Below are 52,502 nucleotides of genomic sequence, written 5' to 3'. Positions count from 1 at the left end.
TAACGTTTTCGCCGAACAATATCCGAAGTTATTTCGCAAAACCGGTGAAAAAAATGGGGGGAGGCTCCGCGCTGACCCGGGAGAGGGGACCAGGCCGCGGGGCGGGAGACGGATGGGAAGCGCCGCGCGCAGGCCCGGTGGGCGGGTCGGGAAAGGGGACACTCACTCATCCGCCTTGGTTGAGTGTCCTGTTTTTTTCGCTCGTTGTCTCCCTGGCTGCGCTGCGGTCGTTGGCTTCCCTTTGTGGATCCCCCGTTTTCTTTGGAACAAAATACTGGGCGAGATCGTATAGCTTGCATAACATGGTACTGGGCGAGGAAAGGATGGAAAACAAGATCACCCAACTGCGGAAAGGCATCCTGGAATTGGCCATTCTCGGTGTCCTGAGCCGTGGAGCGCACTACGGGTACTCCTTGGGGCGGTTGCTGGCTGGAGACGACACCATCGATCTGAAGGAGGGCACCATTTACCCGCTCCTCTCCCGCCTGGCGAAGGAGGGTTTGGTGCGAACGCGCTGGGTGGAGTCCCGGGAAGGTCCGCCCCGGAAATACTACGAACTCACGGTTGAAGGCGAGCGTGTCTTCAAGGCCTTGATCGATGAGTTTCGCCGCCTGGAAAGCCTTGTGGACCGTTCGCTTCACCCGGCATGCGACGCTACTCCGTCACCCTGCAGCAGCAACTTGAGCCTGGCGGTGGAGACCGAATCGGAACAACGTTCCATTTTCTCAATACCTACCCCGGGGAATACTCGTTCGGTGACGTCGGCCGAGACGACGGACACACCGGCGCGAAACCAGGCACCTCCTTTCAAATCAGGAGAGAACGGTGACAGTGATGAAATGAGTGTCCCATGCCTGCCATGCCTGGGTGAAGTGAGTGTCCCACAACCTGGTGAAGTGAGTGTCTTGCAGGTCAGTGTCCCGCAGGTCGTCCCTCGTGTTGCCCCGCGCCATCACCCGGGTACGTTGCCCGACACCCCGGAAGAACACACAGAAATCCCGAAGGAGGACAGACATGAGTCCTGATTACCCCAAGGCTGTCGAGTCGATCGTCTCGGATTACATGGATAAACTCCGGGCCCACGTCAACCAGCTTGCACCGGGAGACCGGGAAGAATTGCTCCGCGAGATCGAGTCCCACATTTTCGAGTCCTACCGGAACGAGCCGGGTGACGACGCGGTGGAGCGGATCCTGCGCGTTCTGCGAAAGCTGGGCGAACCGGCGGATGTGATGGCGGCCCGGGTCCCCGACACCATGGTGGCGCTGGGAAAGCGTAAAAACGCTCCTTACTACGTCCTTCTCGGGGTGGTGATCGCCCTCTTCGGGCTTCCCCTGGGCCTCGGGGGACTCTCCGTGGTCCTGGGGCTCGTGGTGACGCTTCTCGCCCTCGTGCTGGCCTACTTCGTTACGGCGGGGTCCTTCGTCCTGGCAGGCCTGGGGGGCACCATCGCCAGCATTATCCACCTCCTGGACCCCACCTTTTTCGACCGGGCCTTCCGGGCCATGGGCGCGCCGGGGGCACGGTTCTTCGACGTTCCCGGCGTTTCGCTGCACCCACAACTGGAAGGCACCGTGGTCCTGTTCATTTCGCTCCTGATGATGGGGCTCGGCATCCTGATGATCTGGGCGGGACGGAAGATCCCCCGGGGCCTTCTGCTTCTGGCCAACCGGGCATGGGAAGCGGTGAAGAAGTGGGCGCGGACGTCACGGAGGGAAAGCCCGTCAATCCGTCGCGAGAAGGCAAGCCTCCGCGAATGAACACCACTATTCGGGGAAAACGCCCGCGGCGGAGATCGACGCCACCCACTCCTGGCCGAGATAGCCGGGGTGCGTGATCACGTCAAGGGGGTCCCCCGCCTTGACACTGTCATGGAAATACTTGGACACGGAAAAGGTCAGTTCGGACCGGCCGGGCCTCCAGTCTGAAAAAGTCACGTAATAGGTGCGGGAACTCTTGTTTGTCCGGATGGACTTGTTCAGCACCGTGGCGTGTCGTTTCACGGGGGGACTCGGATCCAGGTAGCCGTTCAGGAAAACCGAACCGCCCATGCCGGCCAGGGGGAAGGCCAGAAGGGACACCAGCGCCATGGGGAGAAAGGCAAGATGAGACCAGGCATGGCCCCGGAGACCCTTGAAGAGCAGCATCCAGAAGACGCAGAGCGCGAGGAGGGAATAGAGAACGAATTCCGAGAGAAAGTCGAAGTCCAGCAGGCGGTACATGACGGACCCCGCAGCAAGCATGATCACACCGAGGACGAGGACCAGACCGGTCAGAGCCGCCAGGGCCGCCACCCGGGGAAGCATCCCGGCGAGAGGCCGGTTCCCGGCATGCAGGGGCTCAACGTGGGAGGATTGCCACCCAGGGCCCGCATCGAGGTCCGAGACGAGCTTCGTCATCGCCTCGGGGCTCAGCGTGGGGAGGACCACCCCGGAAGGCGTCGTCCGGGCATGACTGATCACCGACAACCCCGCCGAGGTGGCCTGGATCTTGACCACCCCGGGGTCTGCGGTGAAGATGGCCCGGACGGTTTCCCGCCTGCGGGTGTCTGAAAAATAGTCCCGGTAGTACACCGTCTCGTCGGTGAGCAGGAAAAAGAGGTCGTCGAACCGGGGGTCCCCCGTGGCGAGTTCGGCGGTGAGGCCGATCTTCTTGAAGAATTTCTGGACCGACTGCTCCCGGATTACGGTCAATCGGGGAAGCAGGATGTCCGGGAAGGTGAAGGAAACCCCGGACGGGTGGTTCTTGTTTCCCTGGATGTGCCGGAGGACACACTGGCGGTCGCCGATGGTCCGGATCGCCGGCCGGCCGGCGTTGAATCCTTCGGGGTCGTCGACGTTCAACTGGGCCGCCAGGCCGGCGTCCACCGGGACCTCCTTCTTCACGGCGTCCCGCAGAAGCCAGGCGAGCAGGACGACGACGATCCCGATGATCACCACGAACAGGATCATGAGCGTCAGGGCAAGTCCGCTCATCTCACACCTCCGTCTCGATCGGGTTGAACCAATACCAGCGACGATGCCCGGGGTCCAGGGCCTGCACGGCCTCGGCCAGGGTTTCCGGGCTGACAGCGGGGAGGACCACCCTCCAGGCCTTCCGGATCCGGCAGATGACCGAGAGCCCGAAATCGGTGGCCTGGATTCTGGCCACCCCGGGGTCCGCGGTGAAGATGGCGTGAATGGATTCCCGCCGATGGGTGTCCCAAGGTGAACCCCTCGACGTCATCCATCTTCAGCCGCCTGGCGAGGACGGCGGCGGGCAGGGAACCCTTCCGCAGGGAGTTCCGGATGTATCGGATGAACATGGTGAGGACAAACACGCTCAGCACGCTCACGACCAGGCGAGTTACACAGGGGTCGGCCATCTCACTCCCTCCGTCGGCTCCACCGTGCGCGGGGCTCACTCGGGCTCGCTCTCACCGGTCCGGATGGACTCCACCCACTCGTGGCCGAGATAGCCCGCGTGGGTGACCACCTCGAGGGCGTCGTCCTTGTCGATGCCGTCGTAGAAGTGCCTCGACACCGAGTAGGTGAGGCTGGGCTGGTCGGGTTTCCAGCCGGAAAAGGTTACATGGTAGGAGCGGGAGTTCTTGTTCTTCCGGCTGTACTTGTCCAGGACCGTCACCTGCCGGATCACGGCGGGGCTCTCGTCCAGGTAGCCGTTCAGGAACACCGCGGAACCCATGCAGGCCAGAGGGAAGGCCGCGATCGACACCAGGGCCATGGGCACGAAGGCCAGGTGCGACCAGGAATACCCCCGGAGCCCCTTGAACAGCACCAACCAGAACGCGGCGAGCGGGACCAGGGAGTAGAGGAAGAAATCCCGAATCAGACCGTACTCCGTCAACCGAAAGGAGACGGACCCGGTGATCAGGGCGATCAACCCGGCGACGAGCAACAGGCCGATGAGCGCTGCAAGGGCGACCACGCGGGGAAGCATCCCGGAAAGCGGGCGGATGTCGGCGTGCAACGGGGTGAAGTGCGCCGAACGCCACTCCGGACCGGCGTCGAGGGCCCGGGCGGCGTTCGCCGCGTCCCGGGTGCCCAGGAGAGGGGAAACGACCCCCTTGAGCGTGGCCCGAACCTGGCAGACCACCGACAGGCCGGCGGAGGTGGTCTGGACCCTCGCCACGGCCGGATCCGCGGCGAAGAGGGCCCGGATGGCCTCCCGTCGTCCTGCATCCGAAAAATAATTCCGATAGTACTCCGTTTCGTCGGTGAGCAGGTAGAAGTCGTCGTCGAAGCGAGGGTCCCCGGTGGCCAGTTCCGTTGTCAGCCCGATCTTCTTGAAGAATTTCTGCCAGACCCCCTCCCGGGTCACGGTCAGTTTGGGAAGAAGAACGTCCGGGAAGGTGAACGAAACCCCCGAGGGCTGGTTCTTTCCCCCGCGAATGTACCTCAGGACGCACTGGACCCCGTCGACGGTATGGACGACCGGCCGCCCCGCGGTGAAATCCCTGGCGTTTTCCACCCCCAGGCGCTCCGCGAGACCGGCGGCGCCCCGGGGTTTGGCCTTGAAGGAGCGCCGCGCGAACAGGAAGAGCAAGAAGACGATCAGTGCGTTGAGCACGACGAAGAGGATCACGATGGTGAGGAAAATACTGTTCATGGTTCAACCCCTTTCCGGTTTCTCGCGGAGAGTGCACGTCCGCCGGCGCTCCGCCGGCAACGGCCTCAATGCCTGATTTCGCTCGCCTGGGCGAGCACCGTTTCCGGGATCGCCAGGCCCGTCTTCCGGGCGTTCTGCAGATCGACGATGATCACTTTGGCCTCCGCCGGCCGGAAGGGGATCCGGGACGGGAGGTCCCCCCGCATAATGCGCGCGGCCGTGAGGGCCGCCTCGCGCCCGGCTGTGCTGTAATCACGGCAGATCCCCAGGGCGGCCCCTTTTCTTACACCGTCCGAGGTGTGGCTGAAGAGCGGGATGCGGGCGCGGCGGGCCGCTGCAGCCAGGCCGTCGAACCCAGCGGCGGTGAGGTTGTCGATGACCTGCACCACCGCGTCGGGGCGCCGCGAGCACAAGGCTTCCGCGGCGTAGGAAAGCTCCTCCGGCGTGTTGGCGGGAACGGCGATCACCTCGATCCCCCGCGCCCGGCACTCCCGGGAGAAGATCTCCTTGTTCAACACCGAGTTCACCTCGACCGGGCAGAAAAGGGTCCCCACGCGCCGGAAAGCGGGGAAACAGGAGTGAAGGAGCTGGGCCATCTCCGGGTAAGGCCCCAGGGTGGAAATGCCGGTGATGTTGGGGAGATGGTCGGCGGCACTCCTCCCGGCCCCGGCTTTCACCGGGTCCGCGACGGTGCAGAAGACCACGGGCGTGTCCATGACTTTTTGCACCGCAGCCTGCAGCGTCGGGGTCGACACCACGAGGTAGAGGTCGACCCCCTTCACCCGGGCGGCGTCGAAAAGGGAGGGCAGGGTGGCCATGTCGCCCTGTGCGCAGGCCAGGGTCAACGTGTAATCCCGTCGCTCGACCAGCCCGGCCTCGGGCAACCCCTCCCGGATCCCCCGCAGGGTTTCATCCGAGAGGAAGGAGTCGCTGTAGGTCACCACGTGGATCCGCCAGCGCCGGGCGAGCGGTTCGGCCTTCCGGTGCGTTCCGCCCCGGTCGATCACGACGCCGGCATCGGCCAGGACATCCGGCGGGATGGCCCAGGGCTCTGACAGGCCTTCCGCCGCAGACAGGTTCACGGCCAGTTGTTCCGGGACGGCGCTCTCCACCGGTTCCCGGGCCGGGTCCCCGCCTGCCAGGATCCGCGCCGCCTTGCCTCCGGCCAGCTTGCCCACCGCGTAGTAGTCGGCCCCCAGGCTGAAGAGGGCCCCCTGTTCGCAGTAGGCGGGAGCGTTGGTGAAACAGGGGATCCGGGCTTCTCGGCAGGCTTGGACAATGCCGGGGAAGGTGGACTCCACCAGGTTGTCCCCGCCTGTCCAGATGGCCTGGACGTCCCGGGAGGCCAGGGCTCGGGCGGCATCCAGGACCTCTGCGGTTGCGTTGACCGTGACTTCCTCGAGGATGATGTCCAGTTCGGCACAGACTTTCCGGGCAACGGTCAGACATTGCTCGGCGCAGGCTTCGGACGGGCACCAGACGACACCGACCCGCCGCAGGGACGGGTTGATCCCCCGGGCCCGGAGGAAAAGCTCCCGGACCGGCTGAAAGGTCCCGATGCCCGTCAGGTGGGGCGGCCGGCCGGCTGGTGATTTCGCACTCAAGCCCACGCCGGCCGCGAAGGGGTCGGTCACGCAGCAGAAGACGTGGGGCACCCGGCCGTCCCGGTTCGCCTCGGCCAAGACCTGCAGGCAGGGGGTGCTCACCGTCACCGCCAGATCGAAGCCCCCGTCCGTGATGGCCCGGGCCATCACGGCAGCGTCGGGTGCGCTCCCTTCGGGATTGTAGAAAGCCACCTGGAGGTTCTGCCCGACGTTGTAACCGCTCGACCGCAATCCCTCGAGGACCCCGGCCACGGTATCATCGAGCACCGGCCGACTCGAATACTGGAAGATGGCGATTCGTTTGAAGCCCTTCGCGGACAATGCTTTTCCGGCCCTCCCGAGGTCCGAGAGCAGCAGCGCCGCCGATGCCGTCGCAACAAGGAGAATGCCGACTCCAAACCGTTTCACGTCCGTTGAACCTCGCAGATCTCAGGATATCATGCGGAGCCCCCGGGCGAAAGCGGATCGTTGTCCTCAGAGACATCCGGATCAAAGCTCCCGGCCCACGAGAAAGCGGGAACTCACGCGATGGCTGCCGTGGGTGTCCAGGCGTGACAGGTCCGCCAAAGAACGGTTTTACCCGCGAATCACGCGAATCGTCGCGAAACGGAATATCACAAGTCATTTTATTTATTCGTATTTGTTGTTCGCGGGAAATATCAACATTGCAAAAGGCAAAACCGCGAGGCCATCCCGATTGGTGAGACAACTGGTTGCCGCGGAAGAAGTTGCGTATTATTTAGTCGAATTACTAAAAAACTAGTTGACCGCTCCAATTTTTTTAGTAGAATGGGCCGTGACAGGAGGTGCATCGTGGCGAGAAAGAAACAAAATACCCAACGTCTGCTGACGGAGGCCGAACTGGAGATCATGAACGCGGTCTGGAAACTGGGGGCCGCGTCGGTCCGCGAGACAATGGACGCGCTCGGAGCGGAGCGCAAAACGGCCTACACCACCGTGGCCACCTTCATGAAAATCCTGGAGAACAAGGGTTTCCTTGAGAGCCGCAAGGTTTACGGGGTTTTGTGCTACACGCCCAGGGTTGCCCGGGAATCGTATGAGTCCGTCTCGGTCCGGCACCTGGTGAAAAATGTCTTCCAGGGGGAGCCCTCGGCATTGGTGAATCGTTTGCTGGACGACGAGGGCTGGTCCCCCGAGGAACTTCGCGCCCTCCGGGATCGCCTGCGGCGGCTGACGGAAGGTGAGTGATGGGCAGCGTTCCCCTGTTCCGCTTTTTTCTCCTGGTCCAGGTTTGCCTGGTGCTGTTTTACTTCCTGTGGCGCCTCTCGGCGTGGCAAGCCGGGGCCGTGACGCAGCAGGCGGGTGCGCGACGCTGGGTCACCCTGGGAAGGGTTTTCCTGGCGGCATCCCTGGTGTCGCCGTTTCTCTGCGCGGGCCTGGAGTCAGTGCCCCTGGCCTCGCGATGGCTGCCCGAGACCCCGTACGCCGGCCGCTTCCTCGGTGAAAGGGACGGGCCGGGGGAGGGCTGGACCCCGGCGGAACACAGGACACCCACTCAAAGGTCCGATGCTCCCGGGGCGCCAGGTGAGGGATTCCCGGGGTTCGCGGCGCTGATCTGGGCCTTCGGGTCAGTGGGTGTCCTCGTCTTCCGCGGCCTCCAGTGGCGACGGCTCGACCGTTTCCTCGCCGGGGCCGTCCTGCTGAGACGCCGGGGGCGGCTGGAGGTCCTGGTTCACCCGGGGGCGGTGTCTCCCTTTGCGGCCCGGCGGTGGAACCGGGCGATCATCGTGATCCCGGACTTCCTCGTGGTTTCGGGACGATGGCGCGAAGCCCTCCGGCACGAACTGGTCCACCACCGGCGCGGCGACGTCCTCTGGGTGGTGGCCTGGGATGCGCTGACGGCACTCCTCTGGGCGAACCCCGTGGTCTGGCTCTGGCGGAGGCGGTTGGGCGAACTCCAGGAACTGGCCTGTGACGAGCAGCTCCTGGAACGGGGCTGGGTGAGTCCCCTGGCGTACGGGGGAACCCTTCTCGACGTGGCCGAGGCTTTCAACGCCCGCCCGGCGCCCCGCCTGGGGGCCTGCGCGACCATGGCGGAGCGTGGCCGCCGGGGGGGACGCTCGGCCCTGGCCCGCCGTTTGGACAGAATTCTCAACTATTCCCTTCTAAGGAGGTTCGATATGAGACGATGGATTGTCTGGACCTCGGCCGGCCTGGTTCTCTGGTTCGTCGTGGCCGCCGCATGGGCAGCCGGCGGCGCCGACGCGGGACCGGCCGTCCCCGACGTGCGACTGCAGGCCGACCTGCAGAAACTGGTTTCGGAAAAGCTGTCCGCCCACCTGGAACGCTGCGGTGCCCGCCGCGGCGTGGTGGTGGTGATGGATCCGGCTACGGGGGCGGTCCTGGCACGGGCCGGCGCAAGGCTCGACGAGACGGCGCGCCGGGTCGTGGCGGACGACACGGTACCCTTCACCCTGCACTTCCTGGGCGCCTCCACCATGAAAACCCTCGTGGTGGCCGGGGCCCTGCAAAAGCGCCTGGTGACCGCCTCGGATGAATTCGACACTGGCAACGGCACGCTGACCTTCCAGGGGCGGACCTTCCACGAGTGGAAGGAGGGCGGCCTGGGAAAGGTCACCGTGGCCGACATCCTGGTGAAGTCGTCCAACCTCGGCGTGATCCTGGTCGCCCGCCGGCTGGGCACCGAGAGCCTGGCGGGATTCCTGGACAGCCTCAGCTACAAGGTGGCCCTGGACGCCCCCGTGGAGGACCTCGCCTGCGGCAACTACAGCGGCGTCTCCATCACCGCCCACCAGTTGGCCTATGCCTATGCCGCCCTGGTCAACGGCGGGCGCGATCCCCGGACCGGTGAGACCGTGATCCGGCCCGACGTGTCGGACTTCATCCGGAAAACCCTGGTGAAAGCCGTCGAAGAGGGCACCGGAACCAGTGCCCGCTGCCGGGGGATCGCCGTCGGTGGCAAGACCGGCACGTCCGTCCGGGAAGTCGACGGCGCCCGGACCGGCACCGCCTACTTCGTTGGTTTCGCCCCGGCGGAGAACCCCCGGATGGTCATGAGCATCATCGTTGACGACGCAGGGAGCGAGGTCAACGGGAACCGCCACGCGGCCAGCCTGTTCCCGGAGATCGTGCAAAGCGGCCTTCCCCTGCTGGACCGGGCCGAAACAAAGAAGTAGTTTTCTTCAACACTTTTTGCCGGGACTCCCGCCCCGGCCGGTTTCCGTCCCCCGCGGGGCGGAACCGTCATTTGCCCCGCGCGAACCAACCAGCCCGGACTTCAAACGGAAATCACTCCGGGGTGACGACCTGGATCTCCATCAAGAGGCCATCCAGCACATCCACCGACCCGTCCCGGTTGAAATCGGCCAGGCACTCCGCGAAAGGCCTCGACGGGCCGGGCCGCCCGAGGGTCCCGGACAGGGAATCCCAAAAAAGAACCAGGTCGGCGGCATTCACGGTGGAGTTTCCGTCCAGGTCGCCCGGGACCCCGGATTGCATCAGGATGACCTTGCCGGGCGACCGGGTCCCCAGAAAATGGAAATCCCCGCTCTTGCAGCCCGCCATCCCCTCGACACCGTGCTCCAGGTAGGTCACCCACCGGGGTTCGACCACGTTGGAGTAGTCGATGACCACCATCGGGTATCCCATTTTGGCGATGGCCCCATAAAGGTAGCTCCCGTCGGTCCAGAGTTGCCTGCAGGGCAGGGCTTCGTGGGCGGAAATTCCGTCCATCTCCTTCAGGTTGAAAGTGTTGATCAACTGCGGGGCGGCCGGGTTTGCGACGTTGACCGCCCCGATGATGGTGTCGTCGTACCCGTTGACGTACAGAATGGCATGGTTGAGAGCGCTCACGTTGAGCTGCTTGAGGCTGTAATGGCTGTAGGTGCTGATCAAGGACGGGCTGGCTGGATTCGAGACATCGAGGGAGTGGATGAAAGAACCGCCAACGACGAACAGCGCTTTCCCGTCATCGGAGATCTGCAGAGTCCCGTTGACCGAGGGGAAGCTGCCGACGACGGCGGGCGGACTGGACGAAACGTCCACGATGACCAGGCCCTGGTAGTCCGACGCGATGTAGGCGAGGTTCCCCCGAGCCTTCACGGACCGTATGCCCAGGATGGGTGGGTCGACGGCGACGGGTTGGGGGTCGAAGGGGTTCGCGACGTCGAGGAACACGCCGGCGAGATCCTTCACACCCACGACCACATACCGCCCGGCGACAGCGATTTCGGTCCCGTAATCCGGTAGCGGAAACAGCGCGGCCTGGTAAGGGAACATCCGGTCGGAAAAATCGATGACCTCCAGCCTGTCATAGCTCGCGGAATAGACAAAAGAGCCCTGGACGGCCAGGTGAAGACAGGGGTAGGCCAAGCTGGTCCGGGACAGGACCGGCAGGTCGCGGGGTTGGGAGAGGTCGATGCTGGTCAGGCCTGGAGTCCCGGCCGCCAGGGCGAAACCGCCCGCCCGGCACATCTTGAAATTATCCTGTTCGATCGAGATTTCCGCCATTTCGGCGGGTTGATCCGGGTTTGACAGGTCGTAGGCGAGCAGCACCGACCCCGGGTAGGAGAGGTCCTTTTCGAGGACGAAGAACCGGCCGCTTTCCAGCAACGTATCGACCGGTCTCCGTGCGACCTTGCGCTGCCACACCAACCGTGGGGTGACGACGACAGAGACGTCGAGCACGAACAACTCGGGGTCATTGGGGAGCCCCCCCGCGACATAGGCCCGCCCGTTGAGGATTTGCACTTTCCCCCTCAGTCCGGGAATGTTGCAGGTCCCCAGAATACGGGGATAGGACGAATCGTAGACTCTGACCACGAAGAAATTGTCATCACAGACCACATAGGCCAGGTCGCCGATGACCCGGATGTCGTTGACATTCCCCTGCAGGTACAGGGTCGAGAGCCGGGAAAAGGAAAGTGGCGAGACTTGTTCCAGGATGTACATCACGCTTCCGTCACCGAGGTAGAGTCGCGAATCATCGACGACGGCTGCCGAATAACTGCCGAAGGAATTGGGATCGACGTTGCCGACGACCACGGGCGCCATGGGGTCCGAAAAATCGACGGCGACGTTCCCGTAGCCGAACGACTCGCCCACGTAAGCATGGGGAGGGAAGAGAAACATGCGGTTCGGGACGAACGGCAGGGTGCATTTCCCCCGGATGACCGGGGCGTCGGGCGCGGAGTGGTCGTAGACGACAAAATCCTTCCCCCCGCTGACGGCATACGCGTGGGAGCCGTCGGAGGCCATGTTCACCAGGTTCTTGTTTTGCCGGTTCTCCGATGCGATCCGAAGGGTCCGGGGATCGGATGCATCGAATACGAGGAGGCCACCAAATTGCTGACTCGTGAATACCCGGTCTCCCGACACGGCGAGCCCGACGAGAGAGATCTCGAGAGCCGCCCGCCCGACGTTCACGGGATGAGCCGGGTCGCCGACGTCGAAGACCCTCAGCCCTTCGAACCCATTGGCGGTGTCGCTCTGGGTGAAAAAGGCGTAGGGGGGCTTGAAATCGATATCCACTACCAATGAACCGCACACGATTCGGCCGACCTCGGCGGGGGCGACGGGATCCGCCAGGCTCATGATACTTATACCCCCGGATTCCAGAAGATAGAGGTGATTGTCGTGGACCTTGATACGGTTTGGAGCGATGCTTCGGGAGATCGTAGCGGCAAGTTGGGGCGCATCCGGGTTCGCCACCCGAACGACGAAGAGCTTGGAAGACGTCGAATCGGCGACGTAAACGTAATCCCCGCAGACCGCCATGCCGACCGAGACCCCCGGGAGTGCCAGCGACGCCCGGAGGATGGGGTTGCGCGGGTTCGTGACGTCCACGATCCTCAACCCCCGCTGCCCGTAGGACGTGTTGTCTCCCAGGAACAGGAGGTTGCCCTCGAGGGAGGCGGCTCTGAAATAGGCGTTGGGCAGTGTCAGGAGGCCGATTCGGCGCGGGGTGGTGTCGTCCGACACATCCAGGATCTCGAGATCATCGTAGCAAGGGAGATAGGCGATTCCCGACCGGACGGCGAAAGCGTCGCAAATGTAATGACAGTCGTACCGGGCCGTCTTCACCGGCCGCGAGGGATCCGAGACGTCGAAGATGTCGAGGCCGGTGTTCGGGCTGATGTAATAGGCGTGGCTCCCATCCATGCAGACCTCGCCATACCAGTTCGTCCCGTATTCGGATACCATCCGGGGAAGGTTGTCCTGCGCGGCTAGCAGAGACCCGAAGACACCCAGGAACAACATCGCCGGAATGCTGCATGGGAGCCTCGATTCCGACAACACCGAAAAAAGCCTGAGAAGTGCCGCCATCCTGTCGACCAGCTGTATCGTATCGACGAACGAACGCCTGCAGGATGCCGGCGCTCCTGTTCTCTGCCTGGCTGTCGATCTTTTGCCGCGGAAGGAAAATGGGAACTGATTCATGACCCCTCGCCTTGATTTTCTCAACTTCGGATTCCATGCCCGCCCGTCCTGCGGGCGAGATCGGTCTTGTGCATAATAAGCCGACCTGGCACCGGCCACAAGGAAATCCGGGGAGACCGGTCCCGGGTCAGCACCGCCAACCGCTGCCACGGTGTCAGTTCGGCGCTTTCCTTCCCCGCCCCCTCCCCGGAAAGTGGGTGAAACCCGGCGAACGATCGGGGGTTACACTCTGCATCGCCGGACGAAACCGGGCGGGCGCCCGGAAGGGGGATCGGGACATGGAAATGCCGCGTATCGGACGGATCGCCCGGGTTCCATTCCTTTGTTGCTGCCTGTTCGCCTTCGCCGCCCCGGCCGCCGACGTGACGTTCCGGGTCGGTGACGCGGCGGGGCCCATCCGGCCGCTCCTCGGCGTCAACGCCGGCCCGATGGCCTGCGGGGAGCCCGGGAACGCCGACGTCACCGGGGCCTACCGCCAGGTCGGCGTCCATTCGGTCCGAACCCACGATTACTACGGCCCGCTGGACATGGCCGTTCTCTACCCTGACCGGACGAAGGACCCTTCCGACCCCGCCTCTTACAATTTCACCCAGAGCGACGCGCACTATGCCAAGATCCTGGACGCCGGCTTCGAGGTCTTCTTCCGGCTGGGCGACTCGTGGAACAACGCCAAACCCCCGGTGGGAACCCAGGAAAGGGCCAACTGGGCCGCGGCCGCGGTGGAGGTGCTGCGGCACTACCGGGAGGGCCAGTGGAACGGGTTCGTCTCGGGCTTCCGGTACGCCGAGATCTGGAACGAGCCGGACAACGCCCAGTTCTGGCCCGCTCCCCGCACGCGGGAGGAATTCTACGACCTCTATGTCCGCACGGCGCAGGCCCTGCGCGCCGCTTTCCCCGGGCTCAAGGTGGGCGGCCCCGGCGTCACCCCGGCCGGCGCCCTCGCCCCCCAGGGCCGCGACTGGACCCGGGCCTTCCTCGACCGGGTGAAGGCGGCCGGGGCGCCTCTCGATTTCTTCTCGTGGCACCTCTACACCAACGAGCCGTCCGAGTACGACAACGTCGCCGCCTTCTACCGGGCGGAACTCGACGTCCGGGGGTACACGGCCGTCGAGAGCGTGAACACGGAGTACAACACCGACATCAACCACAGTGGCGTCGATCCCGAGACGGCCCTGGAACTGCGTTGCCACGGGCTGGGGGCGGCCATCAACACCGCCGGCTGGATCGCCCTCCAGGAAAACGGGGTGACGGAAGCCACCTTCTACCGGGGAAACGACCCGAACATCGCCCTCCCGCAATTCTACGGCCTCTTCTACGCCGACGGGCGACCCAAGAAGATCGCCCTGGCCTTCCGCTTGTGGTCGGAGACGGTCGCGGCGTGCACGGATCGTCTCGCCGTGAGCGTTGTTGACGGCTCGGCCCCCGCGTTCCGGCTGCTCGCGGGGCGCGCGGCCACGGGGGCGCCCCTGGTCTTCCTCGCCGCCAACCCCGGCGACGCCGCCGTCGACTGGGCCGCGGAACCTCCCTGGGGCGGGACCCTGGCCGACTGCGCCCTGGAACTGCAGACCGTGAGCGATGCGGCGGAAGGGATCGTGACGACCCTTCCGTACGGCGCCGAGGTGAGTGTGCCCGGGCGTGCCGTGATCCGGTTGACGGCGGTCCTCCGGGGAGACGTCAGTCTCGACGGGGTGGTAAGCATCGCGGACGCCTGCCTCCTGGCTGCCGGGCTGGCGGGGTCCATCATTCTTCCTCCGGCGGGGGTGCTGGCGGCAGATGTCGACGCCGACGGCCGCACCGACGCCGCCGACCTCGTGGTCCTTCTCGGGAAGCTGAACTGAGGCCTCCGGATTGGGGGACACTCACTTTGAAACGCCGCTCACCACGGAAGTTCCGGCGGCCTGAGCACGGTGCCGCCGGGGTTCACCCAGCGGTCAAAGCAGGCGCACCTCCAGCCGCCGGCGGAGTAGCCTCGTGAGCCGGTGACGGAACCCGTGGACAACTGGATGGTCCAGACGCTCACCGCACCCGACGTGGTGTTGACCCAGGCGAGATTGCCGGTGCCGTCGTTGTTGCGGGAGAACTCGACCGCGCGCCACCCGGTCACCGTGTAGCCCAGGTTCCCGACATAGGCGCCCGTCGTGGCGTCGACGGTCCAGATGCTGGCGCTGCCCGAGGCATCGTGCGTCCACAGGAGCCTCCCGTTTCCGTCCGGGCAGGACTGGTAGCTGCGGGCGGTCCAGCCCGGCACGTCGAAGCCGATGGCGCCCAGGTAGGCCCCGGTCGTCGCGTTGACTGTCCAGATACTGACCGGCCCCCCCGTGTTCCTGGTCCAGAGAAGGTGACCCTTGCCGGTACCGTCGGGGCGGTAGTGGGCCGCCGTCCAGCCGGGAACGGTGTAACCGAAGGCGGAAGCGTACCCGCCTGTCAGGGCGTTGACGGTCCAGACACTCGCACTCCCGGTGGAGGCATTCGACCAGAGCAGGGCGCCGGTCCCGTCGAGGGAGCGGTGGAACGCGTTGCAACTCCAGCCGGTGATGGTGTAGCCGAAACTGTCGAACAGGGCGCCCGTGCCCTTGTTCAGCGTCCAGGTGCTCAGGGCGCCGGTCGTGTCGTTGACCCAGGCCATGGCGTCGGTGGTGAGGGCGGTCCGGGCTTCCGCGCCGATGGCCCAGGTGCCGATCACCGAATCCTGCTTCCGGATGAAAAAGTACCCCGACTGGCCCCAATAGGTCCCCCACGAGTTCTTGCAGATCCAGTAATCGACACCGGCCGAGCTGCCCCAGCCAACGATGAGCACGAAGTGCCCCCCCCAGTTGGTCTCTCCCGGGATGTGCTCGTAGATCCCGGTGGAGTAATCGTAAAAGCTGTCATACACTTCCATGCGGCAGGAAACCGGTTTGTGCGACGTGTAGATCCAGGTCTTGATGAGGTCGTCGTAGTAGTCGCTGGCGGTCCCCGAGGGGTTGACCCACTCCCAGGAGAGGACCTGGCCGATCTTCGTGAAGCCCGAGCAGGCCTGCTTCGACCCCAGGTAGGGCACCTCGGTGTCGGAAGGGGCGCCGCTGCTCTGCAGGTAGTCGAAGGTCGTGTTCAGGTACCACCCGGAGCAGGTTCCGTCGGTACAGTTCAGCACCGCCTGCTCCGAAAGGCCCTGAAAAGTCATCCCCGCCTGCAACTGAAGCGCTTCCAGGTTGGCGACCGCCGCAAAGGCCCAGCAACTGCCGCAGCCGCCCTGGTTCTTCACCGGCGAGATCACCCCCAGGTCGCGAAGGTCGTAGGCGGCGGGATACAGGTGGGGGGACAGGCCTTCCGCTCCCGGGTCCCAGACCCGGGCCGGATCGACCTGGGAGGCCGGCGTCGGCCAGCCGCCCGCCAGCTGGCGGCGCTGCGGCTCGTCCAGTTGGGTCAGGGGGGTTTCCCCGGCGGTCCAGAGCAGCTTGTGTTCCCGGATGAGGCGGTTGAGCTTCTCGATCCGGTCGGACTGGGCCAGGCAGGTCACCCCTGCCAGAACCGAGAGGACGAGCACCAGGGCCGAGACCATCCGGAACGTCGCGGACGCCTGTTTTCGCCGGCTGTTTGTAGACATCTCCGCCTCCCTTGTCGAGCTTGGAATTCAACAACCCCAGTTTAGCAGACAATGACGTGCGTCGGGCAGATTTTTGAAGTTGGGGACGGTGGTCCGCCACGGATAGCGGTGGCCATCCACGGGTTTGTGAAGGATAATGGGACGAGAACGACCGCGGGGGGGGACGCGACGATGGACAACGTTCCCGACAGCGGGAAGGCATCCCGGGCGACCGGTGCTTACCTCGTCCTCGGGGCCGGTCACTTCGGGCGGCGGGCCGCGAGGGTCCTCCTGGACCGCGAGCCCGGCGCGAGGGTCGTGGTGGTGGACCGGGAGGGGGCGGCGCTCCGGGCGCTGTCCCGGTTCCCCGTGGAAACCGTCCGCGACGACGGGATCGCCGTCCTGGGCCGCTTCCTGGCCGAGGGCCCGGCTTTCGGGTACGTCGTCCCCGCCCTGCCGCTCCACGTCGCCTTCGAGTGCCTCCTGGCGCAGGCACGCCCCCTGGGAGGGAGGCGTGAAGCGGTCCCGGAACTCCCCGGCTTGCCCAATCCCCTGCGGGGCCCGACCGGCGATCTCTACACCAGTCTCGCCGACTTTCGCTGCCCCGAGGACTGCCCGGCCCCCGCGCGCTGCTGCACGGTCACCGGCAAGCGCCGCCGGAGGCCTCTTCACCGGATTCTCGCCACGCTGGAAGGCCCCTTCGTCCCGCGGGTCATCCACAGCCGCCAGCTCGCGCCCGGGGTCGGAGGCTTTCCGCCGGGCGACCTGGCCAGGCTGATCCGGGAGATCCGGCAAGGGAAAAACCGGGGGGACCTGTTCCTGGTGAGCACGGCCAGCCGCTGCCACGGCGTCACCTCGGCCCTGTCCTTAAAAAACATTGGGACAACAGGGGTGTGGAAGTAGGGTTCGAGGGCGAGGGCGACAGCGAGGGCGAGAGCGAGAGCGAGGGCGATGGCGATGGCGATACCGATAGCGATACCGATAGCGATACCGATAGCGATACCGATACCGATACCAATAGCGATACCTGGGGAGGGGGCGGGAACAATCGCGCGGGCGCGTGCAGGGCAGGGATCAGAAGGCGAAGCTCATCCCCGACGCCCCGGGCGTCACGATATCCCCCAGGGCGCCGCGGAGGAAAGCGACGGCCCCGCCCCCCGTGCAATGACAGGGAACCAGGCGTTCCACCCCCAGTGATTTCAGCGCCGCCACGGTCCGGTCCAGGCGGTCCTTTCCGGCGTGGACCAGGTGGAACCCCCCGATGACGGCCCGGAACCGCTTGCCCGGGCACAGGCGCCCCACGTGGTTCAGGGTGTTGATCAACCCCGCGTGGGAGCACCCGACGCAGACCACCACCCCGTCCCGGACCCGCACCCACAGCGCGAGGTCGTCCTCGATGGGGTCGGCGTCCGTCCCCAGCGGGTCGAGAAAGAAGGGGCCGCCCGTGTCCTCGAAGTCCGTCTCCCGCGGGATGGGGCCGGTGAGGCCGACCCGTTCCGACAGGGCCGTCGGCCGGGAGACGGCCTGAAAACGCCCCGGCCCGAGCCGGCTCAGCACGTCCGCGGGCCCGGCCGGGACCCCGATGGGCCTCGCCTTCCCTCCCTCGACGGCAAAGCGGGCCCGCCCGATCCCCGGGTGGCCGTAGACCCTTGCCTCCGGCGCCCGCGCCAGGAGGCGGGGGAGCCCGCCCGCGTGGTCGTAGTGACCGTGGCTCAGCACGAGGGCGTCGGTTGCCTCGAGCGGGATGTCCAGGAGCCGGGCATTGTTCTCGAACACGCTCCCCTGACCAGTGTCGAAGAGGATGCGCCGCCCCCCCGTCTCGACCCACAGCGACAGGCCGTGTTCCGCCGCCAGGGTCTCGACGGCGTGGTTGTCGGCCAGAATCGTGACCCGGAGTTCGTCCGGCATGGTCAGACCTCCACTGCGAAAATGGCGGGGCTACGGCCCCCGCCGCCCGTCCGCCCGCTTGACCCCCGCCACGGAATACAGGACCGCCTCGCCCGGGTCGCGGCTTTCGAAGAGGGTTTCGCCCCTCACCCCGAGGAGGTACTCCGTCCGGACCCGGAAATGCCCGGCGACGGTGTCCGCGATCGGTCCCACGTCCGCGTGCCGGACCCCGTGCACGTAGGAATCCGGTTCGCGGCGGCGTTTACGGAAAAAATCCGACGCGGGGTTGAGCAGCAGGGCGACGAGGGTCCCTTCCGGCTTCAGCACGCGGGCCGCCTGCCCGACCGCCTCCCGGTAATCCTCGACAAACTGCAGGGAGACCACGAAGATCACGGCGTCGAAGACGTCGGCGGGAAAGGGGAGCCCCTCCGCCCGGGCCACCACGGCCCGGAGCTCGGCCGATCGGCCGGGCAGCATGGACGGGGAGGCGTCCAGCCCCGTGACGCGGTACCCCCGCCGGGTCAGTTCCGCCTCGACGACGGCCGGTCCGCAGCCGACGCCGAGGACGTCGCGGCACCCGCCGAGCAGACCCGCCAGGTAGTCCGCCTCGAAGCGGAAGACCCGTTGCCAGAAATCCGCCCGGCAGGATTTCACGTAACGCTGGTCCCCCTGGCGTTCTTCTCTCATCGATCCTCATCCCTTGTTGGGAAGTTTTGCGGGGACATGCGTTTCCCGCGGCGGACCGCGGTGTCCTCGTCCACCTCGTCCTGCCACCCGTTCCGGGTCGTCTCGATCCGGTCGAAGCGGCGGGTGTAGGGTTTGAGGTCCAACAGGGGCGTGCCGTCCAGGACGTCCAGGCCGTCGAGGTACAGCACGCGGCCTTCCCGCCGGACCAGTTCCACCACGCTCAGGCCGATGGGGTTGGGCCGGCAGGGCGCCCGGGTGGCGAAGACCCCGCGGTCGGCGTCCTGGAGGAACGGCTTGACCACCAGCCGCGCCGGGCCGGCCCGGTGAAAAAAATAAATGAGGTACAGGTGGGAGAACCCCTCGAGGTCACGCAGCCCCTCCTCGAACTCGGGGAAAATCTCCGCCCGTCCCGTGCAACCCGTGGCGTACACGGGTTGGATGGGCGTCCGCGGTGCGGAATCGTGTTCGCTCCGGATCACGCCGATGGGCCTGAAAAGGATGAGGTCGCCTTGCATCTCTTCGGTTTTCATCGCCCTCCGCCCGACGGGCCAGGGTGGGTGACCCCCCGCCTGACCCGCCGTCCGGTGGGAAAAGCTCCAACCGCTTTTTCAGCGCTCACTCGGCCGGAGCGGCCTTCTCGATTTCATCCAGGCGTTTCCGGATCGCTTCCAGTTCAGCCTGCAGGGCGTCGGCCTGCTGACGGAGCGCCTGTTTCTCCGAATCGGCGTCCGGCGCCCGGAACGGGGCGTTGAAAGCCCCGAAGCGCATCCAGCCCGGCATCCCGGTGGCGTGGAACTGGTTCCGCCAGCCGCGGCCGCCGCCACGTCCGGCGCCGCGGCCGCCGAACCCGAAGCCCCCGCCGAATCCCGCGACGAAACCGCGGCCCGGCATGGAGTTCGCGTAGCCCGGCACCCCGTAACCCGCGCAGAATCCGGCTGCGCGCCCCGTCATCGGCCCCAGTCCGCGGGGCCCGGTCCCATCTCCTCTCGGCATGGCTCTATCCTCCTTCAAATCGGTCTTCGGTCAGTGCCCGATGGCCGGCTTCACCCTCGGGCGCCGTTTCGCTCGGACCGTGCCGAAGATCGCCCCCGGGGATTGCGGCGGCCTTTCGGTCAACCACCTGCACCAGGCAGTGCGCAAGGACGGTGCCATCCGGGGCACATCCGGAAGCTCCCACATTCAAAGCCTTTATTTTGAATCCAATAACTCTTGATTCCCCCGCGCGGCAGACGGTCCACAGTAGCGTAAACGCGACTCTTTCGCCCTCTGGACCGTTGCAGCCCGGCTACCGAAGCCCGGGTGCGGACACCGGCCGGGACACCGCGAAGGGTCCCAAGCCTTCTTCCAGGAGGGGGTGACTCTGGAGGAAGCGCACCAGGAGCACCCGGGATTCAGCCGCCTTCCCCGGGTTTCCCCGAAGCGCCTGCTCCTGCACCGACAGGGCCAGGTCGACCGCCTGGGCCAGGGGGTGGGTCAGGTTGACGTTCTGCACCTCCCGCACCGCTTCTCGGCCCCTTTCGATTTCCGAGGCGGCGTCGATCTTGCCGGTCAGCGCGACGGTTCGGCAGAGGCAGGCGACCCCGCGGAGGGCGTTCAGGTCGACGTCCCCCGGCTTGACGGACAGCCCCCGGTCCATGTTCTCCCCGGCCGCCTTCAGAAGGCCCTCCGCGAGGGCCGCGGGCGTTCCCGGCCGACTGGCGGCGAAGAGGTCGATTTCCGCCTGTAGTGCGAATACCCGGGCCTGCCGCGGGTTGACTTCCAGGGCCTTCTCCAGGTGACGGTGCGCCCGGGACAGCGCTGCCTCTCGGCGCGCGGGGTCCGTTTCGCACCGGGCGGCGAGGAATTCGGCGTTCCCGGCGTTGTAGTGGATTTCCCACAACATTCTCGGTTGCGTGGAGATGACGGCCTCGGCGGCCTTTCGGGCCCGGGTGACCCAGGGGAGCGCGTCCCGGCCCACGGCGTGTTCCCAGTTCCCGCGGAGGACGCAGGTCTCGGCCTCGTTGTTCCGCGCCAGGTGATAGGCCGGGTTGCGCGCGAGGGCTTCCTCGAAGCACTTCAGGGCACGGTCGCAGGGGATCGAGGGGTCCTGGCCCCGCCCGCCCTCGTACCGGGCGATGGCTACCCACACGGCCCCGTTGAGGTTCCGGGGCTGGGGGGCCGCCGGGTTGGCCGCCACGGCCTTCTCGCAGTTCGCGAGGCAGACCTGCAGCGTCGGGCGGGGGTCCTGCCCGTGGGCGGACTCCCAATCCCCCCGGCGCAGGAACACGTTGGCCAGGTTGTTGAAAATGGGCGTCGCCTGGGGGTACCGGTTCGTGATCCGCTCGTAGCTCGCCTGGGACTGGTCGAAACTGGCCACGGGGTCGATCCCCTTGGACACCTCGAACTCGGCCCGGGCGGCGAAGGCCGCCCCCCGGTTGACCAGCGACGAGAGGTGGTCGGGGTCCAGCGCCAGCGCCCGGTCGAAAGCCTGTGCGGCCCGGGCCAGCCCGTCGCGCGGGTCCTTCCCGCGGGGAAGGTCGACGTAGAGGGCCTGCATCAGGAAGACGGTCCCCAGGTGGTTGAAACCGTTGACCCGCCGGGGGGCGACGGTCAGGAGGCGCTCCGCGGAGTTGCGCGCCGCCTCCAGCAGGGGCGTGCAGTCCTTGCCCGCGCGCATGCCCTGCTGGGCCTGGGTGAGGTACACGGAGGCCCGGACCTCCAGGGACTCCGGCCGGTCCGGTTGGGCGACGAGGGCCCTGGCTGACGCAGACAGGGCTTTCGCCGCCTCGGCGTCGACCGGTCCCCCGCGGAAGCTCTCCAGGACAACCCGGTCGATGTGCAGCAGGGCAATGGAATCGCAGGTGGCCGCGTCGCTGCGGGCGACGGCCGCGGCATCCTCGAAAGCCTTCCCCGCCCTTCGGAGCTCTTCCTCCCCCCGGGCGAGGTCCCCCTTGTCGATGGCCTCCCGGCCGACGACCCGGTGAATGTCGCCCTGCAGCTTCCGGGCCTCGTAGAACCACGGGTCCGCCGCCAGGGCGCCGGACGCCTTGGCCAGGGCGGTCTCGTACCGCTTCTCCTGGAGGGCGATGAGCCCCTCCACATAGGCCGGTTGTACGGCCGGCGAAGCCAGGGCCAGGCGGAGGTACTCCAGGGTGGGCTTTCGATAGTCCGACTCCAGCCGTTCCATCTGGGCCTTGCGGAGATCGGGGTTGGCGATGCGCTGCGCCTCCCCCAGTCCCTGGCGGTACAGCTCGCTGAGGCACAAGCCGAGGGCGTAGGCCACCTCGGGGTCGCGATAGTCGTTCGCCCAGGCCTTCTCCAGGTGAACCTTAGCCCTCTCCCACTCCCCGAGCGCGAGGCAGCCGCGGCCGAGGGCGTAACCGCCGGGGCCGGCGGCCAGGTCCCCGAGGGCGGAGATCCGCTGCTCGATGGCACTCATGCGGGACCGGACCTGTCCCATCTCCCGGCGGGTGTCGTGCAGCGGCAGGACCCGGGCGTAGCGCAGGAGCCACTCCATCCGCTCCACCTCCTGGCCGAACTGTCGGGCCAGGGCGGCCCGCTCCGCCTGCTTCCACCACATCCGCACGCCGACCCCCACCAGCACCGCGAGGACCGCGAGGAAAACCGCCGACAACGCCACCATCCCCCGGTGCTTCCTGGCCTTGCGGACCAGGCGGTACGCCAGGCTGCTTTTCCGGGCGAGGACGGGTTCTCCGTCCAGGAAACGCCGGAGGTCCTCGGCCAGCGCCCGGGCGGATTCGTAGCGTCTCGCCGGGTCACGCTCCAGGCACTTCATGGTGATGGTCTCGAGATCGGTGGGAATGCTCGGCGCCACGCTGCGCAGGGGCGGGGTTCCGAGTGAAGGGCCCCCAGCAGGATCTCCACCGCGGTCTCCCCCTCGTGGGCGTACTTCCCGCTGAACAGTTCGTACAGGATGGCGCCGAGGGCGTAGACGTCGGTGCGCCGGTCGAGGGCGTGGATGTTCCCGATGGCCTGCTCGGGGGCCATGTAACGGGGGGTGCCCATGACCTCGCCGGTCCGGGTGAGGGAGGCCTTCCCCACTTCCTGCACCAGGCCGAAATCGAGAACGTAGGGCTTCCAGTCGCCGTCCGGGTCGCGTTCCATCATGATGTTGCCGGGCTTGAGGTCCCGGTGGATCAGGCCCTCCCGATGGGCTTCGTGCATGGCGTCCGCCACCTTTGCCATGATCCGGGCCTTCTGCTCCAGGGAAAGCTCCCCCATGACCTCCGGCAGGGGTCTGCCGTCGATGTATTGCATGACGATGCAGGGCCGGCCCTCGATCCGGTCCACCTTGTAGACCCTGCAGATGTTGTCGTGGGTGAGGCGTGCCTGGGAACGGGCTTCCCGCAACAGCCGCTCCACCTGCTCGGGCGAGTCGTAATGGAGGACTTTTACCGCCACGAAGCGGTTCAACTCCGGTTCGAACGCCTTGTGGACGACCCCCATGCCGCCTCTGCCGAGGACGTCCAGGAACTCGTACGCGGGGGCCGGTTCCGCTCCGGGCCGCCCTGATTCGATTGGTTCGGTCATGTGCCGCTCCTGCCGGGGGGGTAAGCTGCATTACAACCCGGGTATAACACAGGCTCGCGCGGCCCGCAACCCTGACGACCCCGTAAAAATCCGGTTTTGCCCGCGAATCACGCGAATGAACGCGAATCAGAAATCAACAATCAATAGATATGATTCGTGTTATAAATTCGCGTATATTCGTGTTATTCGCGGGAAATCCCCCTTTCGCGACTTTTTGCGGGCTCATCAGCTTTGATTGCGCCATGGCCCGGAGGGAGAAGGTGCGTTCCGCGGGGCCGTCGCGCTTGACTTGCCCCGCCATCTCCCTGTACTCTCGGGGTCGAGGTCGTACCAGGTATGGGCGGATCATCCGGCACCTTCAGTCCCCCGCCCCCGGACAGCGGTTCGGGCGTCCCGGCCGACTTTCCGACCGACCGCTTGTTCCCCGGCTCCGGGACCGAGCCGGTGTACGACCCTCCCGGGCCGCCGGAAGGCGAGCCCCAGGTCTTCCACGACTGGGGGCGCTACCTATACGAGGGCTGGATCGGCGAAGGGGGGATGGGGACCGTCTACCGGGCCCGCGACCCCCGGCTCAACCGCACCGTCGCCCTGAAGTTCCTTCGCGGCACCGACCCCGCCCAACTCCGGCGTTTCGAGATCGAAGCCCGTGCCCAGGCCGGCATCGACCACGAGCACGTCTGCAAGATCTACGACGTCGGCGTGGTGCGGGACCGCCCTTACATCGCCATGCAGTACATCCCGGGCGTCTCCCTGGAGAAGGCCTGGCCGGGCATGACCCTCGAGCAGAAGCTGGACGTGATCCACGATGCCGCCCTGGCCGTCCACGAGGCCCACCGGAAAGGGATCATCCACCGGGACATCAAGCCGGGCAACATTCTCCTCGAGCCTGCCGGGGACGGCCGCTGGCACGCCTACATCATGGATTTCGGCCTGGCCCGGCAGATGGAGTCCCAGGGCGTCTCCATGACCGGCGAGATCCTGGGCACCCCTCACTACATGGCCCCGGAGCAGGCCAACGGGGAAGTGCACCGCCTCGACCGCCGCACCGACGTCCACAGCCTCGGCGCCACCCTTTACTACATCCTGGCCGGAAGACCGCCTTACGATGCGGAGACCTCCGTGGCGGTCATCGTGAACATCCTTTCAGGGGAGCCCACCCCGCTGCACAAGGTCGCCCCCCAGGTCCCGCCCGACGTCGAGACCATCGTCATGAAGTGCCTGGAGAAGGAGCAGGGCCGGCGCTACGATTCCGCCCTCGCCCTGGCTGAGGATATCCGGCGCTTCCGAAACGGGGACCCCGTCCTGGCCCGGCGTGCGAGCCTCGGGTACCGCCTCCGCAAGCGGGTGATGAAGAACCGCCTGCTCACCGCCGTCACCCTGACCGCGCTGGCGGGGCTCCTGTTCCTGGCCGTGCTGTGGTTCGGGGCCCGGGCCGACGCGGCGCGCCAGGTGGAACTGGCCCAGCGCTTTGGCGCGGAGGTCAAGGAGATCGAGAGCATTGCCCGGTTCTCCGCGATGTCGCCGCCCCACGACATCCGTCCGGAAAAGGCCCTGATCCGGCGGAGAATGGATGAGATCCGTGCGGAAATGGCCGGGGCGGGGGAACTCGGGGAGGGCCCCGCCCATTACGCCCTGGGCCGCGGGCACCTCGCGCTTCGGGAGTTCGAGCCCGCCCTCGACCACCTCAACCGGGCCTGGGCCGCGGGCTGGCGGACGGCGGAGACCGAGTACGCCCTGGGCCTCACCCTCGCGTTCATCTACCGGAAAAAACTGGAGGAAGCCAACCAGATCGCCAACCCCCAGATGCGCGACGCCCGGCGCCGGCAGGTCGAGAGCGACTTCCGGGACCCCGCCCTGGCCCACCTGCGGACCGCCCGCGGGACGGCGGACACGGGGGGCGCCGGGGCCGCGAAATACGCCGAGGGCCTGATCGCCTGGACCGAGGGGAAGCTGCCGGAAGCCCTCGAGACGGCGAAACGGGCTGCCGTTTATCCCTGGGACTACGAGAGCGTCCGCCTGCAGGCGGTGGTCCTCACCGCGCTTGCCGACCGGTACGCGGAAGCCGGCCGTTACCCCGAGGCCATCGACCGCCATCTCCAGGCCATCGCCGCCCTGGACAAGGCCCTGGACGCCGCCCGGAGCGATCCCGAACTGTTCGGCAACAAGGCCGAGGTCCTGGTCAAGCTCGCCAAGGCCCGGGCGGCGCGGGGGATCAAACCGGACCGTGAGGTCCCGGACGCCCTGGCCGGCGTGCGGCAGGCCCTGTCCCTCGATCCCGAGAACATCCAGGCCTTGAACCTTTCGGCCTGGATTCACCTGTTCCAGGCCGAGGTGGACATGAACCGGGGCGTCGACCCGCTGCCCAGCCTCGACGCGGCCCTGCGTTCCGCCCGGGCGGCCCTGAACCTCTCCCCTCGCGAAGAGCGGGCCCTGTCGTCCTGCGGGGCTTCCCTCCGCCTGAGGGGATACTGGCAGCTCAAGCACGGTCTCGACCCGCGGCCCGCCCTCCAGGAGGCCAGCCGGATCCTGGAGCAGCTGGCGGTCCTGTACCCCCGCAAGCTCGAGAACTGGTCCCAGGCCGCCCTCGCCTCCACCATGCGGGCCTATTACGAGCAGGAGACCGGCGGGGACTGCCTGTCCTGGATCGACCGGGCCATCCGCCTCCTGATCGATGGCCTCCGGATCAACCCGCCGGTCGCGGACGTCTACCTCAACCTCGGGGTCGCGTGGAACAACCGGGCTTTCATGGAGCAGGGACGGGGCCTGGATCCCGGACCCTCCCGGAAGAACGGCATCGAGAGTTTCCGAAAGGCCATCCGGATCAACCCCAACAACCCCCTGTACCACGCCAACCTGGGCGGAGCCCTGGCGGACACCGCCCGGTCGGAGGCAGACCGGGGCGGGGACCCCTCCCCCTGGTTCCGCGAGACGGTGGAGACCCTCCAGAAGGCTGCCGCCCTCAAGCCGGATCACGACACCACCTTCTTCAACCTCGGCCTCGCTTACGTGGAGTGGGCCGCCTGGGAGACACAGATCGGCAAGGACGCCGCGGCCACCCTGAAAAAATCCGTGGAGAACTACGAGAGGGCCCTCCGGCTGAACCCCGGTGAGCCCTACACCCTCGGCAATCTTGGAAACGCGTGGACTTCCACGGGCTACAACGCCCTCCAGACCGGGCGCCCCCCCGAGCACGCCTTTTCGGAAGCGGAAGCCTGTTTCCTTCAGGCGCTGAAGGTCAACCCGAACGACGCGGTGGTGTTCGCGAATTTCGGCTGGCTGCGGGTGATCCAGGCGGAGGCGGAGCTGTCCAACGGCCGGGACCCCGCCGACCGCGTCGTGGACGCCCTTCGATGCCTCGACCGCGCCCTGGCGCTCCGGCCCAACTACGCGTTCGCCCTGGCCAACCGGACCACCGCGAACCGTATCGCCGCGCTCTTCCGGCTCAGCCGCGGCCTTTCACCCGACCCCTTCCTGGCCGCCGCGGTAGAGGACGCCGGGCGGGCCCGCGCCGTCAACCCCCGCGATCCCTGGACCCTCGGCGACTGTGCCGACACCCTCGTCCTGCGGCTGAGAGCGGAAGTTTTCCGTGGAGGCGACACGTCACAGGCCCTCCGGGAGGCCGAAGTGGTCGTGGCCGCCGCCCGGGCCGTCAACCCGTCGCGTTCGGACCTCCTCACGCTGGATGCCGAGTGCCGCCTCTGGCGCGCCGTGACCACTGCGGACCCGGCCGGGCGACGGTCCGCCCTGGAGGCCGGCGTGCGACTCGCGGAACAGGCGACCCGGGTCAACGGCCGCAACGCCCGGGCCGGGGCCGTGCTTTCCGCCCTCCTCCGCCGGCAGGCGACAGACACCCCCGCCCCCGGGCGGGAGGCGCTGGAAAGCCGGGCCGACCGCCTTCTCGCGGAAGCCGCCCGGCGGGTGCCGGTCTACCGGAACCTCTACGGGTCGGGGCAGCCGCCTGCCCCGGAGGCGGGCACGGCCCGCCGGCCCCGCCTTACGCCCGCCCCCGCGAAGCCGACGGGAAATTGAACTCCACCTCCGCACCCCCGTCGGGGTTCGACTCGACGTTGACGGACCCCTCGTGGGCCGCCACGATCTTCTGCACCACGGGAAGGCCCATGCCCGTCCCGTCCGCCCGGGTGGTGAAGAACGGGGTGAAGATTCGCCCCAGGACCTTGTCCTCGATCCCCGGCCCGTTGTCGGCGACCCTCACCCGGACGAGCCCGCCGGAAAGCGCCTCCATCACCACGACGACGCGTTTTTCAGGCTTGCGGGTGGTGTTGAGCGCCTGGACGGCGTTGAGCAGGACATTCTGGAAGGCCTTTCGCAGGATGTGGGCGTCACCGGCCACCACGGCCGGCACCGCCTCCAGGGTGAAGGCGATCTCGGGGTACTTCTCCCGAAACTCGGCCACGAGGCCCTCCAGCATCTCGTCCAGGGAGAGCGGGGCCTTGTCGGCGTGGATTGGGCGCGCGTACTCCAGGAAGTCGGAGATGACCCGGGCCATTCCCTCCACTTCCTGCACGAGGGCCGCCGCGCGTTTCTGCTCGGTCCCGGGCCGGGCGTTGCCGAGGATCATCTGGGAGTACCCGCTGATGGTGGCCAGGGAGTTCTTGAGCTCGTGGGCGATCCCGGCGGACATCTCCCCCAGCGCGGCCAGGTTCTCCTGGGCCTGGAGCGTCTGCCGCAGGTGGGCTTTCTCGGTCTCGTCCTCGAGGACCAGGATGGCGCCGTAAAACGCCCCGTTCGGGTCGGAGAGCATGGAGACGGCGAAGATGACCGTCCGCTCGGAGCCATCGGGAAGCCGGAGCGGAAGATTGTTCCGAAGGGCGGGGGCGTGGTCGTCGAAGAACGCCCTGAGCCCGGTGGAAATGGCCGGGCTTTTCTCGAAGAGCCGGTCGTAGGGCAGGTTCTTCATGGAGACCCGGGCGCGACCCAGCAGTTCCTCGGCGGCGGGGTTGCAGTCGAGGAAGACCCCCTGGTGATCGAAGCAGATCACGCCCTGCCGCAGCCCGGCCAGGATGTCGCGGGCGTACTTTTCCGAGGACTCCGCCCGCTTCCGGGCCTGCCGGTGCATCTCCTCGAGCTGGGACTCCTTCTCCCGGAGCTGCCGGATCACTTCCTTGAAGGAACCCACCAGGAAGGACAGCTCGTCCTGGCCCGTGGAACGCGGGGTCTGGGCCCCCTCCTTCCCCCGGATCTCCCGGATCATGGCCTCGTAGGGGCGGGTCATGCGGCGGAGGGCGAACCAGCCCAGAACGATGAGGCTGACCACCAGGATGGTCTGCATCATGGCGATCATGATTTCGAAGGAGTCGGTCCAATCGGGGTTTGACTTGAAGAAGGCGAAGAAGATCACGAAACGCGGGGTCCCGTCCGCGCGGCGAAGGGCCGCCCGCCCCATCACCAGCTGCGCCCCGCTGCGGGTGGACCCCAGATCGACGGGGGTCCGGAGCAGGTGGTTGCGCACCGCGGTCTTCTCCAGGACGTCCGCGGCGGAGATCAGCCGGGCCATCTCCTCGGGCATGGCCACGTCGCAGCGGTGGAAGAGACTCCGGCCGTCGGGGGACTGGATGTCCGCCATGGCGAGCCCGCGGCGCTGGCAGACGTCCTGCAGGGCCGGGACCAGCCGCTCCGGGGGAACGTGGTCGGCCCGTGCCAGCACGGCGTCGAACTCGCCGAAGGCCCGCTGGAGCTGCAGGTTCATGTCGAGGTCCTCGACGAGGGAGCGGAGCTTCCGATTCTGGCCGGTCAGGAAGAGGTTGGCCCCCACCATGGACAGGACGGCCAGGGTGACGAGGACCCCGGCCATGACGGCATGCGTGCGGTGCGGAAAAGGATTAACCATGCAACATCCCCAGGTACCAGTCGAGGAACGGGTTCCCGGCGAGAAGCGCCGCGACGGCGCCCAGGGCCAGGAAGGTCCCGAAGGGGAGTTCGTAGTTCCGGTCGCGATTCGACAGGAGGTACCAGCCCGCGATCCCGAGGACGGACCCGAAAAAGATGGTGAGAAAAGTCAAGCGCCAGCCGAGGACCACGCCCACGAACCCCATCATGACGATGTCCCCGTGCCCCATCCCCTCTTTCCGCTTGACGAGGTAGTACCCGATCGCCACGGTGGCCAGGAGGCCGGCGCCGCTGAGGAACCCCAGGAGGGAGTGGACGTAGGCCGCCGTGAGGTCGGAGGGCACGGGCCAGTCGAGGATGACGGCCGCCCGCTGGATCTCCGGCGCCCTGGCCAGGTGCATCGGCTGGAGGGGCACCGTGGCCAGGCCCAGGAGAAGACCCCCGAACGTGATGCCGTGGGGGAGGATCCGGTGCCGGGCGTCGATGACGGCCAGGGTCAGCATGGCACTGCAGAAGGCCGCGTAGACGACGGCCCCGCAGATGTCCATGGGCGGGGAGGCGGGCGTCAGGCCGGCCCAGGCGGCGATGACACCCCAGAAGGCGGCGTTGACGGCTTCCACGAGGGGGTACTGCGCGGAGATGCGTTCCCGGCAGTGACGGCACCGGCCCCGGAGGATCGCGTAGCTGAGCAGCGGGATGTTGTCGTAGAAGGCGATGGGGCGCCGGCACCGGGGGCACGCCGACCGTGGCGCCACGATGGAGCGCCCCTCGGGGACCCGGCAGATGCAGACGTTCAGGAAGCTGCCGACGACGAGACCGAAGGCGACGAAGACCAGGATCATCATGGGACGTTTCACCTCGCGGAGCGCATTGTAGCAGATCCCCGGGCGCCTGTCGCCGGGTTTTTCCCCCCGATTCGCGCCCACCCGCGCACAGGTTTGGCTTCTCTGCCGAAAGGACGTTCAACCACAAAGAACGCGGAGAACGCAAAGAGCGACCCTTCGTAAAGAGTCTTTTTCTCTCACAGAGGCACTGAGGCACGGAGAAATGCAAATCGTATTTAGTAAAATAAACAATTCTTATGATTCTTCTCCGTGCCCCCGTGCCTCTGTGAGATCAAAGTCCGGGCTTTTTGCGACCGCGTCAGGCCTGGGCGGCGGAGGGAAGAAAAAGATCCTGCCCGGGCGGCGGTTGCGTGTAGAATGGGGGCGGGGAACCGGGTATGCCGCCACGTCTGGACATCGTCATCGTGAACTGGAACTCGGGAGACCGGCTCCGCCGGAACCTGGAGAGTCTCCGCGCCGGCGGCGACCTGGCGGGGGTGGAGATTTTCGTGGTGGACAACGCCTCCGACGACGGCAGCGCGGAGGGGGCGGAGGGGCCCGGGACCCGCCTGGTCCGCCTTCCCCGGAACGCCGGCTTTGCCGCCGGGTGCAACCGCGGGGCCCGGGAAGGCTCGGCGCCGCTCCTCCTCTTCCTGAACCCGGACATCGTGCACCCCCCCGGGAACCTCCGGGCCCTCCTCGACGGCTTCTCCGCCCCGGGGGATGCGGACGGGGCGTGCGGCGTGCTCGTGGGGCCCGACGGGCGCCCCCCCGAGCGTTTCCAGTTCCGCCGGCTCCCCACGCGCACCTGGGCGCTGGCGGAACTGCTGCTTCCTCCCGTCATCCGTCGGCACACCCGGACGTTTCGCCGTCACTTCTGCCTGGACCTCGACGTGGCGGCCCCCGTTGCCGTGGAGCAGCCCGCCGCGGCGTGCTGGATGCTCCGGCGCGACGTCTTCGAGGCGGCCGGGGGGTTCGACGAACGGTTCCACCCCGCCTGGTTCGAGGACGTCGACCTCGCCGCCCGGCTTCACGACCGGGGGAGCCGAACGGTCCGGGTCCCGGGGGCCCGCTTCGTCCACGAAGGCGGCTACTCGGCCACCGCCCTCGGCGAGGGGCCTTTCGCCCGGCACTACTGGACCAACGCGCTCCGGTTCTACCGGAAGCGCTACCCGGTTTTCGGGTGGTTCTACCGCTGCCTGTTTCCGGCGGGCATGCTCTGGCGCTGCCTGGGCTCCCTGTGCGCCCCCCCCGCCCGCGCCGCCTTCGCGCGCCTTTTCCTTCGCTCGCTGGCGCCCGGGATGAAATGACCCGTCATTCGGGGCCTCGATGTGGTTTTCCCGGTTGATCCCGCACCGAACGCAGGATAAAATCGGGTCGTGTGTAATCCCGATCGTCAGGCCGTGGGCTGCAACCGAAATTTTCCCGCGCAGCCCGGCATTTCACCGCAATCTGCGGGTAGGCCGGAGGTGATCGATGGAAGCCCAAACCCCCTCCCGGGACGATGCCATCGACTTTGAGCAGGTGGCTGTCGGCCTGGCCCTGGTGGACGCCCGCTCCGGGCGCTTCGTTCGCGTCAACCAGCGCTACAGCGACATCCTGGGCTACTCCCGGGCCGAGCTGGAAGCCACGGACTGGCAGACCCTCACTCACCGCGACGATCTCCGGGAGGACCTGGAGAAGCACCACCTCCTGGAGGAGGGCCGGATCACCGAATTCAACATGGAAAAGCGTTACGTCCGCAAGGACGGGAGCGACGTCTGGGTGAGCCTCACCGTCTCGCCCTTTCGTCGGCCGGACGGGACGGCGCGGTTTCACATCGCCGTCGCGGAGGACATCACGCGGCGCAAGCGGGCCGAGGCGGCGCTGTTGGCGTCGGAGCAGCGGACCCGGGACATCCTGGACTCCCTGCCGATCGGTATTCATTTCTACCGGCTGGACCCCGGCGGACGGCTGGTCTTCACCGGCGCCAACCCCGCGGCTGACCGGATCCTCGGGCTCGAGAACCGCGCCTTCATCGGGAAAACGATCGAGGAGGCTTTCCCGGGCCTGGTGGGAACCGAGGTGCCCGAGCGCTACCGTGAAGCGGCGGAGAACGGCACGCCCTGGCACACCGAGCAGGTCACCTACCGGGACGGGGTCATCGACGGCGCCTACGAGGTGCACGCCTTCCGGGTCGCGCCCGGCTTCATGGCGTCGTCGTTTCGGGACATCACGGAGCGCCGCCGGTCGGAAGAGACCCTGCGCGCCCTCTCCGCGCGCCAGGAGGCCTTGCTCTCGGCCATCCCCGACATCGTCATGGAGGTGGACACCCGCAAGGTCTACACCTGGGCCAACCGCGCCGGGCTGGCGTTTTTCGGCGACGACGTCGTGGGCCGCGAGGCCGGCTTCTACTTCGAGGGGGACCAGGACACCTACGGCATTGTCCAGCCGCTCTTCGACGGGGCGGAGGACGTGATCTACGTGGAGAGCTGGCAGCGGCGGCGGGACGGCCGCAAGCGCCTCCTGGCCTGGTGGTGCCGGGTGCTCAAGGACGCCCGGGGCGAGGTGGCGGGCGCCATCTCCTCGGCGAGGGACATCACCGAGCAGCGCGCCCTGGAGGAGCAGTTCCTCCAGGCCCAGAAGATGGAGTCCGTGGGGCGGCTGGCCGGCGGCGTGGCCCACGATTTCAACAACAGCCTCCAGGCGATTCTGGGGTACACCGACATGGCCCTGGCCTTGACGCCCCCGGGCAGCCTCCTCCGGGAAGACCTTTCCGAGATCCGCAAAGCGGCCGAGCGGTCCGCGGAACTCACCCGCCAACTGCTGGCCTTTGCCCGCAAGCAGACCGTGAGCCCGGAAGCCCTGGACCTCAACCACACCGTGGCGGGAATGCTCGGCATGCTCCGACGGATCATCGGCGAGGACATCGCCCTGGTGTGGGAGCCCGGGGCGGACCTCTGGGCGGTGGAGATGGACCTGGTCCAGGTCGACCAGATCCTGGCCAACCTGGCCGTCAACGCCCGCGACGCCATTCGCGGCCCGGGGACCCTGACCATCCGGACCGGGAACGTCGTCCTGGGCGAGGGGAGCTGCATGCCTCAACCCGGGACCCCACCGGGGGAATACGTCCTCCTGTCCTTGGGCGACGACGGCTCCGGGATGGACCGGGAGGTCCTCGATCACCTCTTCGAGCCTTTCTTCACCACGAAGGAGACGGGTAAGGGCACGGGCCTGGGCCTGGCCACGGTGTACGGCATCGTCCAGCAGAACCGGGGCGTGATCGCGGTGGACACCGCAACCGGGGTCGGGACCACCTTCCGCATCTACCTTCCCCGGTCCCGGGCGGTCCCGTCGCCGCCCGCCCCGAGAGAGCAACCCCCCGAGGAGGGGATCGAGACGGTGCTGCTGGCCGAGGACGACCGGGCGGTCCTCGACCTCGCCGTCACCGTGCTCCGGCGTTTCGGTTACACGGTCCTGGCGGCCCAGTCCCCCCACGAAGCCGTGGCGCTCGCCCGGGACCACGCCGGGGAGATCCACCTCCTCGTGACGGACGTGGTGATGGGTGGGATGAACGGCCGTGAACTGTGCGACCGGGTCGCCGCCCTCCGCCCGGGTATCCGGACCCTCTTCATGTCGGGCTACCCGGCCGACGCCATCGCCTGCCACGGCGTCCTGGAGGCGGGCCTCCACTTCATCCAGAAACCGTTCTCCGTCAGCGACCTCACCGCCAGGGTGCGGGAGATCCTGGACCAACGCTGACCCCCGGCTTCAACCGGGTTGAACCGAAAAAAAGCCGGCCCCCGAGGGGACCGGCGTGTTGTTTCGGTCGGACGAGAACGGCTTGCCGGCCGGGCCGGCAGGCCGGGAGAAGGTCACGGCGCGTAGGAAACCGTGAGGGTCACACCCGAGAAGGTGCTGTAGGCCCGGATGCCGATGTGCCAAACGGCGGCGGCGGGGTTGGAAACGCTCACGCTCTCGGTGTTGCCGCTCAGGTAGGGCCGGTAGTCGTACGCGCTGGTGGTGGGCTGGGAGCCCTTGCGCACGTACAGGTCGGCGTCGCCGGTTCCGCCGGAGGTTTTGATGGAGAGGGTGGTCATCCCGGTGGGCACCGTGACGGTGTAGTACTTCCAGGCGCCGGTGGAGGCCGAGATGTTGCTCTCGGTGAAGCCGCCGCCGGGGTTGGAGCCGCCCGTGTCGTAGTTGACGCTCAGGGAGGCGCTGGCGAAGGCGGAGTAGGCGTAGAGCCCGATGTAGTAGCGGCCGGCGGTCGGGGCGGCCACGGTGCAGCTCTCGGCGTTGCCGCTCTGGTAGGGCCGGCAGTCGTAGCTGGAGCTGGTGGGCTGGGCGTTGTACTTCGTGTACAGGTCGAGGTCGCCGGTGCCGCCGGTGGTGGCGATCACCAGGTTGGTGGCGCCGCTGGGCACGTCGACGTAGTAGTACTTCCACGCGCCCTGGCTGCCGCTGAGGCCGGTCAGGGTCTGGCCGTCGGAGATGGGCGTCGGGCCGCCCGTGGTGGACACGGTGACCGAGGACGAGGTGGAGCCGGTGGCGCCCTTGTTGTCGGTGACGGTCAGGCTGATGGTGTAGGTGCCGGCGGCCGCGTAGGTGTGGCTCGGGTTGGCCGTGGTGGCGGTCCCGCCGTCGCCGAAGTTCCAGCTGCGGCTGGCGATGGTGCCGTCGCTGTCGGTGCTGGTGTCGGTGCAGGTCACCACCAGGTTGCTGACGGTCTTCGTGAAGGAGGCCGTGGGCGGCTGGTTGACCGTGGTGGAGTAGCTGGCCGTCAGGCTGACGCCGGAGTAGGCGGCGTAAGCGTAGAGGCCGATGTAGTAGTAGCCGGCGCTGGGCGTGGCCACCGTGCAGGACTCGGTGTTGCCGGACTTGTAGGGGCGGCAGTCGTAGGCGCTGGTGGTGGGCTCGGCGTTGTACTTGGTGTAGAGGTCCGCGTCCCCGGTGCCGCCGCTGATGGAGATGACGAGGTTGGAGGCGCCGGAGGGGACGTTGATGCGGTACTTCAGCCAGGTGCTCTTGGCGGCGGACAGGCTCGAAATCGTCTGCCCGTTGGTGATCTCGGTGATGCCCGTGCTCACCGTGACGCTCTTGGTCACGGCGTTGGTGGCCCCGTCGTCGTCGGTCACGGTCAGCTGCACGCTGTAGGTGCCGGCGCTGGCGTAGGTGTGGCTCGGGTTGGCGGTGGTGGACGTGGACCCGTCGCCGAAGTTCCAGGCACGGCTGGCAATGGTGCCGTCGCTGTCGGTGCTGGAGTCGGTGAAGGTCACCGCCAACTGGCTGGCGCTGAAGGTGAAGTTGGCCGTGGGCGGGTTGTTCGCGGCGGAACTCACCGTGACGCTCTTGGTCACGGCGTTGGTGGCCCCGTCGTCGTCGGTCACGGTCAGCTGCACGCTGTAGGTGCCGGCGCTGGCGTAGGTGTGGCTCGGGTTGGCCGCGGTGGAGGTGCCGCCGTCGCCGAAGTTCCAGGCGCGGCTGGCGATCGTGCCGTCGCTGTCGGTGCTGGAGTCGGTGAAGTTCACGGCCAGGTTGCTGGCGCTGAAGGTGAAGTTGGCCGTGGGCGGGTTGTTGGTGCCGCCGCCGCCGACCGTCACGGTCTGGTAGATGGTGGTGAGGTTGAGGCCGGTGACCACCAGGGTGACGCTGCCGGAGGTGAAGGCGTGGCTGAGGGTGACGTTGCCGTTGGCGTCGGTGGTGCCGGTGACCATGGCGGTCCCCTGGCTCAGGGTCACCCGGGCGCCCGCCACGGCCGCGCCGCCGGCGGTGACCTTGGTGGTGAAGGCAACGCCGCTCTGCACGGTGGTGTTGCTCACGGCAATGGTGGTCGGGTTGGCGGTGCGCACCTGCACGCTGGCGTCACCGAAGATGGTCCAGGTCTTGAGGGTGTCCAGGTCGTCGCTTCCGGCGCTCTCGGCGTAGGCCAGGACCATGCCGTTGAACACGGTGCTGCCGAACGTGGTCTTGCCGTAGGTGGTGGAAGTGCCGTCGCCGGGGCCCGCGGCGTAGTCGTACCCGCCGGTGAGCAGGTCGTTCATGTAGTCCTGGCCCCGCATGGGCGGCGTCCAGGGCAGGTTGATGGTGGCCATGAGGACCGCCACCGCGCCGCCGCCGCTCTTGCGCAACCAGCTTTCGGCGAAGCACTCGGTGGTCTTGTGGAAGGTGCCGTTGACGCAGGCCACCGAGTAGATCACCGGCAGCATGTCGCCGTTGGTCAGGGAGGCGACGTTGGAGGTGCTGAAGCCGGAGGTTACCCAGTAGGTGTCGGAGCCGTGGCCGCAGTAGTTGATCACGCTCAGACCGGCATTGACGGCCGTCGCGATGGAACTGGCGGTGGGGCTGCCGTAGGCCTCGGTCACGGCGGTGTAGGTGTAGGGCAGGAGCTTGTTTTCCTTGATGACGTCGATGTGGTCGTAGTCGATCTCGCCGTCGTCACCGGCACCCGCGCCCTCGCTGCTGCCGATGCCCAGGCCCTTGGTGTACCAGGTGCCGCTGGGGCTCTTCTCGTACTTGATGGCCTTGTTGATCATGGTGGTCACTTCGGTGGCGCTGGCGGCGGGGAAGCGGCCGATGATCAGGTCGGGGAAGTTGTCCGAGCCGGCCACGCAGCCCAGCATGGGGTCGGTGGGGGCGCTGCTGCTGGTCCCGAGGTCGGACTTGATGTCCGCCCAGTCGCCCACCAGCTGAACGTACAGCAGGTTGGGGTTGGCGGTGTAGGCGCTCTGGATGTTGGTCTTGACGTTGGTCCCGGTGGCCACCTGCAGGGTGGAGACCTTGAAGCCCTTCTCCCGCTTCCAGGTGATGTAGGGCTGGATGGCGGTGGCGTCGCGGCTGGTGTAGATGACCAGCATCTCGCCGTTTTCGCCCAGTTCGTGGTTGAAGAGCTGGCCGTTCCCGGCGACGTAGTCGGCCTGGGGGTTGTAGTTGATGAACAGGGCGCTGTAAACGCTGTCCATCTCCTTCGTCACGCCCTGGCGCTGGACGATGACGGGGTTGATGCTCTCCTGGGCGGTGTCGGGCACCAGGGCCAGGCGGAGGGTGCGGTGCACCTTCAGCAACCCCTCCCGGGGCATGTACTGCATCGGGCAGACGAAGACGGTCAAGCCGCGGATGTCGCGGTAGATGTAGGGTTCACTGACTTTTTGGGCCTTTTGGGGGTAGATCGGCAGCGACCAGGTCTGCGGGTCGATCCAGTAGGGGATCTCGCCGGGGTTCTGGTTGCGGTAGATCACGCCCTTGGAGGGGAGCAGGGGGTAGTGCAGCTGGACGTATTCGAACTGGTCGTCCAGCACCTGCACCTTGAAGTTCCCCTGGGCCGGCAGCTGCACCGAGGCGCTGAGGACCGGCAGTTCGGCGAAGCCCTTCTCCCGGGTCCAGACGTTGCCGTTGAAGGCGATCTTCGAGAAAGTCTGGCCGTCCGCCTGGTAGGGTTCCACGGCGTAATCCGCCAGGTTGAAGGTCAACACGAGGTTGCCCTGGTCCTGGCAGGTCACGCTGTAACCCTTGTAGGACAAACCCAGGCCGGTGGCCAGCAGCAGCAACAGAAAAACACACGCAAAACGGTTCACACTCATCCCAACCTCCCTTTAATGGTGACGATACATTGATCCCAGAATGAATTCCGTGACGTTATCCCCTAATGACGCAACACATGCTTTTGCATTTGAATAAAGACGAAGGACCGGAAATTGATCTTTCACTGATCCGTAAATTTGGCACGAACTTAACAGGGCAGCCGGTAAAAGTCAAGCAAAAAACCACGAAAAATCGCCCTTCTCGGAGAAAAAATCCAAGTGTGGACAACCGCGGCTTTTGGGTGTGAAGAAGCCCGCCTCACCCCGACGAGGACCGGCGGGTGAGACGGTGTTGACCCGTGGCAGAATGGACAGTGACCGGAAACTGGAACTGGACACCCACCCTCCGGAGGGTGCCTCGACCGCGGTGAACGAGGGGCCCCGTTCATCAGGGTCATTCCTATCCCGAAGGGATTGAAGAAATTAGTCGGCGGGTACTGCCCCGGAGGGGGTGTTCCCGCCGGAAAAGGCGGCCGCAAGGAGGACCGGCGCCCCGGAGGCGGCGCCGGAAACGCGCGGGCCGCCGGGTCGCGGAAGCCCCGTCCGCCGGGGAAGGTTTTCCGGCGCCCCGCCGGGGCGCGCGAAAACCCACCCCGCCCCGTCATCCGGCGGGAGCACCCCCTGCCGGGGGAGCACCCGCCGGCTAAGCTCTTTCGTCCCCCCGGGACGAGACAAGAGTATGGCGGGGTCTTCCGGGAAATTGGGCTCCTGTCTCTCAGGGACGGACACAAGGCCGCGATGTCGCCGGTTTCGGGTCATCGTGTGAATCCGGGCACCCCGGAGGCGGGGCGACCCGTTGAAAGCAAGCTTTCGCGCCGCCTGGCCGCACCCCTGGCGCCCGGCTTTCTTTGCGCGCTTGGCGCCTTGGCGAGATCATAATCAATCCCCGCCCTTCGAACCGGAGGGGCTGGGATGAGACGGCGCCGGGGCGAGCGACCCTTTCAGCAAAACATTGAAATCCAACGGTATTGGTTGGGACGTCAATGCGTTTCCCACGAGAAGGACCCCCTGATTCGCCCATCGCCGCTGCAGCACCACCTGCATCCGCATCGTGTGGTCGAATTCCAGGTTGCTGGACCACAGGTCCAGAACCACCCTGGCCCACAATGGTGCGGAGGACACACCAGCGGCCCTCCCCCCGAGGTCAACAGGAAGATAATTCTTGTGAACGCGGAATAAACAGGTTTCCTGAAAACGGAATGATTCCCCCGGGTTGAGGATCCGCGTCAAATCGCCGGGCGCCGCGGGCTGGTCGAGCCGGCAGCGCAGATGGCTCCAGGCGGGAGTCCGTTCGTCTTCCGGCCATGTGAAAAGATAGTCCGGTGCATCCAGATAATTGCCTTCCAGCGCCTTCTCCCGCGTCGAAGCCAGGTGGATCCCCGCGATCCAGAAGCGAAAGGTCCTTTCCGTACCTTCGTACGGCTGCTCGGCGTCGATCGCGATCAGCGGGGTGGACGTCTCGTTGGTCATCTCGAACTCGAACTCGATATCGAAGTCGAGGTGGTCCGTGTCGGTGTCCCGGGGATGTTTCGGACGCACGGCAGCGGACAGGGCGGTACCGCGCAAGGTGACGCAAAGTCCTCCGATCAGGCCGCATTCCTCCCAACCCCGGGGAACGGTGCTCAGCGGCGTGCAGCACCCCGTGCCGAACCGGAACAGATTCCCCCGATACATCAGCGGCCAGACTTTCCCCTCCGCGGTTTCGACCGACAGGAACTCGCAGTCGAGGTCGGGGATGCGCTCGACCTTCTCCCCCCGGATGCGGTAGGCGCCGTTGAGGGTGGCGCACCAGAGGTCCTCCCCGACCAGGACGGCGTCCAGGATCCGGGTGTCCTCCAGGTATCGCCGGGTCACGGTTTCCCCGATGCCGTAGATCCCTTCCTCTTTGCAGACCCACAAAACCTTCCGGCCTGGAAGGATCACGATGTCTGGGACGCCGTCCAGGAAATCCACGTCCTCTTTGCGGGTGGTTTTCCCAATCCGGAGGATGCAATCGTCCTCGGCCGAGAGCACGATCAGTGTGTTGCCGACGTAACGGGCGGTCCCCCCCCAGGTGCAGTCCACATCCTCCCGACGCACAATTTCATCCTTCCGGACCCGGTACAGCTTTTCCCCGAGGAGCCACGCGCCGCCTTTCGCCGGCAGGACGTCGAGGATGCCCGCGGACGCGGAATCGGTCTCGGGATCGTCCTCGAGCGCGAGAACCTGGCGGAAATCGTTTCCGCGGAGGCGCCAGGCCCCGTCGCGCGTGCCGAACCAGAGGTCCCGGCCCGCCTTCACGATGGTGCGGATTTTCTTCCCGGCCAGCACCGTCCGGACCACCTCCCCGCGGCGGGTCTCCACGGCCCCGTCGGGAGTTGCAACCCAGACGGAGCCGTCAATGGGGAAGAGGCTCGCTTTCCGGGTATTGGTGGACAGGACGGGCCGGACCTCCTTTCCATCGAAGCGGAAAAGCCCGGTGAAGGTCTCGATCCAGGTAACACTTCCGAGGTCCCGGATGTTGCTGACAAACGCTTCTCTCGGGAGGATGTTCCGCACCTGGTCTCCTTCCACCAGCCAGGTGCCGGTTTCCGTGCTCACCCAGGCCCGCCCGGCCGCCTCGTGGACGCCGAACGCGCGCAGGTCCTCGTCCGGGAACCGGCGGAGGGTCTCCCCCTCCAGGCGGCAGGCGCCGCGGGTGGTGACCAACCAGACGGACCCTGCCGCCTTCCAGAGGGACCAGACGGTCTGCCCGGCGGTTCCCGGGACGCGGTGCAGGCCGTCCCGTTCCACCCGCCAGGCGCCGTCCGAGGTGGCCAGCCAGGCGCGGCCGTCCAGTTCCCTCACGCCCAGGACCGTCACCTCCGGGGGGAGGGTCTTGCGCATTTCCCCCCCGTCAGCGGCCGGCGTTGCGGCGACCAGCACCGACTGGAAAAGCAGGAAGGCCATCCAGAGTCTATTCAAAGCAACCTCCGACAGGAACGTTTGCGAATCCTGCTTTGAATTCTATTACAAATCGAACCCCGAACCACACGAACGCATCATTCGGAATTCAGAAAACAGAACCCATAAGGCAGGAGAATGGGACAGCTGTCAGAAGGCCGTCGTCGGGAGACAGGAGAACGGAAATGGCGCTCGGCCTGTTGACCGTGATCGGAGACGCTCCTTCCCTGTGCCTCCGTGCCTTGGCGAGACCAGAATCCGGATCGTCTCCCGCCAAGGCGCCAGGCTCGCAAAGAAAGACCGCTATAAAGCTTGCTTGTGCCGCATACCCCGCCAGCGTGGCCTGCCGCGTCGGCTTAGCCTTTTCCTTCGGTCCCTTCGCGCCTCGGTTTCATCACGGCGCCCACCGCGGCCCGTCATCTCCGGGGCCGGCCTTCCGGTCCAGGGAGCAGCGGCCCGGAACAATCCGCCTTCCCCGCACCCTTTCAGGGTGCATTTTTCCCCCCGCGGCCGCGTTCCGGGGACGAGCCGTCGCCTCGCCGGAGCAAACCCGCCTCGAAGGCGGCGGGAGCAAACCGTTCTTCCCCATTGTGATGCGTTCGCAAAAAGTTCATTTCTCTCACGGGGGCACGGAGAAACGCAAATCGTATTTAACAGAATCAACAGCCCTTATGATTCTTCTCCGTGCCTCCGCGCCTCTGTGAGATCACAACCAGGACTGCTTGCGAGGGCATCAATGGTTGTTCATTTGCCTCTGGAGGCGCTCAAGCCTACAGCCTTTCCCCTCACGGCCGCCCTTTCGGCAGGTCCAGGCGGATCTCGAGGCGCCTGCCGGTGACGGCGGCCCGGCCGCGGAGGCCGAGGCTGTCGACGAAGGAAAGGGTGCCCGCGGGCGAGGGTTCCGCCTTGAGGGTCTCGTCCAGCCCGGCCCGCAGGTTCTCCAGCGCCTGGCGGGCCTGCGCGGCGGCGGGGTAGACCACGGCCAGCCGGCGGCGGTTCTTCCCGTCGGCCTCGCGGTAGACGGCGGCGGCGCCCGTGGCCCGCCCTTTCAGCTGGAGGACGTCCCCCGTCCCCAGGGTGTAGAAGAGGTCCAGGGACAGGGCGCCCCGCAGGAGGCGGAGGCTCCCGGGGACCCGGTCTTTTTCGGGCAGGATCTTCTCGGCCGGGACCGGCACGCCCCGGGGGAGCTTCGCGGCGATCCGCCGGGCGAGGTCGGCCATGACGGGAAGGTTCCCGGGGCTGCCGCCGCCGTTGATCAGGTTGACGAAGTAGGCCCCCCGGACGAACATCAACTGGAAGCGGCCGCCCGCGTGACGCTCGGGCAGCCCCTCGACGCGCTCCTCCTTCCCGCACTTCGCGAGATAGATCGCCAGGGCCGCCGCGGGCTCCGTCATCCGGTAGAGCTCGACCCCCAGTTCGGCCTCGCCTTTCGTGTACTCCCGGACCACCAGCCGGTCGAAACCGCACTCCAGGAAGAGTTCCGCCCCGCCGTTCATGTAGCCGTAGAGTTCGCTCCCCCGGTAGACCCGGTCGATCCCGGTGAGACCCCAGCCCCCCAGGTCGGACGGCGCGGGGAGGAGCCGGACCATCGCGTCCGCAACCGGTGGGGCCTTCTCGGCGACCGGGCCCGGAGGGGCGGGCGCCGCCGGCCCTCCCGCCGACAGCAGGACCGAGACCCCACAGAGCAACGTGATCCGGAGGGGGGAAAGACGGTGTTTCGGGTTCATGGGTTTATCCTCATCGGGCAGACTTCGGACGGACGGGCTCCGTGCACTTCCGTCTCCTTGCAGCCCAAGGGGCATTCTAGCGGGACGGCGCCCCGGGCGCAAGCGCGGCGAGCCCTCTCTCGAAAAAGATGCGCCGGCGGGCGGGTTCTGGTATAATCCGCCTTTGTGCCACACTTCCGCCGGGGGTTTGCATGAGAAAGATCATCCGCCGTTTCCGGGTCGTCCCCAACCTCCCGTTCCGGCTGAACGCGCTCAAGAAGATCGGTTACAACGTCTGGTTCAGCTGGAACCAGGACGCCGTGCTCCTCTTTCACCGGATCGACCCCGAACTCTGGGAGACGTGCTCGCACAATCCCGTTCTTTTCCTGGGATTGTTGAGCCAGGACAAGATCAACGAAATCCTGACGGACGAGGGTTTCCTCTCGCAGATGGACCGGATGGAGGAGATCTTCAACCGCTACATGGACGTCAGCCAGAAGTACGACTACAACCTGGAGCGGCCCACCGACTTCCAGATCGCCTACTTCTCGGCCGAGTACGGCCTGACGGAGAGCCTGGTGCTCTACTCCGGCGGCCTGGGGATCCTCTCGGGCGACCACCTCAAGTCCGCCAGCGACCTCTGCCTCCCCCTCAAGGCCGTCGGGCTCCTCTACCAGAAGGGCTACTTCCAGCAGTACCTCAACAACGACGGCTGGCAGCAGGAGTACTACCCCGCCAACGACTTCTACAACATGCCCGTCCTGCCCGTGCGCAACGAACGGAACGAGGACGTCTGCATCACGGTGGAGATGGCCGGGACCCCGGTCCGCGCCAAGGTCTGGAAGGTCCAGGTGGGGCGCATCCCGCTGTACCTCCTCGACACCAACATCCCCGAAAACCCGCCCGACGTCCGTGACATCACGGCCGAACTCTACGGCGGCGACCTGGAGATGCGCATCCGCCAGGAGATCCTCCTGGGGATCGGCGGCGTCCGGGCGCTTCGGGAACTCGGCATTCACCCGTCGGTCTACCACATGAACGAGGGGCACTCGGCCTTCGCGAGCCTGGAGCGCATCCGGCTCCTCATGGAGGAGCACGGGATCTCCTTCGACGCCGCCCGCGAGGCGGTGTTCGCCAGCAACACCTTCACCACCCACACGCCGGTCCCGGCCGGGAACGACATGTTCCCCCGCTACCTCATGGAGAAGTACTTCACCACCTACGCCCGGCAGTTGGGGATCAGCTTCCAGGAACTCTACAACCTGGGCAGCCTCACGGGCGCCGACGGGACCGAGTCGTTCTACATGCCCGTGCTGGCCCTGCAGCTCTCCGCCCACAACAACGGCGTCAGCCGTCTGCACGGCTCCGTCTCCCGGAAGATGTGGAGCAGCGTGTGGCCGGTGCTCCCCGACCCGGACATCCCCGTCACCCACATCACCAACGGGGTCCACATCCCGAGCTGGATCTCCAACGAGATGGCCACGCTCTACCAGCGCTACCTCGGTCCCAACTGGGCGGTGGACCCCGACCTCCAGCGCGTCTGGGAGCGGGTGGAGCGCATCCCCGACTCGGAGCTCTGGCGCACCCACGAACGGCGCCGCGAGCGCCTGGTGGCCTTCGCCCGCCGGCGGCTCAAACAGCAGCTGACCCGCCGCGGCGCGGCCAAGAAGGAGATCGCGCTCTCCAACGAGGTCCTCAACCCCGAAGCCCTCACCATCGGCTTCGCCCGGCGCTTCGCCACCTACAAGCGGGGCAACCTCATCTTCCGGAACCCCGACCGGCTGTCCGCCATCCTCAACGACCCCGCCCGCCCCGTCCAGATCATCATCGCCGGGAAGGCGCACCCCAAGGACACGCCCGGGAAGGAGATCATCCGCCAGATCATCCACCTGATCAAGCGGGAGGACTTCCGCCACCGCGTGGTGTTCATGGAAGACTACGACATGAACGTGGCCCGCTACCTGGTGCAGGGCGTGGACATCTGGCTCAACAACCCCCGGCGGCCCATGGAGGCGTGCGGGACCAGCGGCATGAAGGTGACGCCCAACGGCGGCCTGAACATGAGCATCCTGGACGGCTGGTGGGACGAGGGTTACAACGGCGAGAACGGCTGGGCCATCGGCCACGGCGAGGAGTACGTGGACACCGAGTACCAGGACGAGGTGGAGAGCGAGTCCATCTACACCCTCCTCGAGCGGGAAATCGTCCCGCTGTTCTACGAGCGGGGCATGGACAACCTCCCCCGCGGGTGGATCCGGCTGATGAAGACCGCCATGAAGAACCTCATCCCGCAGTTCAACACCCACCGGATGGTGGAGGAGTACGTGGAGAAGTTCTACGTGGAGGCCGCCCTCCAGTGGCAGATCCTCTCGTCGGAGGGGTGCGCCCGGTCCCGCGAACTTGCCCAGTGGAAGCGGAAGGTCCGGGAACAGTGGAACAAGATCCGCATCCTGGACGTGTCCTACAACCGGAACGGGGATTACCCCATCGGGTCCACCATCCGCGTCACCGTGGAACTCGATCTCGGCGGCCTGTCGCCGGACGACGTGGAAGTGGACGTCTACTACGGCCCCACCGACACGAACGACGAGTTCATCGAGCGCGAGGTGGAACCCCTCCTTTTCATGGGGGACTCCCCCGCGGGGGTTCACCGGTTCTCCGGCGAGATCCGCTGCATCAAGACCGGCAAGTTCGGCTTCGCCATCCGGGTGCTGCCCTTCCACAGCCTGCTGGTCTCCCAGCTCGCCATGAACCTCACCCACTGGGGCTGAGGGACCTCCCCCCGCCCGGGGAGCGGCCCCGGCCGGTGGGTTTTGCAAAGGAGTCGTGTTGAAACAGCGTGTCGTCCGGTGGCTGTGGTGCCTCGCCGTCGTCCCCCTTCTGGGGGGGGGCGGCGGTCACGCCCAGGTCCCCGAGAAGAAGACCCTCTTCACCCGTTACGACATCTTCGTCGAATACCACCGGTCCGGGCGGTACGAGAGCGACGTCCGCAAGGTGTTCGGCCAGGCGGCGGAGTACCTGAGAAACCGGACCGCCGAGCTCAAGGACGCCCCACGGGACGAGGGGACGCCCGAAGAGGAAGAGAAGGACACCCCCGACCGGAAGGACGCGGGCAATCGGCAAAACGAGGCGCCCGCGGACGGGGGTCCGGACGGGGACAAGGGGAAGAAGGAGAAGGACCGGGACGCCCGGGCGGGCGACGGGGCGGGGGCACGGTCATCGGATGGCGACGGCGACGGGGACCGCCCGGAGGGAAAAGGCGACAAGGCCCACCGGGATCGGAAGCCGAAGCTGGCGGTCATCCTGTCGGTGGACGAAACCTGCCTTTCGAACTGGAACGAAATGCTCCGGTGCCGTTTCGAGAGGGTCCCCTCGCACCTGAGGGCCTGGGCGAAGGAGCGAAGGGCCACGGCGATCCCGGCCGCCCTGGACTTCTTTCGCGAGGCCCGCGCCCGCAAGGTGGCGATCTTCCTGGTCACCCGGCGGCCGAAGTCCCTGAAGAAGGACACGGAAGAAAACCTGGAATCCCAGGGTTTCGACCACTGGAAAGACCTGGTCCTCCTCCCGGACGACTACGCGGAGCCCTCGACGGCCCCGTTCAAGACGGCTGCCCGGAAGGAAATCGAAATGAAGGGTTACGTCATCATCGCCAACATCGGCGATCACGACAGCGATTTGACGGGGGGCTACGCCGAGAGGACCTTCAAGCTGCCGAACCCGTTCTACAAGATCCCCTGAGTCAGGCCACCGCGACGGCGGCCTTGCGGCGCTTCCGCCCGTTCCGCTTCTCCAGCCCGAACTTCATGAACTTGTAATTGAAGACCCGATAGGTGGTCTTGAGGTCGCGGGCGGCCTTCAGCTTGATCCAGTTGTTCCGCTCCAGGGCTTCCAGGATCATGAGGCGCTCGATGGCGTCGATCTTCTCGCAGAAGGACAGGGTATCGTTGTCGACGATGGCATTGACTTGTTCTTTCATGGCTCTCTCTCCATCCGGATTTCCCCCACGGGGAAAAGAGGTATATTTACACGATGATTTGCCGTTTGTCAAATCTGAAATACGGATGGTATAATGTTTCCCATCGTGCGGGCCGCAGCCTTGCGCACGGAAACCGGAGCCCTTTGCCGATGCTATTTCCCGAACCCGAAAGACGCGAACGCTTCCCCGTCACCCGCGATTGGATCTATCTCAACCATGCCGCCGTGGGGCCCCTCCCCTCCCACGTCCTCGACGCCTCCCGTCACTACCTCGGGGAGGCCTCGACGAAGGGCGAGAAGCACTGGGAGCGGACCCAGCCCCTGGCGGAGTCCCTCCGCGGGGCCCTGGCCGGGCTCCTCGGCGTCGACCCCGAGGAGATCGCCTTCACCCGCAACACGTCCGAGGGGCTGTCCATCCTCGCCTTCGGCCTTGACTGGCGGGAGGGCGACAACGTGGTGATCCCCGACAGGGAGTTCCCCTCCAACGTCTACCCCTGGCTGGCCCTGGGGCGGCGCGGGGTCAAGACACGCCTCGTCCCGCTCACGGACGGCGGCTTCACCGTGGACGACGTGCTCCGCCACACCGACGGGCGCACCCGGGTGGTCTCGGTCAGCTCCGTCCAGTTCCACAACGGTTTCGTCGCGGACCTGGACGGCCTCGGCCGGGCCTGTCGCGAACGCGGCATCCTCTTCTGCGTGGACGCGATCCAGCAGCTGGGGGCCTTCCCGCTGGACGCCCGCCGGTCCGGTGTGGATTTCCTGGCGTGCGGCGCCCACAAGTGGCTGATGAGCGGCGAGGGGACCGGGTTCCTCTACTGCCGCCGTGACCTGGCGGAGCGCCTGTCGCCCGTGCTGGTGGGGTGGGCGGGCGTGAGGAACTGGGAGGATTTCCAGATCCACCCGCTCGCGTTCCGGGAGGGGGCCCTCCGCTTCGAAACCGGGAATTTCAGCGCCATCGGCGTGCACAACCTGCACGCCTCCCTCTCCTGGATGCAGGCCGTGGGGATGGACCGGATCGCCGCCGCCGTCAGGGCTGTCGCGGGGGAGGTCCTGCGCCGGGCCGTGGACCGGGGGTTCAGGATTCTGGGTCCGTCCGCGGAGGCCGTCAGCGGGATCGTGTCCTTCGCCCCGCCCGGCGCCGACCCGGAAACCCTTGCGGCGAAACTGGCGGAGCGGGGCGTCCAGGTGTCGAAACGCAACGGGGCCCTGCGGGTCTCCCCCCACTGCTACAACACCCGCGACGAGGTGGACGCGCTCTTTGACGCCCTCGACGACATCCTGCGCGGAGACTGAACACCGGGGGGCGCCCCCGCGGCGGGGCCGGCGATCCGCGCGGCGTCCACCGAACGAAACCAACCGAACTCACCGACCGAGGAGATAGGCATGAAGATCCTGACAGCTGAACAGATGCGAGAAGTCGACCGCAAGACCATGGAGGACATCGGCATCCCGGGGACCATCCTCATGGAGAACGCCGGCATCCACGTGGTGGAGATCATGGAGGAGCACTTCGAGCACTTCGGGTCCCTGAAGGTGGCCGTGGTTTGCGGCCGCGGCAACAACGGCGGCGACGGGTTCGTCATCGCGCGGCAGCTTTACATGCGCGGCATGATCCCCCACGTTTTCCTGACCTGCCCGTCCGAGGAACTCAAGGGCGACGCCCGGGCCAACTTCGAGATCCTGCAGCGCTACCGGGAGATCCCCGTCTACGAGATCCCCGACGAGGAGGCCCTCAACGCCCTGGACATCTCCCTCGACGCCTTCCACGTCATCGTGGACGCCATCCTCGGGACCGGGCTCCGGGAGCCCGTGGAGGGCTACCTCGGCACGGTGATCCAGGCCATCAACAGTTCCCCCGCCAACATCGTCGCGGTGGACATCCCCTCGGGCCTGTTCGCCGACGAGTACCGCCCCGTCGAGAACGCGGTTTTCGCCGACATCACCGTGACCTTCACGGCTCCCAAGCCGGGCCTGCTCCTCGGGGAGGCCTACTCCTACGTGGGGGACCTCTACACCGTCTCCATCGGCTCCCCGGACTTCCTGCTGGAGACGCCGGAGCACCGGTTGAACGTCATCACCCCGGAAGACTTCGAGATTCTCGTGATGCCGCGGAAGAAGGACACCCACAAGGGAAACTACGGTCACGTCCTCATCGCCGGGGGGAGCACCGGCAAGACGGGCGCCGTGCGGATGGCCGGCCTCGCGGCGCTCCGGACCGGTGCGGGACTGGTGACGGTGGCCGTCCCCGACGAGGTGGCGCTTTACGTCAACGCGGACTGCCCCGAACTCATGACCGAACGCACCGGTGCCGGGGGCTTCCGCGGCAAGGGCGCGTCCGACCGCCTCCTCGCCATGCTGGCCAACCGCGACATTCTCGCCCTCGGGCCCGGGCTGGGGACCGACGAGGCCACCACCGCCCTGGTCCTCGACCTGATCCCCCGCCTGGATGTGCCCGCCATCCTGGACGCCGACGCCCTCACCTGCCTGGCGAAGGACAAGTCGGTCCTGGAGAAGGCCCACGTTCCGCTGGTCCTGACGCCCCACCCCGGCGAGATGGCGAGGCTGCTGGGCTGCGCCACCGGCGACGTGCAGGAGGACCGGGAGGGCATCTCCACCGAGTTCGCCCGCAAGTACGGCGTCTACCTCGTCCTCAAGGGCTTCCGCACCCTCGTCGCCGAGCCCGACGGGCAGGTCTGGATCAACCTGACGGGGAACCCGGGCATGGCCACGGCCGGTTCGGGGGACGTGCTCTCCGGGATCCTCGGCGCCTTCTGCGCCCGGATCAACCACCGGAACGCCGAGGCCTGGGGCATGGCCTGCCGGGCGGGCGTCCACATCCACGGGCTGGCCGGCGACCTGGCGTCCAAGGAGGTCTCGGAAGAATCCCTCATCGCCGGGGACATCATCCGCTTTATCGGGGCGGCCATCCGGCAGGTCAAAGAGGAAGAGTGAGCGCTTGAGCACCGCCCCGGCCCCCGTCCCCCTCCGGATCGTCAGCGCGTCGGAGCGCGAGACCTTCGAGTCCGGGCAGCGGCTTGCCGCCGAGCTGGGCGCCGGGCAGGTCGTGCTCTTCCAGGGGGACCTGGGCACCGGGAAGACCGTCTTCATCCGCGGAATCTGCGCGGGGCTGGGTTGCGACCCGCGCGACGTCCGCAGCCCCTCCTTCACCCTGGTCAACGAGTACCGCGGCGCCTGCCGGGTCCTCCACGCGGACCTTTACCGGCTGGAGCACCCCGAGGAGATCGACGGCATCGGGATCGACGATCTCTGGGAATCCGGTGCGCTGGTCCTGGTGGAATGGGCGCAGCGGCTGCCTTTCGTCCCCCCGGGGGCCCGGGTGGTGACCCTCCGTCACCTCGGCGGCGACGAGCGGGAAATTTGCGTCGAGTCACCGGCCCCCTCCCCGGAGTAAGCCGGATTCGCGTTCATTCGCGTGATTCGCGGGTAAAATGCGGCTTTTTGCGGGGGCGTCAAAGAAGTCCTGGGTGAAAATCAGCCAGATCCGGCCCCTCTCGATCACTCGGCTGGGAAAGCGGATCGCCCGGATCACCCCCGAGGAACTCGACGCCGTTGTGGAAGGGCTCAACGAGATCGTCGGGAGTTGAGGGCAACACCCGGACGCCGGTTCCGTCAATGGGGCCACAGCGGGAATGCCGTGGAAAGGTGGATTCCCCCCCGACATCGCCACCTGTGTAGTACCGGCTTCAATGGGGCCACGGCGGGAATGCCGTGGAAAGCCGACGGAAGCGTCAACGGCGTGCCGTACTACACCAAGCTTCAATGGGGCCACGGCGGGAATGCCGTGGAAAGCGCTCGCGGTCGACGCCACGGCTATCCTGTTGGTCCAGCTTCAATGGGGCCACGGCGGGAATGCCGTGGAAAGCTCCCCGCCCCATGCCCCCCGGCGGGGCCGACCATGCTTCAATGGGGCCACGGCGGGAATGCCGTGGAAAGTTTCAAGTTGTGCCTGAACCACTACCCTCATTCCCCCGCTTCAATGGGGCCACGGCGGGAATGCCGTGGAAAGGAGCAAACTCGTCGCGACCGGCCTGAAACAGATCCCGCTTCAATGGGGCCACGGCGGGAATGCCGTGGAAAGACGGCGGGGCCGTCTACATTACCGGCGGCACGCACCAGCTTCAATGGGGCCACGGCGGGAATGCCGTGGAAAGTCGGCCCCCTGATACTGATACTTGTCGTCGTCCCGTTGCTTCAATGGGGCCACGGCGGGAATGCCGTGGAAAGGACGACACGACCCCGAAAAAACTCCTGGCCGACCTGTAGCTTCAATGGGGCCACGGCGGGAATGCCGTGGAAAGTACCAACACCGCTAGACGTTACATTTAACTGTCCAGTGCTTCAATGGGGCCACGGCGGGAATGCCGTGGAAAGCAAACCGCACAAAAAAGAAAGTGTAAATCTTGAAGGCTTCAATGGGGCCACGGCGGGAATGCCGTGGAAAGCTCAGGAAAACCTTGCAGGCCGAGATGGAAGTCCTGCTTCAATGGGGCCACGGCGGGAATGCCGTGGAAAGCTGGGAGCGGAAGGGCGACAAACGCCGGAAGACTGCGCTTCAATGGGGCCACGGCGGGAATGCCGTGGAAAGCTCATGACTTCCTCCTATAGGTTGGCAATGATGGCGTCGCTTCAATGGGGCCACGGCGGGAATGCCGTGGAAAGGATAATAATTGGAAACTTTGGGCAGGCTTTTATAACGCTTCAATGGGGCCACGGCGGGAATGCCGTGGAAAGTTAGCAGTCAGCTTCTTCCCATACCCCAGCTTCCCTTGCTTCAATGGGGCCACGGCGGGAATGCCGTGGAAAGTTCCGCTTGCCGTGCAGGTGGTCACGGCGGCGGCTCAGGCTTCAATGGGGCCACGGCGGGAATGCCGTGGAAAGCAACCGGCCCGCCCTCTTCACGGAGAAAAAGAGCCTCGCTTCAATGGGGCCACGGCGGGAATGCCGTGGAAAGCCCGGCGGGCAGGCACGCCCATCCCCCGACGATCTCGCTTCAATGGGGCCACGGCGGGAATGCCGTGGAAAGCATGAAATCTCTGGGCATGTTGCCTGCCACTGATGAAGCTTCAATGGGGCCACGGCGGGAATGCCGTGGAAAGTAAGATACTGATTAGCACCGTCTTATTAAGTCTAAAGTGCTTCAATGGGGCCACGGCGGGAATGCCGTGGAAAGTCTGGCCGTGGCCGAGGCAGCAGAGGTAGCAACCGACGCTTCAATGGGGCCACGGCGGGAATGCCGTGGAAAGCTCGAGCACGATGCAACAGCCCTGCTGCTGCTCCAGCTTCAATGGGGCCACGGCGGGAATGCCGTGGAAAGACGGGAGTCGCTGGCGAGGGAGTAGATCTTCGTGTAGCTTCAATGGGGCCACGGCGGGAATGCCGTGGAAAGGGCTCGATCCTTGCGTAAGCGGGCCAACGCAATCTGCTTCAATGGGGCCACGGCGGGAATGCCGTGGAAAGAAAGCGGCTTTGATCTTTTCGCGCGTCTCGGGCGTGCTTCAATGGGGCCACGGCGGGAATGCCGTGGAAAGCCGAGATAGACAAAACCTGGCTCAGCCACCATCTGATGCTTCAATGGGGCCACGGCGGGAATGCCGTGGAAAGTCCGCGATCAGCAGGTGGACGGGTGGGGCGTTTTCGTGCTTCAATGGGGCCACGGCGGGAATGCCGTGGAAAGTTGACAATAACCGATTGCACCGTGCCGACTTCCGTTGCTTCAATGGGGCCACGGCGGGAATGCCGTGGAAAGGACGCTGGATCTGTCGCGTGGAACCCCCCATAAAGCGCTTCAATGGGGCCACGGCGGGAATGCCGTGGAAAGCCGATCTGTTCCACGCAATCCTCACAGGCGCAGTAAGCTTCAATGGGGCCACGGCGGGAATGCCGTGGAAAGCTCGACGAACGCCGCGGCTCCTGGCTCATCACCACGCTTCAATGGGGCCACGGCGGGAATGCCGTGGAAAGACCGCCCTGGGCGCCCCGATGATCGACGCGACGGCGCTTCAATGGGGCCACGGCGGGAATGCCGTGGAAAGTCGTGTCCCAGCTCAAGCTGCAACGCGATAAAGCGGCGCTTCAATGGGGCCACGGCGGGAATGCCGTGGAAAGGGGACCAGCTCGATCTACGTCGGGGCGAAGACATTCTCGCTTCAATGGGGCCACGGCGGGAATGCCGTGGAAAGTCGTGGAGTGGGACAAGCGCGGCCGGCCGCGGACCCGCTTCAGTGGGGCCACGGCGGGAATGCCGTGGAAAGGTTCCTCCTGGTCGCCCAGGAGAAGGGCGCGCCCTAGCTTCAATGGGGCCACGGCGGGAATGCCGTGGAAAGTGGGAGGTGGGTGGGGGACCCTCCCG

Annotated in this window: 33 protein-coding genes, 4 pseudogenes and 1 CRISPR repeat array; of the genes and pseudogenes, 15 read left to right on the top strand and 22 right to left on the bottom strand. The window is 66.6% G+C overall.

Going from position 1 to position 52,502, the window contains the following annotated elements; genetic code table 11:
• The first annotated feature begins 323 nt into the window (after window positions 1–323).
• Both KA419_14470 and KA419_14465 read left to right on the top strand, forming a co-directional pair.
• Complete coding sequence (locus KA419_14470) at window positions 324–1,025, top strand: PadR family transcriptional regulator (protein ID MBP7867138.1); 702 nt, start codon at window positions 324–326, stop codon at window positions 1,023–1,025.
• Entirely contained in the window at window positions 1,015–1,758 is a 744-nt protein-coding gene (locus KA419_14465; GenBank protein MBP7867137.1) for a DUF1700 domain-containing protein, read from the top strand. Before KA419_14470 ends, KA419_14465 begins: the two co-directional genes overlap by 11 nt.
• Before the next feature lie 6 nt (window positions 1,759–1,764).
• Here the strand turns inward: KA419_14465 and KA419_14460 are convergent, their stop codons facing one another.
• The 4 genes from KA419_14460 to KA419_14445 form a co-directional block, all read right to left on the bottom strand.
• Window positions 1,765–2,973: a hypothetical protein gene (locus KA419_14460; protein MBP7867136.1), complete on the bottom strand. Its 1,209-nt coding sequence runs from the start codon at window positions 2,971–2,973 to the stop codon at window positions 1,765–1,767.
• 1 nt (window position 2,974) lies between these two features.
• Complete coding sequence (locus KA419_14455) at window positions 2,975–3,223, bottom strand: hypothetical protein (protein ID MBP7867135.1); 249 nt, start codon at window positions 3,221–3,223, stop codon at window positions 2,975–2,977.
• A gap of 174 nt (window positions 3,224–3,397) precedes the next feature.
• On the bottom strand, window positions 3,398–4,606 hold the full coding sequence (locus tag KA419_14450; protein ID MBP7867134.1) for a hypothetical protein: 1,209 nt from the start codon (window positions 4,604–4,606) through the stop codon (window positions 3,398–3,400).
• Between the two features lie 65 nt (window positions 4,607–4,671).
• On the bottom strand, window positions 4,672–6,618 hold the full coding sequence (locus tag KA419_14445; protein ID MBP7867133.1) for an ABC transporter substrate-binding protein: 1,947 nt from the start codon (window positions 6,616–6,618) through the stop codon (window positions 4,672–4,674).
• A 405-nt stretch (window positions 6,619–7,023) separates the two neighbouring features.
• Here KA419_14445 and KA419_14440 point away from each other — a divergent pair, with 405 nt between their 5' ends.
• Both KA419_14440 and KA419_14435 read left to right on the top strand, forming a co-directional pair.
• Window positions 7,024–7,419, top strand: a complete 396-nt coding sequence (locus KA419_14440; GenBank protein ID MBP7867132.1) for a BlaI/MecI/CopY family transcriptional regulator — start codon at window positions 7,024–7,026, stop codon at window positions 7,417–7,419.
• Window positions 7,419–9,368, top strand: a complete 1,950-nt coding sequence (locus tag KA419_14435) for a hypothetical protein (protein MBP7867131.1) — start codon at window positions 7,419–7,421, stop codon at window positions 9,366–9,368. Before KA419_14440 ends, KA419_14435 begins: the two co-directional genes overlap by 1 nt.
• Before the next feature lie 112 nt (window positions 9,369–9,480).
• Here KA419_14435 and KA419_14430 read toward each other — a convergent pair whose 3' ends face one another.
• Window positions 9,481–12,393, bottom strand: coding sequence for a hypothetical protein (locus KA419_14430; GenBank protein MBP7867130.1), 2,913 nt, complete (start codon window positions 12,391–12,393; stop codon window positions 9,481–9,483).
• 515 nt (window positions 12,394–12,908) lie between these two features.
• Between KA419_14430 and KA419_14425 the strand changes: the two genes are divergently transcribed.
• Window positions 12,909–14,468: a hypothetical protein gene (locus tag KA419_14425; protein MBP7867129.1), complete on the top strand. Its 1,560-nt coding sequence runs from the start codon at window positions 12,909–12,911 to the stop codon at window positions 14,466–14,468.
• A 38-nt stretch (window positions 14,469–14,506) separates the two neighbouring features.
• Here the strand turns inward: KA419_14425 and KA419_14420 are convergent, their stop codons facing one another.
• On the bottom strand, window positions 14,507–16,216 hold the full coding sequence (locus KA419_14420) for a hypothetical protein (GenBank protein ID MBP7867128.1): 1,710 nt from the start codon (window positions 16,214–16,216) through the stop codon (window positions 14,507–14,509).
• A gap of 171 nt (window positions 16,217–16,387) precedes the next feature.
• Here KA419_14420 and KA419_14415 point away from each other — a divergent pair, with 171 nt between their 5' ends.
• Window positions 16,388–17,098, top strand: coding sequence for a potassium transporter (locus KA419_14415; GenBank protein MBP7867127.1), 711 nt, complete (start codon window positions 16,388–16,390; stop codon window positions 17,096–17,098).
• Between the two features lie 171 nt (window positions 17,099–17,269).
• Here KA419_14415 and KA419_14410 read toward each other — a convergent pair whose 3' ends face one another.
• From KA419_14410 to KA419_14385, 6 genes are all read right to left on the bottom strand, one after another.
• Window positions 17,270–18,103 carry an MBL fold metallo-hydrolase gene (locus KA419_14410; GenBank protein ID MBP7867126.1) on the bottom strand — a complete coding sequence of 278 codons (834 nt, stop codon included), beginning with the start codon at window positions 18,101–18,103 and terminating at the stop codon, window positions 17,270–17,272.
• Window positions 18,104–18,133: 30 nt separating this feature from the next.
• Window positions 18,134–18,769 carry a class I SAM-dependent methyltransferase gene (locus tag KA419_14405; protein ID MBP7867125.1) on the bottom strand — a complete coding sequence of 212 codons (636 nt, stop codon included), beginning with the start codon at window positions 18,767–18,769 and terminating at the stop codon, window positions 18,134–18,136.
• Complete coding sequence (gene tsaA, locus KA419_14400) at window positions 18,766–19,284, bottom strand: tRNA (N6-threonylcarbamoyladenosine(37)-N6)-methyltransferase TrmO (GenBank protein MBP7867124.1); 519 nt, start codon at window positions 19,282–19,284, stop codon at window positions 18,766–18,768. The genes KA419_14405 and tsaA overlap by 4 nt, the downstream gene beginning before the upstream one ends.
• 100 nt (window positions 19,285–19,384) lie before the next feature.
• Entirely contained in the window at window positions 19,385–19,762 is a 378-nt protein-coding gene (locus KA419_14395; GenBank protein ID MBP7867123.1) for a DUF5320 domain-containing protein, read from the bottom strand.
• Between the two features lie 292 nt (window positions 19,763–20,054).
• Window positions 20,055–22,544: a hypothetical protein gene (locus KA419_14390; GenBank protein MBP7867122.1), complete on the bottom strand. Its 2,490-nt coding sequence runs from the start codon at window positions 22,542–22,544 to the stop codon at window positions 20,055–20,057.
• On the bottom strand, window positions 22,541–23,299 hold the full coding sequence (locus KA419_14385; protein MBP7867121.1) for a serine/threonine protein kinase: 759 nt from the start codon (window positions 23,297–23,299) through the stop codon (window positions 22,541–22,543). The genes KA419_14390 and KA419_14385 overlap by 4 nt, the downstream gene beginning before the upstream one ends.
• Before the next feature lie 336 nt (window positions 23,300–23,635).
• Here KA419_14385 and KA419_14380 point away from each other — a divergent pair, with 336 nt between their 5' ends.
• Complete coding sequence (locus KA419_14380; protein ID MBP7867120.1) at window positions 23,636–27,328, top strand: protein kinase; 3,693 nt, start codon at window positions 23,636–23,638, stop codon at window positions 27,326–27,328.
• Here KA419_14380 and KA419_14375 read toward each other — a convergent pair.
• Entirely contained in the window at window positions 27,294–29,147 is a 1,854-nt protein-coding gene (locus KA419_14375; protein MBP7867119.1) for a PAS domain-containing protein, read from the bottom strand. The genes KA419_14380 and KA419_14375 overlap by 35 nt on opposite strands.
• A complete protein-coding gene (locus tag KA419_14370) occupies window positions 29,140–29,991 on the bottom strand; it encodes a prepilin peptidase (GenBank protein ID MBP7867118.1) in 852 nt (283 codons plus the stop codon). Before KA419_14370 ends, KA419_14375 begins: the two co-directional genes overlap by 8 nt.
• A 377-nt stretch (window positions 29,992–30,368) precedes the next feature.
• On the opposite strand from KA419_14370, the gene KA419_14365 reads away from it, so the two are divergent.
• Both KA419_14365 and KA419_14360 read left to right on the top strand, forming a co-directional pair.
• Window positions 30,369–31,280: a glycosyltransferase family 2 protein gene (locus KA419_14365; GenBank protein ID MBP7867117.1), complete on the top strand. Its 912-nt coding sequence runs from the start codon at window positions 30,369–30,371 to the stop codon at window positions 31,278–31,280.
• Window positions 31,281–31,446: 166 nt separating this feature from the next.
• Window positions 31,447–33,711, top strand: a complete 2,265-nt coding sequence (locus KA419_14360) for a PAS domain S-box protein (protein ID MBP7867116.1) — start codon at window positions 31,447–31,449, stop codon at window positions 33,709–33,711.
• A 113-nt stretch (window positions 33,712–33,824) separates the two neighbouring features.
• On the opposite strand, the gene KA419_14355 is transcribed toward KA419_14360, so the two are convergent.
• From KA419_14355 to KA419_14325, 7 genes and pseudogenes are all read right to left on the bottom strand, one after another.
• A complete protein-coding gene (locus KA419_14355; protein ID MBP7867115.1) occupies window positions 33,825–34,049 on the bottom strand; it encodes a PPC domain-containing protein in 225 nt (74 codons plus the stop codon).
• A gap of 141 nt (window positions 34,050–34,190) precedes the next feature.
• Window positions 34,191–34,532 (bottom strand): annotated as a pseudogene (locus KA419_14350) (PPC domain-containing protein).
• Between the two features lie 186 nt (window positions 34,533–34,718).
• A pseudogene (locus tag KA419_14345) lies at window positions 34,719–35,351 on the bottom strand (pre-peptidase C-terminal domain-containing protein).
• Window positions 35,331–35,888 (bottom strand): annotated as a pseudogene (locus KA419_14340) (PKD domain-containing protein). Before KA419_14340 ends, KA419_14345 begins: the two co-directional pseudogenes overlap by 21 nt.
• 984 nt (window positions 35,889–36,872) lie before the next feature.
• A pseudogene (locus tag KA419_14335) lies at window positions 36,873–37,529 on the bottom strand (hypothetical protein).
• Window positions 37,530–38,408: 879 nt separating this feature from the next.
• Window positions 38,409–40,472 (bottom strand): hypothetical protein, encoded by a 2,064-nt coding sequence (locus KA419_14330; protein ID MBP7867114.1) that lies wholly within the window; start codon window positions 40,470–40,472, stop codon window positions 38,409–38,411.
• Between the two features lie 764 nt (window positions 40,473–41,236).
• The gene (locus KA419_14325) at window positions 41,237–42,178 is read right to left on the bottom strand and encodes a hypothetical protein (GenBank protein ID MBP7867113.1); all 942 of its coding nucleotides are present in this window, start codon (window positions 42,176–42,178) and stop codon (window positions 41,237–41,239) included.
• A gap of 191 nt (window positions 42,179–42,369) precedes the next feature.
• Between KA419_14325 and glgP the strand changes: the two genes are divergently transcribed.
• Window positions 42,370–44,928, top strand: a complete 2,559-nt coding sequence (gene glgP, locus KA419_14320) for an alpha-glucan family phosphorylase (GenBank protein MBP7867112.1) — start codon at window positions 42,370–42,372, stop codon at window positions 44,926–44,928.
• A gap of 58 nt (window positions 44,929–44,986) precedes the next feature.
• Window positions 44,987–45,895 (top strand): hypothetical protein, encoded by a 909-nt coding sequence (locus KA419_14315; protein ID MBP7867111.1) that lies wholly within the window; start codon window positions 44,987–44,989, stop codon window positions 45,893–45,895.
• A gap of 1 nt (window position 45,896) precedes the next feature.
• On the opposite strand, the gene KA419_14310 is transcribed toward KA419_14315, so the two are convergent.
• Window positions 45,897–46,133 carry a hypothetical protein gene (locus KA419_14310; protein ID MBP7867110.1) on the bottom strand — a complete coding sequence of 79 codons (237 nt, stop codon included), beginning with the start codon at window positions 46,131–46,133 and terminating at the stop codon, window positions 45,897–45,899.
• Between the two features lie 149 nt (window positions 46,134–46,282).
• Between KA419_14310 and KA419_14305 the strand changes: the two genes are divergently transcribed.
• The 4 genes from KA419_14305 to KA419_14290 all read left to right on the top strand — a co-directional run bounded on the left by KA419_14305 (window position 46,283) and on the right by KA419_14290 (window position 49,737).
• Window positions 46,283–47,425 carry an aminotransferase class V-fold PLP-dependent enzyme gene (locus tag KA419_14305; GenBank protein MBP7867109.1) on the top strand — a complete coding sequence of 381 codons (1,143 nt, stop codon included), beginning with the start codon at window positions 46,283–46,285 and terminating at the stop codon, window positions 47,423–47,425.
• A gap of 90 nt (window positions 47,426–47,515) precedes the next feature.
• Window positions 47,516–49,084: an NAD(P)H-hydrate dehydratase gene (locus KA419_14300; GenBank protein MBP7867108.1), complete on the top strand. Its 1,569-nt coding sequence runs from the start codon at window positions 47,516–47,518 to the stop codon at window positions 49,082–49,084.
• Between the two features lie 4 nt (window positions 49,085–49,088).
• Window positions 49,089–49,544 (top strand): tRNA (adenosine(37)-N6)-threonylcarbamoyltransferase complex ATPase subunit type 1 TsaE, encoded by a 456-nt coding sequence (gene tsaE / locus KA419_14295; GenBank protein ID MBP7867107.1) that lies wholly within the window; start codon window positions 49,089–49,091, stop codon window positions 49,542–49,544.
• 37 nt (window positions 49,545–49,581) lie between these two features.
• On the top strand, window positions 49,582–49,737 hold the full coding sequence (locus tag KA419_14290) for a type II toxin-antitoxin system PemK/MazF family toxin (protein ID MBP7867106.1): 156 nt from the start codon (window positions 49,582–49,584) through the stop codon (window positions 49,735–49,737).
• A gap of 22 nt (window positions 49,738–49,759) precedes the next feature.
• A CRISPR array of direct repeats spans window positions 49,760–52,476; the repeat unit is 36 nt; unit sequence GCTTCAATGGGGCCACGGCGGGAATGCCGTGGAAAG.
• Window positions 52,477–52,502 lie beyond the last annotated feature (26 nt).

The sequence above is a fragment of the Acidobacteriota bacterium genome (assembly GCA_018001935.1).
In the GTDB taxonomy this organism is placed as follows: Bacteria; Acidobacteriota; JAAYUB01; order JAAYUB01; family JAAYUB01; genus JAGNHB01.
The sequence above is the reverse complement of the archived record's forward strand: the minus strand, read 5'-3'. Positions and strand labels throughout refer to the sequence as shown.

Coding starts and splice junctions, on each gene's coding strand:
- tsaA (MBP7867124.1), bottom strand. CDS start 19,284: ATGCAAGGCGACCTCATCCTTTTCAGGCCCATCGGCGTGATCCGGAGC.
- KA419_14370 (MBP7867118.1), bottom strand. CDS start 29,991: ATGATGATCCTGGTCTTCGTCGCCTTCGGTCTCGTCGTCGGCAGCTTC.
- KA419_14360 (MBP7867116.1), top strand. CDS start 31,447: ATGGAAGCCCAAACCCCCTCCCGGGACGATGCCATCGACTTTGAGCAG.
- KA419_14450 (MBP7867134.1), bottom strand. CDS start 4,606: ATGAACAGTATTTTCCTCACCATCGTGATCCTCTTCGTCGTGCTCAAC.
- KA419_14310 (MBP7867110.1), bottom strand. CDS start 46,133: ATGAAAGAACAAGTCAATGCCATCGTCGACAACGATACCCTGTCCTTC.
- KA419_14430 (MBP7867130.1), bottom strand. CDS start 12,393: ATGGTATCCGAATACGGGACGAACTGGTATGGCGAGGTCTGCATGGAT.
- KA419_14455 (MBP7867135.1), bottom strand. CDS start 3,223: ATGACGTCGAGGGGTTCACCTTGGGACACCCATCGGCGGGAATCCATT.
- KA419_14435 (MBP7867131.1), top strand. CDS start 7,419: ATGGGCAGCGTTCCCCTGTTCCGCTTTTTTCTCCTGGTCCAGGTTTGC.
- KA419_14385 (MBP7867121.1), bottom strand. CDS start 23,299: ATGACCGAACCAATCGAATCAGGGCGGCCCGGAGCGGAACCGGCCCCC.
- KA419_14405 (MBP7867125.1), bottom strand. CDS start 18,769: ATGAGAGAAGAACGCCAGGGGGACCAGCGTTACGTGAAATCCTGCCGG.
- KA419_14465 (MBP7867137.1), top strand. CDS start 1,015: ATGAGTCCTGATTACCCCAAGGCTGTCGAGTCGATCGTCTCGGATTAC.
- KA419_14375 (MBP7867119.1), bottom strand. CDS start 29,147: ATGGTTAATCCTTTTCCGCACCGCACGCATGCCGTCATGGCCGGGGTC.
- KA419_14395 (MBP7867123.1), bottom strand. CDS start 19,762: ATGCCGAGAGGAGATGGGACCGGGCCCCGCGGACTGGGGCCGATGACG.
- KA419_14420 (MBP7867128.1), bottom strand. CDS start 16,216: ATGTCTACAAACAGCCGGCGAAAACAGGCGTCCGCGACGTTCCGGATG.
- KA419_14390 (MBP7867122.1), bottom strand. CDS start 22,544: ATGAAGTGCCTGGAGCGTGACCCGGCGAGACGCTACGAATCCGCCCGG.
- KA419_14300 (MBP7867108.1), top strand. CDS start 47,516: ATGAAGATCCTGACAGCTGAACAGATGCGAGAAGTCGACCGCAAGACC.
- KA419_14325 (MBP7867113.1), bottom strand. CDS start 42,178: ATGAACCCGAAACACCGTCTTTCCCCCCTCCGGATCACGTTGCTCTGT.
- KA419_14460 (MBP7867136.1), bottom strand. CDS start 2,973: ATGAGCGGACTTGCCCTGACGCTCATGATCCTGTTCGTGGTGATCATC.
- KA419_14425 (MBP7867129.1), top strand. CDS start 12,909: ATGGAAATGCCGCGTATCGGACGGATCGCCCGGGTTCCATTCCTTTGT.
- KA419_14355 (MBP7867115.1), bottom strand. CDS start 34,049: ATGACCACCCTCTCCATCAAAACCTCCGGCGGAACCGGCGACGCCGAC.
- KA419_14290 (MBP7867106.1), top strand. CDS start 49,582: ATGCGGCTTTTTGCGGGGGCGTCAAAGAAGTCCTGGGTGAAAATCAGC.
- KA419_14380 (MBP7867120.1), top strand. CDS start 23,636: ATGGGCGGATCATCCGGCACCTTCAGTCCCCCGCCCCCGGACAGCGGT.
- KA419_14410 (MBP7867126.1), bottom strand. CDS start 18,103: ATGCCGGACGAACTCCGGGTCACGATTCTGGCCGACAACCACGCCGTC.
- KA419_14365 (MBP7867117.1), top strand. CDS start 30,369: ATGCCGCCACGTCTGGACATCGTCATCGTGAACTGGAACTCGGGAGAC.
- KA419_14470 (MBP7867138.1), top strand. CDS start 324: ATGGAAAACAAGATCACCCAACTGCGGAAAGGCATCCTGGAATTGGCC.
- glgP (MBP7867112.1), top strand. CDS start 42,370: ATGAGAAAGATCATCCGCCGTTTCCGGGTCGTCCCCAACCTCCCGTTC.
- KA419_14305 (MBP7867109.1), top strand. CDS start 46,283: ATGCTATTTCCCGAACCCGAAAGACGCGAACGCTTCCCCGTCACCCGC.
- KA419_14415 (MBP7867127.1), top strand. CDS start 16,388: ATGGACAACGTTCCCGACAGCGGGAAGGCATCCCGGGCGACCGGTGCT.